This window comes from Butyrivibrio proteoclasticus (assembly GCF_900115735.1).
GTDB classification, from domain to species: domain Bacteria; phylum Bacillota; class Clostridia; order Lachnospirales; family Lachnospiraceae; genus Butyrivibrio; species Butyrivibrio proteoclasticus_B.
Genome location: NZ_FOXO01000004.1, coordinates 1 through 57671 on the forward strand (window position 1 = coordinate 1; position 57671 = coordinate 57671).

Genomic DNA, 57671 nt, shown 5'->3' on the forward strand with positions numbered 1-57671 from the left:
AATCTGATCTTTAATACAGATACTCATTTGTCACTCCATTCCTCAAGGTTTACCCTGATGCGGTTAAGATACTCTTCAAACTGAAGAATCTCTTTATCCGTAAAATCACGATAATAAATATTCCCCATCTCATTGGATACGGAGTCATAAGCTTCTTTAAGTTCTTTGGCTTTATCTGTGAGGAACAGAAGAGTTTTTCTCTTATCAGCTTCATCAGTTTTGCGGCTTATCAGTCCGTTTTTTTCCATCCGCTCAAGCATGGTCGTAAGTGAAGTAATTGCAAGTCCGCTTTTCTCGGAAATAATTTTAATAGGAACACCATCTTCCTGCCATAAGACATAAAGAATCCTTCCCTGAGCTCCGTTAAATGCATCAATGTTTTTTTCTGCCAGTATCCTTTCAAATATACGATCACCCAGCTGTTTTATTTTTGTAACAAGAAATCCACCATTTGTCTTCATAATTAAATACTCCTATATCGTAGTTTTATACTACCATATAGGAGTATTTTTGTCAAGCACACATATCATAACCTGATAATATAATTCATCAAGCTCCGGATGATTCTCATGAATCCAGTTCATGATCACAACTCTGTAGTCTCCCCTGAGATTAAGATTCTCAAGCCACACAAGATTGCATCTGTCCTTAGCCCTGTCAATAATAGCTTCAACATCTGTAATCCCGGGGAAGATTGGCGAAATAAAGCAAGTAGTCTTTATTCCTGCTTCATAAAGCTGCTTCATTGTATCCAGTCTCTTTTCTATGGTTGCACCACGATCCATCTCTTTTCTAAATTCCTCATCGACTGCCCGAGGGTCTCTTTAGAAGGATGGCATGAACGTCAGGGCAGCGGAGGCGTTGCTGATACGCTGCTCGACGGATCACTTCAAACGGTTATTATCTGTCAAAGCGATATTCAACCCCCGTTATATCGGAGAGAAGCGGTATGATTTCAGCATGCGGATCAGTTGGATCATATCCGGCTTCGAGTTCAAAAGGCATGGCATATGCAAGAGCTGACCATCCCCAGAAAGGATTCAGCCCCTGCCCTACACCGGTTTCGGCATTATAATACTCTCGGGTGGCGTCTTCCGACAAAACCATTTCAAAACTCTTTCCGGCAAGTTCCGCTGCTTCTTCCTGATACCCGTATCTTACCAGCGCATGCATGACTGAGTAATTAACCGGGATCCAACAAGCTCCCATCCAGGTGCATTCAACCCCGCGGCGCTGTTGATAGTATCCTTTTTCATTTTTTGCCCAGGATGCAAGGGGGTATTCCAACCAGAACTCCTCAGGATTTAAAAGATGCTCTTTGATCATGCGGTCTGCCTGCTTTTGGGTCGCAACACCTGCCCATAGAGCCATAAAAGATGAAGCTGACTTGTAACGTACAAGCTCACCCGTCCTTTCATTGCGGTCATAATAGAAGCCGTCTTTTTCGTCCCACATAATATCGTTGATTCTTCCGCGCATGGCAGCAGCCTTCTCTTTCCACTGAGAAGCATCTTCCTCCAGCCCCAGTCCCTCCGCAATGACAGACATTGCATCAAACTCGCGGACCAGATAGCTGTTCAGGTCAACCCCCTCGATCGTCATGCTGTAAATATGTCCTGCCCTAAGATCCTGATTGTCCATCCCGGAATGATCAGCACTGTCCCACACACTTAGTCCATTTTTGTCAAAATCGCAGAACCAGCACCAGTAATCCAGATATTTTATCAGCCTTTGATAATAACGGTCCTTCAGCCATTCAAAACGGCCAAACTGACGAGAACCTAAGACGGCGATTTGAGCAAGAAAATGTTTGAAATGCTGCCTCATTCGCTGTTCCATCATCGTGCGTGCGACAAAACCACATTCGAGCTGCCGGTCCAGGAATGCCTCAAAATTCGTACGGCAGTAACGGGCAATACCAAAATGTGAAAGATACAGATTTTCATAATAAAGATCCCAGTCATAGAACTCGCCGTAGCTATATCCTGTCAAGAGGTCCTGAATCCCTGCAATAGCGGAATGAGAATTGTCGGATCGACTGATGCCGCGTGTCCTGATATCATGATTGACCTCCTCAAGACGACGGATCAGCCTCTTTTGTGTATTATCAGATAACGATTTGAAAAACATATAAAACCTCCGTTCCAAACAAGATTTACGATATTACATAAATCTATTTTATCGTATTTAATTTCATGTAGCCATTCATGTCTTCAAATCCAAGGGATCTGTATAATTCAACGGCCATATCGGAGCTCTCAAGATAGATCTTTTCAGCACCTTTCTCTGCCGCCCTCTCTATAAGATATCTGCATATCTCCTTTGCCAGTCCCTGCCTTCTGTACTTCTGCCTGACATATATATTCATAAGATAGGCACATTTGCCGCTGCGATTGTCCGGAGATGGCATCTCTCTATACAGGCAAACTCCGCCACATCCTGCCAGTTCTCCTGACACATATATTGCACAAGCCACATGACCGCCCTTTTTAAGCTCTTCCTGATAATATTCTTCATTTTCTTTTCTGATATCATTCCACTCAGCATCCGAGAGCTTTTCTTTTTCCTGAAAAAAGACATTTGACAAAACCTCCATTCTAAGTGAAAGCAAAAGTTCTATATCATCTGCCTTAAGCTCTTTTATCGCTATATTATTATCTATCACGCTGCCACCTTCCTTAAAACATTTGGAAGTGCCATTTTATCAACCTTACCGTTTGCATTAAGTGGAAGGCGCTTAAGCTCAACAAAATACTCCGGAATCATAAAATCTGTCAGATAATCCTTCATGTAATCTGTAATATCCGCAAGTTTGACGTTCTCTTTTTCCGGCACTACATAGGCAACCATGTAGGATAGATTATTGTCATCAACTTTTGGTGCAACATATGCCTGTTTGATAAGCTCTGACTTGGTAAGGATATTTTCAACTTCACTTACCTCAACTCTTTTTCCCTTAATCATTATCTGGGTATCTTTTCTGTGAAGAAAAGCAATGTTGCCATCTGGCAGATAGTAACCAAGATCACCGCTTTTATACATTCTTCCGTTTGCAGTATTTACAAATGCTTTATTCTCCTCAAAACGGTTTCCTATATACCCGTTAGAAACGCCGCCTCCGAAAATGCAGATTTCTCCGACTTCTCCATCTGGAAGTTCTTTTCCTTCCTCATCCATGACTTTGATTTCTGTTCCAAGCACAGACTTTCCGACAGGGAATGTGCCATCTTCAAGGACATTATCCTTGGTGCATCTGCAATAAGAAGCGCACACTGTGGTCTCGGAAGGACCATAGGTATTGTAAACTTCCACCTTTCCAAGAAGATTTGTAATATAGGAAGCTCTTATAACATCTCCTCCGCTTATGAGGAGTCTCAAACTCTTAGGTATTTCCGGAAGGTCATTGATTTCCTGTAAAAGATATGGAAAGCCGCTAAGCATAGTCACATTATTTCTTTTGATAAATCCGATAAGCTTCTTAACATCTGCTCTTTCTTCATCCGATGGAATAGCCAAGGCCGCTCCTGATAAAAGAGTTGTAAATACCTCTTCAACAAATATATCAAAAGAACAAACAGAATGCTGAAGCATTATATCGCCACAGGCTGGGTGAAACTCATTGCAAAATGCTCTCACATAATGACATACATTTGCATTCGTTACAGAAACACCCTTGGGCTTCCCTGTAGTTCCTGATGTATAAAGGATATAAGCCAAATCCTTTTCGTCATATTCAGCATCACCTACAGCTGTTTCCTCTATAGCTAATCCTTTGTCTACAATTATATTTGTTAACTTGGGAAATCTGTCTGCATACTCTCTGTTCGTGATAAGCACGCTCACCTCAGCCTCTTCCATCATGTATCTGATTCTTTCCTTTGGAAAAAATGGTTCAACAGGTATATATGCTGCTCCAGCCCTCAATGCTGCAAATATGGATGCTATCATTTCAACTGAATGGTTCATCATTATGCCTACTCTTTTGCATCCTTTGGGAAGTCTTGCAGCTATTGTATCTGCCAATAAAAGCAATTCCTTTCTACTAAGATTTCTTTCATTATCAAAAACTGCTAAAGCATCTTTATTCTCATTTACCTGTGTCATGAATTTTTCAATTATTGTACTCATCTATTAGTACCTCCTATATTTCACACATATCTCTTCGTTACAATGCATATGATATAGGAAATATACAAAGCCCCACAAGTACGCAGTTTTTTGAAACATAGTATCACCGATGCTACTTTTGTGTGACTATGCGGTGTATCTGGCACAATTTTTTGGTACAAGCGAGTCATATTTTAAATATTTGCTACTGCATTTATCTGTGCCACCAATATTGCCTTTACCCTATCATCTGTTATCCGCCTCAGTAAAATCTTCATTTCCATATCAAAAGCATCCTCTTCCTTCTCCTCAACCCCAAGCAGATAATTCGGTGTAAAAGAAAAAGACGTATAAACCATATGGTCTATACGCCCTAAGCCTTTATCTCTTCCTAATATGCCTGTACTTTTACTGAATTTTCAAATAGTCCTCATCCGTAACTGACTCGCACCACTCATTACTTGTGTCTTCTCCTTCTATCTCTAATACCGATAATATCTTTCTTTTTCTGAAATCATGCCAGTTTATCCAAAAGCTCATCTATATCACTGTTAATGCATACGCTCCTATTTTCTATCTCTCTGGGACAGTATGCCTCTTTGTAATTCAAGCATGCATATGTAGCTTTTTCATTTTCCATTGTCATTTGCCAGAATGGATACTTGATTATTACTGGTGTATTGCTGCCTACCCCAAGCTCCAGGAAAAGCACATGCAGGGTTTCATGTCTTCTAAGGAAATCAGAATAAGCCGCTGATGCTCTATGCCAGCCTTCATCTTCAAGGAATGTATCATCACTTCTAAGATTCATGGTAACATCACTACCATCAATCGGACACTTTGGAATCAAACTGCTGTCAATTTCCATTCTGACTCCACCACCAGATGGTATTGCAAAAATTCCATTCCCATCCTTAACAAATCCCTGAGATTCCATGGCATTCATCACCCAGTCTTCATTATTAAAGTTTTCCCTAATTGCAGGATTCAAACTTTGAAACAGACCATAATCTCCCTGAGTGTAAAATAATCTTTTCTTATCAAAGCCTGCTTTCTGAAAGCAATGATCCACGTTTGTTGTAATCACAAAGTAATCTTTATCCTTAACAAGGTTATAAAGTTTTGTATAAGTATCTTTAGGTGCATCAAGGTATCTGTTGATGTAGATATACCTTGACCAATATGCCCAGAACTCTTCCTTGGTTTTGTATGGGTAAAACCCGCCTGAATACATGTCCTGAAAACCATATTTTCCTTCAAAATCAGAAAACCACTTTTTAAACCGGTCTCCACTGTACGTAAACCCTGCGGAAGTAGAAAGTCCTGCCCCGGCTCCAATAACAATAGCATCAGCTGTCTTTATTTCTTCTTTTAATCTGTCAAGCTGCTCTGTATCATCATCTTTTCCAAGGGACATACCGCTGTTAAAGCTATGTATGGCACTTAAACCTTTTTTTATTGTTTCTTGATATCCATTTGGCTGAAACAATCTGATCTTAGCCGTTGTCATTATAAAACACTCCTTATAGCTTAACCATTTAACAGTTTTTCATATATTTCAAAATCAAGATTCTTAAATACATTGAAAACAATCTTCATCTCACTGCCTGTCTCATCAAGCCAGTTTTTAACTGTCTCTACAGCAATCTCAGCAGCTCTCTGATTAGGAAACATGAAAACACCGGTAGAAATGCAGCATAAAGCAATGCTCTTTACGCCATTTTCTTCTGCTATATCAAGGCATGATTTATAGCAGGATGCCAATAGTTCCTCATGTTTTTTAGTCAGAGGTCCTTGAACTATAGGGCCCACGGTATGAATAACATAATCACAAGGTAAATTGTACGCCGGAGTAATCTTAGCCTGACCTGTTGGTTCAGGATGTCCCTGCTTTTCCATGATGCAGTTACATTTGTAGCGGAGGCCAAGTCCAGCTTTTGAATGAATAACGTTATCTGCGCAGGAATGTAAAATTCGGAAACAACCCAATAAGGCTTCATTGGCCGGATTAACAATGGCTGACACCTTTAATGTAGTCATATCTCCTTGCCATAGGTATAGTCTGTTATTACCTGCTGTTGGCTGTAAATCTTCAATGTCCGTAATTCCAATTCTTCTGTTTTCTTCGGTCAAATACTCATCCTGGATTTTAAGGAACTCATCACTAAGTTCCTTCGGCATCCATATATTCATTATTCCTCGCAGCAAATCCTTTTGTCCTTGCTCGTCAGCAGGTATGGGATAATTACTCAGTTGCGAAGGATCCTTTTGTAATTCTTTAATCAGCCATATTCTTTGTTCTGTATGGTTCATCTAGCGAAACTCCTTTCTCTGCCAGCGCTTTCTTAAGCACATTATAGTTATCTCTGTTGGGAATAAATTGTTCTCTCTCCCAAAGGCAATAAGTAGATGGTTTTATACCAATCATTCTCGCAAACTCAGCTCGTGAAACACTCATGCTGTTTCGTATATCTGACAATAATGCTCCATAACCTGGTTTGCAAAAGGCTTCATAATCATCCTCAAAAAGTTCAGGGCATTCATTCAGCTGAGCAAGTGTTATTCCCTTTTTAAGTGCTACTCTCTCAATTATTTTTACATACTTAAATTCAGGAACACAGATATTTCTTTCCCACTTTGATACAGCTTCCCCTGTACACCCAAGCAAGTCACCAAAATCGCATAATTTCATTCTATAAGCCATGCGAATGCTTTTTATTTTTCGCCCGCATTTTTTATCAAAGAAATCCTGATATACGCATTCATATCCTTCAGGATCCTCATTTAGCTTATCAAGATCAATTCCACATATTTCTGCCATACGTTTTAATGCATAATATGATGGTCTAGATGGGCATTTAAATTCGCATTCCCAGAATCCTTCTTCATTTTTGTCACAGCCTATCGCCCTGGCAAATTGCTCTCTCGTCATTCCATTGGATTTTCTGATTTTCTGAACCTTAATACCAAATCCGTGCTTAGTAAAAATGGAATATTCGTCTTGATAAATATCAGGATTATCAATAAGCTTTTCTATTTCAATTCCTACGTTCTTAGCAAGTTCCGTTAATCTTAAATAATTCTCAGGATTTGGATGATGTTCTTCTACTTCAGCTTCCCATACGGAAACTGTGCTCCTGTCAGCCCCAAGCATTTCAGCAAAATCATACTGAGAAACACCATATAAGTTCCTTATTGTTTTAATTCGTTTTCCATATCCGGGTTTACAAAACCTTGTATATTCATTTAGTAATACATCTGGGTCTATTCCAAGCGTTTTTCCAAAAGCAACTGCGTCCTTGTAATAAATCGGATTAAAACCTTTTTCAATATTCACAATTCCCCAGTTCGTAATACCCACTACTTTTCCTAGATCTTCCTGACTTATGCCTTGCTGCTCTCTATAGAACCGGAGAATATCCCCTGGTTCCGCTTCATCAGATGGCTTCGGTACAGGCATAGCAAGGTTTACGAGCACCTTGCCATTCTTTTGTTGTATGCCTGTGTGATTGAGGTAGGTGCCGCTTTATCTATGCATGTATGCATCGGTACAAAACAACCGAGCATCTGCGAATTAGCCGCATTAACAATAGCATCCTTTGAAAAAAGACTCTGAAGTAAATACCTCAGAGTCTCATCCTTAAGCTTCTTTTGCCAAAAGTTCCTGCATTCCGGATCTTAAATCATTAAGAGTGTATTTTTTCATCTCTGATTCCATTGCTTCCTGGATGTCTTTTAATTTATCGTCCAACAATGAATGGATATTTCTTCCAACTGGACACTCTGGATTTGGTGATTCATGAAATCTGAACAGATTCCCATCTTCCAAAGGCTCAATTGCCTGATACACATCATAAAAAGTTATATCTTTAAGATCTCTCGTAAGCTCTATTCCGCCCGTTCCTCTGATAACATTTATTAGTCCTGCATTCTTAAGTTGAGTAAGTATCTTTCTAATGATGACAGGATTGGTATTAATACTGGCTGCAAGAAAATCGCTCGTTACCTTGTGTTCGTCTTTAAACGTATCCACGCATGTAAAAATATGAAGTGCAACCGTAAATCTGCTTGATATCTGCATTTTTGTTCCTCCTGCCACTATTTTACTTCGAGGCAGTTGTAGTTGCAATGGTTACATTAAAACTTTCCGTTTTCATTAGCCCATGTAGACCTATCAGCTAATGTCTCCATTACATCCCAGTGCTCTGAGATAAATCCGTTCTCAACACGGAACAGATCATAGTAGGTTGTAGGTACACCGCCAAAGGTTCCTTCTGAGCAGGCAAGAGCATAATCTCCATCTGCAAGAACCATATGAGTCTTGTTATAAACCATTGAGATTCCCTGCTTAGCCATAGCTTCAAGTGCAGCTCCAAGACCTGAAAGACCATCTGATATTGCTGTGTTATGCTGAATGTACTTGTCTCCGTCATAATATGAAGTAAGCTTATCCGGATTCTCCCCGCGGAGTACATCGCCTACAAATCCGGCAACAACCTTACGTGTTTCTTCCTTGTCTACATCTTTCTTCTCAAGAGTTCCATCAATCTGAGTATGTCCTGAAGGATTAGGAGCTGCCTTGTCTGCCAGATTATCCCAGTGCTCTGCAATCTTACCGTCTTCATCGAATCTGAAAACATCGAATCCGACCTGCTCTCCTGCGCCTGCAAAATTATATACTGTCTGAAGGAAAACCTTATCTCCATCCTCAAATGCGCGAATGTTATTAACCGTTGTTTTTACAGGTGCCTGTGCAAGTCCTTCAACTGCTGCTACAAATGCATCTGCTCCTGTACCAAATGCCAGGTTATGCTGAATATAGCCAGGCGCCAAAAGTTCTTTTGCCTTTGCTGTATCTCCTGATACGAATGTTCCGATGAGAGCTAATGCTTTTTCCTTGTTTGTCATGATTATTTTCCTTTCCGGGCTCTGCCCTGCGAGGTTATTATCCTCGAATTTTAAAAAGTTCATTGTTGTAACCATAGCGGTTTCATCTGATGATGTTAATATAGCATCGTTTTGCTGTAATGCCAATGGTTACATCTAAATTTTTTCAAAAAAATTTCCAGGTGCAGTTAAACACCTGGATTTAAAGCAAAACAAAATAGTCGATTTATTATTCTGTTACGCAACATTTTCATTTTCATCATCAACGTCATCAGTGTTTTCTTTGTTGAATTCACCTGCTTCTAATTTCTTTTCATAACGCTTATAAATGATCCATGCAGCAAGTCCAAAGATAACCGGACCACTTAATGACCAGAAGGTAGTCTTCCAGTCACCTTCGATGGCTGGCTGAATAATAGCAAAAGCGTTTGCAAAGAACAATGTAAGTGTTACAACATAGCCCCAGATATTTGCAGACTTCTGAGTCTTGAATACTTCGAAGCTTCTGTCAATGTTCTTCATCTTCTTAAACTTAGGGAATGCGAATGAAATAAACATATATGGCACTGTCATACCAACATTTACCATTGCTGTTAAGATTACAAAGAACTGCTGCATTGTATCGCCACCAAATGAAACTAAAAGAATCATGATACAAACGATTGCACACTGGATCCACATAGCGTTCTTTGGCATACCGTCCTCTGCAATCTCACCCATTTTACCCGGCCAAAGCTCCTTGGGAGTTCCGTCGATAATCTGCTTAAGTGGCGAATAAACAAGTGCAAACATAGCACCCATAAGTGCAAGAAGCATAATAAGTGCGTATACTCTGGCAAATCCGTGAGCAAGAGCAGCCTGGGTAGCAACAGAAGCACCAAACACCTTGCCAAAAGCTGCTGCAAAGTTTGACATGATCACATATGAGACGTTTCCAAGTGTAATGCTATCTGTTCCAAGGATTTCGCTGTAGTTTGTAAATGAGCCTACAAGCAGGATAAGAATAGCATAACCAACTACGATTACCAAAGCTGCTGCCACAATTCCCTTAGGGAAGTTTTTCTTTGGATTCTCTGTCTTATCAACAAGTCCGCCAACTGCTTCGATTCCGCCGTAAGCGAAAAGTGCATATACAATAAATGATAAGATCATGATTGGGCTGCCCTGATAAGCTGCGTTAAGAGGAACCATTAAAGACTCTGTGCCTAAAAATGGCTGTTCAAGCTGACCATGGCGAGCAATGATCATAACTACTGAACCAACAACCACCATGATGTTGATCACAAGAACTGCTGTACCACCAATTGATGTTACCTTGCTAATCTTATCAATACCCTTTGAATCAAAGTATGTGATAAAGATAAAAAAGATGATTGCCATGACACCAAGAAGTCTTGAGCCGGAAAGGATTTTTGAACCAAAGAAAGACCAGCTTGATGTGCAATCCTCGCCAAAAATAAGATTTGATACAGGTACCCAGATACCTGATGAAACATTTACCATCCAAAGTACATATGATGTGTACCACATGAATGTACCGATGAATGCATACTTTGGACCTACTGACTTGCACATCCAGGAATACATACCACCTGTTTCGTCCTTAAATGCAGAGCCAAACTCTGCCACCATAAATGCAAATGGTATAAAAAATAAAATACCAGCAATAACAAACCATGGTATTGCTGCATATCCCATTAAGTAATAAGATCTCGGGATATTGTTGAAGCCATATACTGATGTAAAGATCATCAGTATGAGAGCCATGAGCCCTAATTTCTTTTCTTCTTTCATTACTACTTCCTTTAAAAATTTATTCTGTATTTAATTTATATAAACGCAACGTTCTCGATTATATCACGTTTTCTCATTTATCTCTATATCTAGGGCTCATTAATACAAAAATACAAAAAACGCATTTCTTATGAAAGAAGCATTCTGTCGTTGGTAAGTTTTTCTCCTGATTTGTCCTTAAAGAGCTGCAAAAGATCTTCAACAGTCGTTTTCGCCCTCTTATCCCCCTCAACATCATATATGATCTCGCCATCATTCATCATGATCGTACGATTGCCCAGATCAAGGGCGGACTGCATATTATGAGTGATCATAAGACAGGTTATATTGTTCTTTTCTATGACATCTTTAGTCAGAGCAAGAACTTTCTCCGCTGTTGCAGGGTCAAGAGCTGCCGTATGCTCATCCAGTAAAAGAAGCTTTGGAACATTGTAGGTAGCCATCAAAAGTGTAAGTGCCTGCCTCTGTCCGCCGGATAAAAGACCTACCGGATGCTTCATCCTGTCTTCCAGTCCCATGCCCAAAAGTGCTAGTCTTTCCCTGAATTCTTTTCTGTCTGCGCTTGTCATATGAGAAAACCAGCCTCTTTTCCCCGATGCCAGATAGAGATTGTCCTCTATGCTCATGGAAGGAGCTGACCCCTTCATTGGATCCTGAAAAAGTCTACCTATCACTGCCGCCCTTTTGTGTTCGGACATTCTGGTGATATCCACGCCATCAAGCATGATGCTTCCGCCATCTATTTCGAACACGCCGCTTATAGCGTTTAAAAGAGTTGATTTACCTGCGCCATTTGAACCGATAATGCTGATAAAATCTCCCTTTTTCACATCAAGATCAATATTGCCGAGGGCTTTTTTCTCGTTGACTGTGCCCTTTCCAAAGGTCTTGTTTACAGATTGAAGTTTAAGCATTGGCCCCTCCTTTCTTCCTCATCCTACCAAGGAAATAAGGTCCACTTATTGCCAGAATGACAATTACGGAAGAAACAAGTTTTAGCATAAAGGCTGGCATATTGAGCCTAAGCGCCATTGTATAGACGAGTCTGAAGAATATAGCCCCGATCACAGCTCCTATTACTCCATGACCTACTCCCTTATTTCTAAAAAAGAGCCTGCCAATAAGAAGGGATGCAAGAGCAATTGTCAGCATTCCGGTTCCTATGTCAATGTTGGCGGATTTGTTATATTGAGCCAAAAGACATCCTGAAAGAGCTGTTAAAGAGTTTGATAAACACAGCCCTGTAATAGTGATAGCAACAGTATTGATCGATGAAGATCTGACCATATCAGGATTATCTCCCGTTGCTCTTATGGCAAGTCCAAGCCTTGTCCTTAAGAATGCAACGATACAGATCATAACCAGCATAACTATAAGAGTTATCACTATAAGCTTAGAATAAGGATTCATAAAGCTGCCATCCATCAGGTCTGAAGCATATGAAAAAATGCTTCCTGAACTGTTAAGATTAAGCAGTGACGACTTTCCCATGACAGCTATATTAACAGAATACAAAGCTGTGTTGACAGTAATGCCCGCAAGAAGGCTGTCAACGCCCATTTTTGTCTGCAAAAGAGCTGTCACAAAGCCGGACAGCATACCTGACAGCATCGCTGCAGGAAGAGCAAGAAACGGATGTCCAGATAAAGTGATAACTGCTCCTACTGCAGCCCCCATAGTGAATGCACCATCTGTCGATAAATCACACACATTCAACATGGTATAACTCATATACAAAGCAAGTACTGTAAGAGAGCTGATAAGTCCCAGCTCTACAGCAGTTTGAATAAGGGATGTCATGTCTTTTAACCTCTGTAAAAATAATTATTCAAAACTCTCTGCGGTCTTGATAGTCTGGATTGATGAAGCATAGTCTCCAAAAGCTTTTTCTACGCTATCCATGCTCATGTCAAGAGCAAGCATCATATCTTCGTTGATCGTTACGATACCATTGTCAAAAGTCTTAACTGCAACGCTGCCAGGATCCTTTGCATTTAGTAGAATGTCAGCTGCCATATCAGCAGTCTCTTTTCCAAGGTCTGCATAGTTAACTCCAAATCCAAGAAATGCTCCGTTAAGTGCAAAAGAGTCAGCTCCGCAGTAGTGAGGAATACCTGCCTCTCGGAAGATCTCGTAAATTGAAAGCTCAGCTGTCATAATGGTATTGTCTGTTGGTGTAAAAATAGCTTCTACTCCGGCTGAAACAAGCGCATTAGCTGCAAGAGTAACCTCTTCAACATTGGTTCCTGTCTGCTCAACAACTTCTATATTGTGAGCCTCAAGAAATTCTTTGGCATCTTTGATAGCTGTTGTGGACGCATCCTGCCCGGCGTCATATAAAAGACCGACCTTTGAAATATCAGGGTCTGCTGCCAGGATCATATTCATGATTGCCTCTGTATTGAGCATATCTGATGTACCTGTGATATTGGCTCCGGGAGCATCAAGAGAATCCACAAGACCTGTAGAAATAGGATCCGATACTGCAGAAAATACAACAGGTGTATCCTGACCATCAGTTGCTCCCTGCATAGCCATTGCAACAGGTGTCGCTACACCTATCATTAAATCTACATTATCGGCCTGGAAATTAGCTACAATCTGATTAAGCACATTGGCATCAGCATTGCAGTTGTCATATTTTATATTAAATGTGACACCTTCCTTCTCTGCTATGACACTTAGCTCGCTCTGAATATTATCTACAATCTGATTAAGGGAAGCATCATCAACATAATTGCATATGCCAATCTTATACTCTTTAGTCCCTTCACTTGCCTGGTCATTACTTCCCGTGGTGCCAGCACCTGAAGATGCGCATCCTGCTGCTACAAGGCCGATACCTGCTGCCATTACTATTGACATTAGTTTCTTTGTGATCTGTGCTTTTTTCATATCTTTTCTCCTTTTGGTTTTGTGTTTCGGAGCAGATTTTTTATAAAGCAAAAAAATCTGCCCCTGCATTGTTAAAATGCCGGGACAGATAAAATAATCATCTGCGGTGCCACCCTGCTTGACGTCATAGACGCCCTCTTAACGCATACATACATATGCTGACCTTTTATAACGGGGAGTCCTGCCCCGTCGCCCATACTAAGGTACAACCCTTTCTGTTTGCCCTTGGAAGTCCATTCGCCGTTATGCTACATATCGCACTCTCACCATCTGCGACTAGCTGTGATGCTCACATATCGGTTACTTACTCTTCCTCAACGGTTTATTAAGTTAAAGTATAAAAGCATTAAATTTTTTTGTCAATAGATTTATCTATCTGTTCATTAGAGAGATCTGACTACAGATAATTACGGTTCAAATATATTTCCATGTAGTATATCCGCAAGCGCCACAAGCATACTCATAATCTGGCCAAAGAGTTCCAAAAATTTTCCCCGGTCTTGACTTACCGGTTGGCATCAAAATATCTTTTTTGCATTCCGGGCATTTCTCTCCATACATGTGCGAACCTCTTCCACCATTTACTGCTTCCATTTGATCATCTGTCAGTTCTATTTCATTTTCCCTGATAAATGCCATCCTTTCCTCATAGTTTTCGCATTTTTGAGCTTTTTCTATAAGCTCAGGGCTAAGTTCATCAAATTTCATGATTTAATCCTCCTTAAAATTTTTTATAATAATGCATTTTATCAATTGCATCTTTTCTCTCCCTATTAGCTACACTAGGTTGCTCCCTCTAAGGTCCCTCATGAAGTTTGTAGTCCACGTCTTCATTTATTATTTCAAGCATAATAGTCGCAAAACGCGGATCAAACTGGGTTCCTAAGCCTTTCTCAAACTCTCCTTTGACCACATTCTGAGGGATAATGCCTCTGTAGCTTCTGTTACTGGTCATTGCATCATAGGCATCGGCAACCGCTATGATCCTGGCTTCTTCCGGAATTTCATCGCCAGATAATCCGTCCGGATAGCCTTTTCCGTCGTAGCGCTCATGGTGCCACCTTGCTCCTATGGCGAGTTTTGGCATTTCTTCAATATTCTGAAGGATCCTTGCGCCCCTTTCGGGATGTGTCTTTATTTTTTCAAACTCCTCGTCTGTAAGCTTCCCCGGTTTATTGATCACCGCGTCAGGCACGCCGATCTTGCCTACATCGTGAAGAAGCCCCATCATGTATATTTCTTCCTGCCTGTCAAAAGAATAACCGGCTCTTTTTGCTATTTCTCTTGCATACTCGGCAACTCTTCCTGAATGGCCCTTTGTATAGGCATCCTTGGCATCGATCGCATCTGCAAGGGTATGTACCACATGGAGCGACAATCCCTCTATTTCTTTTGTCTTTCTCTCAATTTCTGCATGGAGATAATTCTGAAATCTGATAAGGTCAAGAAGGTGCCTTACACGAAGGGTTAAAACATCCGCAACAAAGGGCTTTCTTATAAAGTCCATAGCTCCCAATGAGAGTCCTGCTGTCTCCGATGCGCAATCATCATTTGCGGTAAAAAAGATAACAGGTATTTCTTTTGCCCCGCTTTCTCTTTCCCATTTTCTAAGAAGGCTCATGGTCTCAAAGCCGTCAAGCTCCGGCATCTTGATATCCAAAAGCAGCATATCTATCTCATTCTTTTTTACATAATCCAGCAAAAGCCGTCCGCTCTTTAGGCATGTGACCCTAAAGCCGGCATCTGAAAGGACTGTATTGGCATTTTTTAATATGATCACATCATCATCTACAACAACTACGTGTTCTTCCATTTGGTATCCTTTCCGCAGATGCTTACTCATCCCACAGGCTGCCATACCCGCTTACTGCCGCATCTATCGTCATCTCGCCATTTGCAACCTTGTATGCAGCTGCGAGAAATTCCTTATTTACAGCATCATTAAGTCCGGTCTCCTGGTAGCTAATGTATCTATCCTCCGGAAATTCCTCAAGAGATGAGTAAACTTCATCCAAAGAAAAATCATTTGTCGGAGTGATAAGTCTCTTGATTGCCGCCATATTACCGAGTTCTTTCTCTCTCATGATGAATCTGATAAATTCATTGGTCATATCCAGATTGAGGCTGTTTTTATTTACACTGAAGAACAGATTGACAGAATCAAGGAAATATCCGCCCTCATCTTCAATTGGTACCACATAGAATTTATATTTAAAGGGGTTTGCCACAAAAGCTTCAGACTTACTCTCTCTCTTTTGGGTTCCTGAAACCATGTCTCCGCTTCCTAGCATCATAGGGACATCTCCCTCAAAAAAGCGCATGATAACGGCATTGTAATCATCCTCTATCTCATTTGAACACCGCTCAGGATCCATATATCCCTTATCAACAAAAGTTTTAATTTTTTCAAGGGCCGGGCGCATCATCTCACCTGCTGACTTTTCCATAGAATTAAGTGGTTCTACAGATTCAGGTTTTTTGAGGACCCCATCACAAAAGAGCGGAAAAGCAAACGGATAGTACATTCCTGCAACTGTCAGACTATTTGCTCCCATGACAGGTGTTTCGTACCCTGCTGCCTTGAACTTATCGCATGCATCCACAAGTTCACTGTAATTATCAGGAACTTCAAGACCATTTTTTTCAAAAAGATCCATATTCACAAGCATTCCATAGGACCTGGTAAATATAGGAAGCATAACCACATCCCCATTTTCCAAAGTCCATCTTGCGCCTTTTCTAATGCATTCCAGATTGATATCAAGGGCAGGATCTGACAGAATCTCAGCATTTTCAAAGACCGGAGCCATTTTGGGATCATCAAGCATCCATGTAGTCGTAACATATATATCAGGAGCCTCATCGCTCATAAGTGCGCTAGTTATCGTGTTGCTATAGTCATCAAGATATACGTAATTGAGGCTGACATTTGGATAGTACTCATAAAAGCGTTCAAACTCGCTCTCAAGGGATTCGAAATTTGAATAGTTTCCTGCAACCTTGATCTGGCATGATGTTTCAGAAGACAAGGCAGGTTTAAACTCAGTGCTTTCTTCCGCTTTTTGTCCGCAGGCAGTAAAGCAAAACACCATTGCTACAGCCGATGTTAAGCCCAGCATCCTTTTTGCCATTCTCACTGTTTCCATCTTCATGCTGACTCCTTTCCGTATCCAAAAGAATTTCTCTTTTGCTTTAGCCTGATATGATTTTAGGTATCAGATCATAATCAAAATTGTCGACAGCCTTTTTTATGGTTTCAAATTTTGCAGATTCACTCTCCGGAAATCTGTACTTTTCAAGGGATTTCACAGTTTCTACCACACCGTCAAAATCAAAAGCTTCGCAAAGCTTTGAAATAGTTTCATAGGTCTTTTTTATATCCTGTTCTAAGATTAAAGGCTTGTCACTGCCCTCCACGCCCCCATCTATACTTCCAAGCATTTCCATCTCTGTAAGCAGATTACGATACATGATTAAAAGTTTTTCTATATCCGTTTCAAGAGTTTTGACATCTCCTTCTTCTCCGGCCTTTTCAAGACGTGCCGCAAAATCTCCAAGCTCCATCGCACCAATCACACGGGAGGTGCTCTTAAGCGCATGTATTTTTACAGTAGTATTCTTAATATCTTTTCCATTCCAGTATTTTTCTATCTCTTCTGCATTTTTTTGTCCGGAATCAAAATATGTCTTTAACGTATCCATGTAAGATTTCTGGCTTCCACAGTGAAGGATTCCTGCATTTACATCAATGGATCTGATCTTCCAAACAAAATCCGGGATAAAACAGTCTCCATCGCTGCTATCGTCAGATGCAGGAGCAATCTTCTCTTTTGGCAGATACTCAAAAAGCAACACCTCAAGCCTCTTCGGGTCAATTGGCTTCGTAATATAATCGTCAAAGCCTGCGTTTATGTACATTTCGCGCATACCCGAAATAGCATTGGCGGTAAGACATATGATCGGCGTCAGGGTATTAGGCGAATCCTGGATTCCTTTCATCTCCGTAATAGTCTCTATTCCATCCTTATCAGGCATCATATGATCAAGAAAAATAGCATCGTACTTATTTCGTTTATATAATGCTATTGCTTCATTTCCACTTGTTGCCGTATCTATCTGCATTTTAGTACGTTTTAGCAGATTCTTGAAAACTAAAAGATTGACCTCTGTGTCATCAACAACCAAAAGTCTGGCATCAGGTGCTGTAAAGCTTTCACGATATCTTTTCCTCTCAGAAACAGCACGTTTAAAGGTCTCCTCATAGTTGCCAATAGGACTCCAGTCCCTGACTCCCTGCACCAGTTCAAATGAGAAAGTTGACCCCTTGCCATATTGACTTTCAACCTCAATACTGCTTCCCATCATTCGCAGAAAGCTCTGGGCTATACTCATGCCAAGGCCGGTTCCTTCTATGTCTCTGTTCTTATTTTCATCGATACGCTCAAAGGCAACAAACAAGCGGTCCATATCTTTGGGGTTTATCCCGATTCCTGTGTCTTTTACACTTATTATGAGTTTTACAGAATCGGGGTTTTCTTCCATCTTCTCAAATCCCGCCTTAAAAGTGATTGAACCCTCTTTCGTGTATTTAACAGCGTTTGAAAGGATATTGGTGATGACCTGTTTAATTCGTATCTCATCTCCGTGCAATATAATCGGAATATCCCTGTCAACTTCAATGTCAAAAGAAAGGCCCTTATCCCGCGCTTTTCCCTGAACCATATTCACAAGGTCATTTAGCATTGAGACAAAGCTGTAATCAACATCGATGATATCCATTTTCCCTGCTTCTATCTTGGAAAGATCAAGGATATCATTGATAATGCCCATAAGTGTCTTTCCTGCTGTCCTTATACTTTCCGAATATGCCACGATTTCTTCCTCATGACTGTCTCTAAGAACCATTTCATTAAGTCCCAGAATCGCATTCATAGGTGTGCGGATATCATGAGACATAGTGGATAGGAAGTGCGTTTTTGCCTCATTTGCCAGATTAGCAGCCTCTGCAGCCTCCGCAAGCTTTTTGTTATAGAGCATCAGTATCAGGTAATTGAAGGCAAGGAGAGATAAAAGACCAAGCGTCACCATTCCCAGTAAAAGCCAGTCAACAACTGTATTTGCCGCCTTAAGTTCACCCGTTGGTATATAAGCCAAAAGAAACCATGTATTCATTGATTTCAAAGGAGTGTAGGATATTACACATTCTTCTCCTTTTGAGTTGTTCATTGTCATGGTTCCTGTCTCCGAAGTGACCTCATCTCGCATTTCGTTGTAATCTGCAATGTCTGCTTCGTTATAGGATTTATAATATTCAAAAAAGTTAGAATTTTTCAGCGATTTACCATGGACCAGATATTCTCCCTCCTTGTTAATGAGAGAAATCTCAACGTTTTCATACTCACCTTTAAGAAATACAAGCTTATCCTCAAGTATACTGACAGGCTCTACGCGCATAAGAATTGCCTCTGAAAGCTGCCCATCTGACTCATCCAGAACTTTTACGTAATTAAGAAATGCCATTGACTGCACTCCATTCTGGGGATTAGTATACGCTCTTGTTAAGTTGACCTTACCAACTTCTCTACTTATCTCATCAATGTTGTCAAAAATGTTAAGATAGCGGTATGAAACCGAATAATCATTTGCATCCTTTGAGCTCGCATTAGTAGATATCCCACTTTGAGAGGTCTTATCAAGAAATATAAGATGTCCATAAATACTCGAAGATATCTTTGCCTTTCTGATAAAAGAAATTGCTTCCTCACCGGTCATTGGCGATCCCGCCTCAGCGGATCGATTAATATAGTTCGCCCAAATATCGCAAAGATGCTGCTCGTCCTCCAGGTAATTCATAATGATCTGTTCCGCAGTGATCGTCATCTTCTCAAAATCCTCGACGACTCTCTCATTACTTTCCCTCATCTTAGTATTGGCATACTGAACTATGAAGAAAAGAATCAATACCATTATCAAAAGATCAACAATAATGATCAGCATTCTCTTCACGCCACTACCTCCACAAAAGCCACGGTCTCACTTATCCTCACTTAATTTAACCGATAATCACTTATATTTTATTATACCAAACAAACGGTTTATGGTCTATTCTCGTATCATCATTGCGATTCTTACACCAATCGAGTAGGCTGACTCCTACTCGATTTCGCACACGAACATTCCGCACTTAGTGCTCCATGTTCTTACGACCGGCAAATGAATTTGTATGCAAGCATCCATTCGCTTGCCGGTCTTGTGCATCAAAAACTCCCCTCAAGGGCGGAGACCGTCTGTAAGAGGAGCTTGTTATTGCTTGCATTGTTTATAAGGTAATGATTCTGCCAAAATCGAGTCCGGTTGTGTCTTCTGATGCAATTACGAGGGAACCGGAGCCTTGTTTGTCTCGGATGAAGGATATGGCTTTTTCCTTTTCGGAGGGGGTGAGGCCTTTGAAGGGCTCGTCCATTACGAGGACATCGCTTGGAATGCAGCAGGCTCTTGCTATGCAGACCAAGCGTCTTTCTGCGCTTGAAAGATTCTTGACGGGAATATCTACTTTATCCTCTGGAAGGAGTTTTAGGAGTTCTTCCCTTACTGTCTGCTTAAATACTTTTTTGCTTACCATGGCACAGTTTGTAACTGCTGAAAAGCCCTCGCAAAGCCTGTCTTCTTGAAAGACTACACCTGCGTTTATGTAAGGATATTTATAATCCCCAAGAAGTCCTACTTTGCCGGAATCCGGCTTTTCAAGTCCTAAGACAAGTCGAAGCAGTGTGGTCTTACCAGCGCCATGTCCACCGGTTATAATGTAGCTGTGCTCATCCTCTATATTCAGATTAAATCCATCAAGGACTTTCTTCTCGCCATAGGCTTTTGATACATCTTTTACCTCAATTATCATTTGCTCTTCCTCCTGAAAAGATTGAAAAACTCAGGAATATAGATGTATCTGATTACCCTGTCCCCAGGCATTCTGTACACTTTGGCCATTTCCAAAAGCTGCTTAAATCTGCTGTCCATAAATTTCTCCCCTGTTCATTGTAGTAGGTAGATGATAATAATCATTATTATTGTTAAACATATAAATAATACCATCCTTAGGCCCATATTAGAAACTCATTTATGTATATCCTTATGTATATGCATAAGTGATTGGCTCCCAATCAATTTCCAATTTCTTAAGCTTATACAAACAGAAAGTCGTCAGCGCTTAGCACCAACGACTTTCTGTTTAATCATTTAACTATACAAATTTTTTTATTTGGACTTCACAATTGGTTCGATCTGGGAAACAAGGTTATCGATGTGCTCGAATACGCTGCTCTTTGTTGTTCCAAGCTGATTGACTCTTTCAAGCTGGTTTACGAGAGCATCGTACTTTCTGTTGATATCATCGATATTAGATCCAATGAGGTGAAGCTCATCTGCAGCTACATCAGTAGTATCTGCGATTTCCTGCTGTACAGCATTGGCTCCGTCTGTGCTTTCGATGATCTCATCGAAAGTCTCCTTTGTTTCTTCTACACCCTGAAGTGACTTATCCATTGCTGCAATGGAATTTTCCATAAGAACAGATAATTTCTCACTCTCAGTATTTGCATTGTCAATAGAAGCATTTACCTGATCGATCATTACCTTGATCTCATCTGCAAGCTCTCTTACTTCTGTAGCAACTACAGCAAATCCTTTTCCTGCAGCACCTGCTCTTGCAGCCTCAATTGAAGCATTCAGGGCAAGAAGATTTGTCTGGGATGCAATGCTGATGATCTTTTTCATGTAATCAGAGATCTGATTAACTGATTCCTTGAAGTTTTCAAAGCCCTGAGCCATCTCATCAAAGCTTGCTCTTACTTCATTTGAATTGTCCTTAAGCTCTCCAACCTTATCCTGTGCGTTCTGAACACTGTTTAAGATGTTCTGCTTAACATCTTCAAACTTAGAAGCGCTCTGATTAACCTCAGCAAACTTCTCGTTGAAGTTCTCCATCCTGTCTCTTAATTTGGTGTTGCTGTCAATTACATCATCAACAGCCTCGCCCATGTCATGAATCTCAGTAAGAGAATTCACTTCATTCTGAACAAGATCTTTTTGGAAGCCTTTAATGGAATTTGCGATGTAGATCAAAGAATCCATCTTTTCTTCCAATGCTTTTTTCTCTTCAGCATTTTTATTTACATTCTCGGTTACTGTCTCATTTTTCTTTTTACCAAACATTTCAAACATATTTATCTCCCTTATTCGAATACCACACATGTCATGGTCTGATTAACAAACTGCGTGTTATAATGTTCGCCAAATCCTACAAGTCCACATGAGGTTCCAAGGGTTCCTATCTTGTTAAGGTATGTAGAAAGGCCTCCTCTCTCCTCAAATACAAGATATCTGAATATACAGTTTACTGAAAAGATTGCTGATACATGATTGAAATCATTCTTGATCTTATTTATGGTTGCCTGAGCAACTTCAGAAGGATCACGCATCTCAAGAATTGTGAGGATATCCGAGTCGTTGATCTGTCTGTACAGAATAAGACCATTTCCTGATACGTCCTTTAATGAAACGATACAAACGTCATCACCGACCATTTTTCCGAATGGATTTTTAAAGGTCTGGTTGACTACATCGTTTTCACGAGCTCCTGTAAGCTCTATATATACCTGTTTTGCAGGGCGTCCGTTTAACTCTCCAAGATAATATTTGCTCTTATCTGTTTTTGAAGCAATAAGCTGAGTATTATCTCTTGGAGCATAAATATTCTCCTTGTATGTTTTTACCTTACCGCCATTATTCTTAATTACTGCATAAGCCATGCCATCTTCATAGATAACACCATTGACTGATACCTTTCCGGCATCTCCTGTAGCTCCCATAATCTGGAGGTTATACTTTGTTACAAGAGCTGAAAGAGTCGTAAGAACTGCAGCATCATTGGCAGCACAGAAATCGATGATTGCTGTGTTGTCTTTTCCGGGTCTTACCGATTCAACATCCTCGGTAATTCTCTTGATATACCTTGCAGGCGCCTTAGAAACATTTTCAAGAGCACCTGTACAGACTGTAACTCCATCTGTAAAGGCTGTGATCGAAACGCCATTTTCCACAACAGTTGTATCATATCCCATGGCAATACAGCCAATGCTTGGCACCCCCGGATAAAGTTTCTCAAGTGTCTCAACATTTGCTTCAAACTTATCAGCATTACTCATCATGATAATAAGCTTAGGCGAAACAAGCCCATGTACCGCTTCTGATACGCTACCTTGAGCGTTTTTTCCATAAAAGGTCTTCATAGAACATCTCCTTTGAAAGTATTTAAAAGGCATCATAAATATTGTACCATCAATATGAAAAAAAACGTTCACTTGAATACTGTATTTCGATTAAAATTATATTAAAATTTAATAAACCCCCTATGTTTCCATAGGGGGTCATATCATATTCTCATGGCAACTTCATAAGCTCTCCAAATTACGCTTCGAAGATTACCTATCTGTTTACAGTCACCAATAAAATCAATATTGCTGGTCCTATCGCTATCCTTTATTAGTGGATTAGGAATATAACCTGCAGAGCTGATAACACTATCACACTCTATTTCAAATTCTTTACCTTCTTTGTTCTTTACAAGGATATTGCCATCCCTGACTTCTTTAAGGGAAGTTTCAAGATAAACCGGAACCTTGTGAAGAGCAAACCATTCTCTAAGGTATGAGCTATTTGCAAGACACACTCCGGGCTGTGAAATAAGATCGTCCTTCATTTCAACAATCACAACATTCTTGCCTTGAAGTGCAAGTTCGTAAGCGATCTCACATCCTGTAAGTCCTCCGCCTATTACAGCAACCTTCTTGCCAACTTCTGTACCTGTCAGGAACTCACAAGCTTCGATCATCTTTTCATGCCCCGGTACGCTCCTGAGTACCCTGGCCTTAGAGCCTGTTGCAATCAGGATATCACTTTTACCAAACTGTTTAAGATCAGTTATTTCTTCATTCAAATGAACTTCTATTCCAAGCTCATCCATTTTTCGAAGATACCACGCCAAAAGATCTCTGAGCTTTCCCTTATAAGACTCGGCGCTTGCAGCAATAAATGTTCCGCCAAGCCTGTCCGTCTTTTCAAAAATAACAGGTTCATGGCCTCTGAGCTTAAGTACTCTTGCTGCTTCCATTCCTCCAATTCCGCCACCAATGATATAAACCTTTTTGGGGTGCCTGGTAGGCTTGATGTGATGCTTATCCTTCTGCATAGTCTCAGCATTTACAGCACATCGTGCAAGATGGAGTGAATCAGATAATTTTTGGTCGTTTGGAACGCCCTTATAGTGACACATGTTAAAACAGCCATTGTGGCAAAGGATACATGGCCTTATATCCTCTTCTTTTCCTGCCATAAGTTTGGTAACCCACTCAGGATCAGCAAGAAATGGCCTTGCAAAACCGGCTCCATCAAGCTTTCCTTCACTTATTGAATCTGCAGCAACTCTTGGATCAAGTCTTCCGGCACAGACAACAGGGATATCCACATACTTTTTAAGATTCTCTACATCCTCTAAGTTACAGTTTTCAGGCATATATATTGGGGGATGAGCCCAGTACCAGGCATCATAAGTACCATTGTCACAGTTTAGCATATCATAGCCGGCATCCTGAAGATACTTTGCAGCTCTTTTAGACTCTTCAAAATCTCTTCCTGCTTCTACATAGTCTTCACCTGGAAGTGCGCCTTCTCTAAAGCCTTTTGTCTTGGAGACAACACTGTAACGCAGAGAAACCGGGAAGTCTTTTCCACAAGTTTTCTTTATTTCTTTTACGATATCCACAGCAAACCTGTATCTGTTCTCAAAACTTCCACCATATTCATCTGTTCTTTTGTTCACGTAAGGCAAAGTAAACTGATCAAGAAGGTAACCTTCATGAACAGCATGTACTTCCACGCCGTCGACTCCGGCTTCTTTTAAAAGAAGCGCAGTCTTACCAAAAGCTGTGACATACTCTCTAATCTCTTCTACTGTAAGAGCCCTTGAAGGCAACTTATCAGACCATCTGTTAGGTGAAGCACTTGCAGAGGCTGTTATCTTATCAAGGTCCATAAAGGGCTTTGACAAAACTCTGAGAGCCTTATTATTGTACAAGGTCTCCATCATGGTACTTACGGTAAAAGACCTGCCAAAGCCGGCAGTAAGCTGGACAAAAAGCTTGGCGCCTGTCTCATGAAGCTTTGGCATCCATTCTTTTAGTTCCTGATACATTTTTTTATTGCTGTAAAGCCACTGACCAAACATTGGATTGTAAATTGGCTGACATCCGGGAAGAACAAGTCCCGCATTGTTTTTAGCCACTTCCAGTATAAAGTCAGCTCCAGCCGAGTCGAAATGGTTTTTTTCCATCCATCCAAATAAATCAGTTCCACCCATGGAAGTTAGAACGATTCGGTTTTTTATCTCCACATTTCCAATCTTCCATTTTGTAAATAGTGGTTCTAATCTCTTATCCATAGCCTGTAAATCTCCCAAAGTCAATTTATTTAAAGAAGCACTTATTTACTGTAGCTCCAAAATCTTTTTCCTTGTAATTCCAAACTGCATGGCCTATCTCATACTTCTCAAAAACACTGTGGATGTCAGCAAACCATCTCTTTGCAGACTCCACATCAGCAAGCTCAATTACGCCATACTCACCACAGTAGAGACATACGTCCTCAGCCTTTGCCTTCTCAACAGCAGGAACAAAGATTCTCTCAAAATATGATGGTCCGATTTCAGTGATTTCACCTCTGTTGATCGCATCTGCAAGGTCAGGTGAAAGTTCTTTTGACTTCTCCCTGTAGTCCTCAAGAGAGCCCGGGTACTCAACGACAAAGTCCTTAGGCATATTCTCTACCCAGTAAGCTCTCTGATGAGTAAAAATAAATGGCTCGTAGCAGTGGAAATTGTAAACAATCCTGTCGTCAATCGGCTTATCAAGGAGAGGCACGCTTGTTACGTTGTTGTAACATACACCTCCGACAATGATATAAGCATCCTTTGTATTTTTTCTGATTGTGAGAGCAGCCTGTTTTGCTATCTCATTCCATTCCTTTACAACCTTAGGTGATACGATCTCGTTAAGAAGCTCTAAAGCCATCATATCAGCATCTTTGGCAAATCTCTTTGAGATTGTGTCCCATGTATTGTAAAAACGCTTCTGAAGCTTCTCATCATAGAAGAAAGCTTCCTTGCTCTCTCCCTTATCAAGTGGATCAAAAGAATATCCATATGCCTTGTGAAGGTCAAGAACCATGTTAAGTCCGGCGCGTCTGCACCATTCAACACAATTCTCAAGATACTCGTAACCGCTCTCGATGGGCTCCCCTTGCTCATCTTCGATTACTACATAATCTACAGGAACACGGACATGGTCAAAACCTGCCTCCTTGATCCTTACGATATCCTTTTCTGTAATAAAGCTGTCAAAATGCTCTTTTGTGTCTTCATCAAACTGTGACAGCCAGCCACCAAGATTGGCGCCAAACATAAATCCGTCAAACCTCTTCATACACTACCTCCATCTATTTATTTAAGTATTTTAAAGCTTCAGCTCTTCCAAGCTGATATACTCTTTCCAGCTCTTTTTCGTCAGTCTCAACAGGACTGATATTAAGTGGTGCAAGCGGTCTTATAACCTCTATCTCACCCTTTTCTTCTTTTTCTCTCACATACTTTTTCTGCTCGTTGTACATGAGATATCTCTCTTCCATTGCCTTTATCATGTTGGGATACTTTCTGAGCATCCATCTTACAAGCAGCATGTACTTTTGCTTGCCCTTGACGTAATTTTTGGGCTGAGTCTCAATAACTAAAATTTTATCATATCCAAGACTCTCAATAAACTTAAGCGGAATTGAATCTGATATTCCGCCATCGAGGTAAACTCCTCCATCTATCTCAACCGGCCTTGAAACAAGCGGCATTGATGCAGAGGCCTGAATCCATATGATATCTTCTTTCCCACCAGTCTTGCAATTGTGGTAAACAGGCTTTCCTGTATTTATGTCAGTCGCAACGCAGTAAAACTCCATCGGATTTTTACTAAAAGTCTCAATGTCCCATTTATCGAGTTTATAGGGAAGTTCATCGTAACAAAATGGTACATTGTAGATATCACCTGTTGTTAAAAGAGATCTTATGCTGTGATACCTTTTGTCTTTACAGTACTTTTTGTTGTACCTTAAAGCTCTTCCTATCTGCCTCGATTTGATATTGCATCCAAACGTCGCGCCGGCGGACACTCCTACTGCCCCGTCAAAAGAAATACCATTCTCCATAAGGACATCCAAAACTCCGCAGGTAAACATCCCGCGCATAGCGCCGCCTTCCATAACCAGTGCTGTCTTCATATGATTCTCCAAAGTCTCTTACCCAAATAAGAGCCGTCCCACTAAAGGACAGCTCTTTTAGCTTTCTAAACTATTTTATCACACTTCTATGAATATTTTGCGATAAATTCGTCCATAGTAAGGGCTTTGTCAAAATAGTACCCTTGAAGATAATCGCACCCGATATCGGCCATCATTTTAGCCATTTCCTCATTTTCTATTCCCTCCGCAGTAATGGAGAAACCAAGATTTTTGAAGGTGGAGACCATATTGGGAAGCATCTCATCCGGGCACTTTACATATTCCCACACAAGACTCATATCTATTTTTACATTGATAAAAGGGCATCTCCTGAGCCTGGCAAGATTAGAATAGCCACTTCCATAATCATCAAGGACAAAATAGAATCCGCTTTCCTGTATAGACTTTATCTGCTTTAGCAGAAGACTATCATCTATCATGGATTCTTCCGTCACCTCTAAATGTAAGTATGCCGGATTTATTCCTCTCCTGGATATTATCGATGTCAGTCTCTGATTAAGATCCTGCCTCATAAACTGAATAGGTGAAAGATTAACATTTATCCAGTTAAGCCCCAGCTTTTCAAGGTCATTCTCAGCAATAAACTTACATACCCTGTCAAGAACCTGTTCTCCAAGCTGGTTTATGCTGCCATTTCTTTCTGCTATTGGAATAAAAAGCCCAGGCGGAATAAGCTTGCCTTCACTATCCCTGATCCTTGCAAGTGCTTCTGCCCCAACTATCTTATGGGTCTTGGCTTCTACTATGGGCTGAAGAAATGCCTCAACAAGATCGTTATCAATTGCTACTTCAAGATTTCTTTTTACTACTGTTCCCTTTTCAGTGTCGCGGATTTCTTTTTCACCTAGAGTAACAAAAGACTCACTTCCTGCCCTTGAAAGCTGTGAAAGACTCTCAGTAAGGGCATTAAATACAACATCCGCAGACTGCGCCTTATTTCCGGGATTTATATATACCATACTCACATCGAGATACAGCTCTGCATTATCAGAGATCCATGGGGAATCAAATCTCTCTTCAATGATATGTCTGATTTTTTCACTCTCAAGTTCTAATTCCTCACCTGCAATAAGAGCAAATCGTCCGCTGCTGAAATAAAACACCATGACCTTAGGAAAGGTTTCTTTAAGATAGTTCCCAATCATGTCGACACCTACATCCATCTGCCTTGCGCCATATATATCTCTTATGTCCCTATAGTTATGGATGACAAGTGACAGTACCCTGTAAAGTCTTTTTCCGTTTACCTCTTCAATATAATCTCTAAGAGCCCTTGAGTTAAATACTTTTGAACGTCTCTCCAGGTAAAGATCAGGATTCTCAAACGAAAGATACAGAACAGTAACTGCTAAAACGCAGAAAGTATTCATCATAAGTATCTGCGGGAGGAACAGTCTGAATAAAGTGCCAATAAAAAGAATTGCATTGCACCACAATAGACTTACCTTTTCTCTTTTTTGAATCTTATTTTTGTTGATTATGGTAATAAGGACAGAAAGTAATATATACATCCAAAATTCAAGATAAAGGACCTTGTAATATGGCCCAGAATGATAACCGTCATCGCCAATCCAAAAGATATATCGGGTCCATGGACTTGTAATGGCAAGTAACATGCAGAGCTGAAGAGGGATTCGCTTAAGGAAGCCGAAAGCGCCTGTATAATACTCTTCTACTTTTATAGCTGACAAGGTAAACAAAAAGAACACGTAGCCTCTAAGATAGAACATGCAAAAGAATAACGCATTAGAAATAGCAACGATTTCCTTTGAGTAGTCCATGTAATACATATCTACCCATGAGGAAATAAGATTAAGAACAATTGTACTCACTTCCACGAGAAGAAGCATGAAAAAAGTATGATTCATTCTGTTGGGAACTCGTGGGAGCAAGAAAAAATACCCAACAAAAAGACTCAAAAGCAATAAACTTGGAATTGCATAGCTCAAATCGTACATAAGAACTCTCCCTAAGAGTTATACAATAACGTAATCGTTATTAAGTATATTTATTCATACAATCATGATACACCTCTTTTCATTCCAATACTATTAAAAAAATCCTAACTTCTCGAAAAACTCCTTTTTTAGTCTCTCAAAAAGTCAGGATTTATATATTACTTAAAATATGTTACCAGCCCATATACTATCAAGAATGCTATGATCACAGGAAGAACATACTTAAAATACCAGCTTATCTTTCTGCTTATCTTAAGTCCTTGGCCACAGTTGACCTCATTAAGATAGTTATCAAATCCCCAGCCATATTTAGTCGTACAGAAAATACAGCATATCAGTGCTCCGATTGGAAGCATAAGATTACTCAGTATAAAATCCTCAAGATCCATCACTGTATTTCCTGCCTTAAGAGGCTGAAAATCACTAAGAATATTAAAGCCAAGGGCACATGGCACAGAACCTACTGTAATTATGGTCCCTGCAATAAATGCAGCTTTTTTTCTGGTTGTATTATGTATATCTATAAAAAAGCTGACATCATTTTCAAATACACCTATCATAGTAGAAAGCGCTGCAAAATACATAAATAGGAAGAACAGACTCCCCCATAGTCTTCCGGCTGGAAGTGAGATAAATACATTGGGCAGTGTAAGAAAAATAAGACTTGGTCCACTGTTTGGTGCAACACCATAGGCAAAACATGCAGGAATAGTAATGAGCCCTGCCACTACCGCAACAAAGGTATCAAGACCTGCTACAAGAATGGCTTCACCAGCAAGGCTCCTGTCCTTTTCGATATAGCTTCCAAAAATCTCCATGCTGCCTATTCCAAGACTGAGAGTAAAAAAGCTCTGGTTAAGCGCAGCATACAAAACCTTTCCTATTCCAACTGCCTTTACATTTGCAACGTTAGGCTTTAAGTAAAAAACTATGCCTTCTTTTGCAGATGGTAGTATCAGAGAATTGATTCCAAGAACAATCATAATGCATATAAGAGCTATCATCATAAACTTGGTGATCTTCTCAACACCATTTTGAAGTCCTACTGAGCAAATAACAATCGTGATCACCATAGTAATGACCATGTACAGTATCATAATATACGGACTATCCATCATGTTCTTGTATATATTTTGTACCTCATCAGGATCAGCCTTATCAAAAGTTCCTGTCACCATAAGCACAAAATATCTGAGCATCCACCCCGAAACCACTGAATAGAACATAAGCAGAATGTAATTACCAGCCATAGCCATATATCCGACTAAATGCCATTTGCTACCCTCTTTTTCAAGCATCTTATAGGCTGGCATGATACTTCTTCTCGTAGCTCTGCCCATTGAATACTCCATAGTCATGATCGGCACTCCAAGGATCAGTAAAAACAGTACATAGAATAAAACAAAAATCCCACCGCCATTTTCACCAACCATATAAGGAAATCTCCAGACATTCCCAATACCTATAGCACATCCGGCTGATAGCAAAATAAATCCAAGTCTGCTTCCTAAACTTTCACGTTCTTTCATCGCTTTAAACCCCTAAATTATTTTTTACACAGACTTTTATCATATCATATAATGCATCATAATACCAGCTACTATAGTGTTTCCAAATATACCTGTCTAAAATAGATTCTGATTGCTCATATATCAATCAATATACTAATATTCCATTCTTGATCACATGCTTAAGTCCGAAATTTTTGTCAAGAATAAGCATATCTGCCTGCTTGCCTTCTGAAATGCTTCCAAGTCTGTCCGATACTCCAAGGACTTTGGCAGGGTTAAATGTGGCAGAGCCGATTGCTGTTCCAAGAGGAATGTTCATTTTGGTGTGACAGTTTATCATGCAGTCAAAAAGATTTGTTGCAGAACCTGCAATAGTGTCTGTTCCTTTAAGGGTGCACAGGCTCCCCTTTTTCTCAACATCAAGTCCCCCAAGAGTATAGATACCATCTTCAAGGCCTGTTGCTCTCATGCTGTCGCTAATGAGCACCATTTTGTCAGCACCTATTTCATCAAAGGCAATTCTCACTGCTGCAGGAGCAATGTGAATCCCGTCACAGATGATCTCACTTGTGACCTTCTTGCTGTCAAAGGCAGCGCCAACAACTCCGGGAGCTCTGTGTGTAAGTCCCGTCATGGCATTATATAGATGCACAATATGGCTTGCTCCGTGCTCTATGGCATTCATAGCAGTCTCATAATCTGAATTAGTGTGGGCTAGTGATACTATAACCTTGTCCTTGACTGACTCTATATATTCCGCATAATTAGGAGATTCTTCCGGTGCAAGTCCTATGATCTTAACAAGACCATCACCTGCTTCTATGAAGCGCTCTGCCATAGCCGCATCGGCTTTCTTTATAAATTTCTCATTCTGAGCACCTTTTTTAACCGGACTGATAAATGGTCCCTCCATATTAAAGCCAAGAAGCTCAGCGTAGCGACCATGGTCTTTGCCAACACCATCCCTGAACTCTTTACCGGTTTTTATATCATCTATAAGTTCTTCCTCAGGAAGTGTCATCATGGCAGGGCAAATGGAAGTAATGCCGTTTTTCAGCTCATACTCAGCAATTTTCTTAAAGCCTTCTATAGTGCCATCGCATACATCCTCGCCCACAGCGCCGTGAAAATGGAGATCAATAAGCCCCGGGATAACAAAGCAGTCAGAAGCATCTAAGACCTCTTCATTACTGGTAGTATCCCCCGCTGCTATTTTACTGATCTTCCCATCACTTACAAACACATTACAATCTTCAAATTCACTGTTATCTCTAAAAACATATCCATTAGTAATGACCATGACATTCTCCTCCATCACAGACATTGCACAAGTATCATTACCCATCACTTAATATCATCAACAAGTCTGTGCTTTCCACCTATTGATTCATAAACAAAAATCTCACAGTTCTTTGGGCGAGGTCTCCAGATATAACCTCTTTTAACATCCTGCAGGTATCCTCTTAAAACTCTGATGATTCCGCCGTGACAAACCACAAGAACATTATCGTAATCCATTTTTTCAAGTTCAGACAAAAACGAGCTTGTACGTTTGATCATTTCAGGAATTGTCTCTACTCCCGGAGGTGCAGGGAAAATTTCAGGTATCCCCCAATAGCCTGTCATTGGAAGTCCAACCTTGCCATATACTACACCTTCATATCTTCCAAAACTTGCCTCTAATATTCTCTTATCCTTTATGATCTGATCTTCTGAAACATTTCCTACAATTGAAGCAGTCTCAACTGCTCTGATAAGAGGACTGCTGTAAACAGCATCAAACTTTATATCCTTAACCTTTTCTCTGGTAGCTCTTGCCTGTTCTTTTCCTTTTTCATTGAGCGGAATATCAAGTCTGCCCTGCATTCTGCTCTCTGCATTGTAATCGGTCTGACCATGCCTTGTTACATATATTTTCATAAATACTCTTCTTATCTCCTTGCTTTCTTGCTGTAATCCGGCCTTGCGTTCCTAAGTTCGTCATACAAAACCTTATAATTCTCATATCTAACTTTAGATATCATGCCTTCTTCCAGGGCTTTTTTTACGCCACAGTCGGGCTCTGCAATATGAGAACAGCCTCCAAATCTACACAAAGGCTCATACTCCTCAAACTCTGGATAGTACTCCATAAGATTTTCCTTGGTCACATCGCGAAGCTCCAGGGATGTAAAACCAGGAGTATCAATGACAAATGTATCAAATCCTTCGTCGCCAGATAATTCTTTTACGTAAAAGAGCTCTGAATGTCTGGTAGTATTCTTGCCTCTTTCAATCTTTCTGCTGAGCTCTCCTATCTGCATATCAGCATCAGGAACCAGCTTATTCAAAAGAGATGACTTTCCAACACCGCTTGGCCCTGCCAAAGTAGTAGTCTTCCCCTTTAAAAGAGCCTTTAGTTCATCTAACCCTTTTTCTTCTTTTACGCTTATGAAAAGGACCTTATATCCACATTTTTCATAGGCTTTTATAAGTTCTTCCTGTTCCTCTTTAGTAGCTATATCCTGCTTGTTAAAGCATATGATAACAGGAAGATTCTGCCCCCTCATCATGATAAGGAAACGATCCAAAAGATTAAAGCTTGGATTAGGCTTAACTATAGCAAACAAAATAACCGCCTGATCCACATTGGCAACAGGCGGTCTAAGTAGCTGATTCTTTCTTGGAAGAATTTCGGTTATATTGCCTAACCTCTTTTCCTCATCAATGATGTCGATATTGACATCATCACCAACAAGGGGTTTTATATTGTCTTTGCGAAAGATGCCTTTTGCCTTACACTCATAGATTTTCTCATCACTGGTTTCTATGTAGTAAAAGCCGGCTATCCCCTTTAGTATCTTTCCACGCATCTAATGATCAACTCTCCTGGGTGAATGTAACAGCTCTTGTAACTGTATATTCTACACTTTCTCCGCCGGTAGTCTCACCAGTCTCAGCATTGGTAGTAGTCGGAGTCGTTGCAGTATAAACAAAAGTAATAGTTCCGGTAGGTGATGTGATACCCTTATAAGTTCCCTGAACCGGGAAATCTGATGTTGTTGTGCTAAGAAGTGTTGTTCCATCAGATGTTACAAGCGTAACCTTGACCGGGATACCATAGGTGTAATTCTCACCCTCAGTTGGCGCTGAAATATCAGCGTTATAACTGTATGTAACACTTGCAGGTCCTATGGAAAGCTCCATATTGATAATTGTTCCTGCAGAAACAGAAGTGCCAAAAGCTATGCTCTGAGCACAGATAAGACCTGTAAGATTTGAATCTTCATTGTTGGTTTCTACAATTGTGCCTTCCTGAAGGCCTGCCTCAACAAGAGTAATAACAGCCTCTTCAGAAGTCATTCCAATAATGTTGGGAACAGTAACCTGTCCGTCTGATTTTGCAACAGAAACTTCAGTTGTTGCACTTGCACTTGTGCTGTAGTTGGCTCCATTACTAACAGTGACTGTTACTTTGGAACCTGATTTTGCATATTCTCCTGCTGCCGGACTTGTAGATACTACAGTATCCTTGGCAGCTGTATTGGCTGTATCCTCAGCCTTTTCTACGTTAAAGCCCTTCTCATCAAGAATTGACTTAGCCTCAGCGTAAGTTCTTCCGTTAACGTCAGGTATCTGAATACCCTCAGCTGTTTCTGAAGAAGATGCCTCAACAGATGCAACACTCGATGCCTCAGTAGAGCTCTCGCTTGCACTTTCAGAACCGAAAACTCCTATGCTTCTTCCTACAAGCACTATTACTATAAATCCAATCAGAATAGCTGAAATAATAGCCATGACAACTGTCATCTTCTCTATTCGGCTACTATCCTGACCTCCGCCACTTGATGATGAACGTTTTCTTCTCTCTTCATAGTAATAGTCATCTTCAAAGTCATCATAATCTCTACGGGAATTCTTTTTATCCCTGCCATAGTCATCATAATCCTTGTTGTCATGCTCTCTTACAACATCGCGATTAAGACGCATCTGCTCGGTATCAGATAATCTGTCCTCACCCTTAACTGCCTTACTTTCTTCTGCTGTAGCAACCCTTGTTGCTCCCTCCTCATCGGGATCAACAAGAGACACGAAATCCTTGTCCGGAGTAATAAGGGACTTTTTAAGGTCAGTAATAAGCTCTGCTGCGCTCTGATATCTTCTGTCAGGGCTCTTCTGGCAACACTTAAGTACGATTTTCTCTACACTGATAGGTATATCATCATTATAATCAGCAGGGCTTGGAAGTTCCTCCTGAATATGCTTGATTGCTATGGCTACCGTAGTGTCTCCATTAAACGGAACCCTTCCTGTGAGCATTTCAAAAAGTGTAATACCAAGTGAATAGATATCACTCTTGGCATCGCTATATCCTCCTCTTGCCTGCTCAGGCGATGTATAATGCACAGATCCCATAACGTTGGAAGTGATAGTATTGCTTGTTGCAGCCTTGGCAATACCAAAATCCGTAACCTTAACCTTACCATCCTTGGAGATCATAATATTCTGAGGTTTGATGTCCCTGTGAATAATATTATTATTATGTGCTGCCTCAAGTCCCATGGCCACCTGAATAGCTATGCTGACTGCTTCCTTAACGGAAAGGCGTGCCTTTTTCTCGATATATTTTTTCAGAGTAATTCCATCAACCAGTTCCATGACAATGTAGTTGATGCCATCCTCATCTCCAACATCATATACATTAACGATATTTGGATGCATAAGTCCGGCTGTAGACTGCGCTTCTACACGGAACTTGGATACAAAGTTCTCATTCTCAGAAAATTCTTGTTTGAGAATCTTAACTGCAACCAAACGATTCAATTTATGATCTTTTGCTTTATATACATCGGACATTCCGCCGGTACCTATTTTTTCAAGTACCTCATATCGGTCGCCGATAATCATTCCAATTTTAATCATTAAGTCCTCCGTCGCGTGTCAGTTCTTCAGCAAAGGGTTCAATCAGGATAACGGCTATATTATCCTTACCTCCATTGTTATTAGCTGCCACAACAAGTTTCTGGGCCTTCTCTATAATATCTCTCTGACCACTTACTATCATTCGTATTTCTTCATCTTCAAGCATATTCGTAAGTCCATCAGAGCACATGAGCACAATATCACCACGATTTAATTCAACGTTAAAAAAGTCGATGTCTACCGTTTCAGTGGCACCGATTGCCCTGGTTATTATATTTTTATCAAGATGGGTTCTGGCTGTTTCTCTGTCAATGCCTCCCATCCTGACCATCTCCTCAACGAGTGAATGGTCTCTTGTAATCTGGGTAATTTTGTCATTGATGACGTAGAGCCTTGAATCTCCAACATTCGCTACCTGAAGATATCTGCCAAGGACGGTACACGCCACAACTGTTGTACCCATACCAAATAAACTGGGATTTTCTGCTGCCTTTTCCCTCAATTTGTGATTAGCCGTCTTGATAGCATTTTCAAGTATCTTAACAGGGCTCTGTTCAAAAGACTTTTCTATCTCTTCAACCATCGTGTCTACTGTAAACCTTGATGCGTAATCGCCGGCGTTATGACCGCCCATACCATCAGCAACAATAAACACGTTAGAAAGATTTCCTATTTTCCTGTCGGAAGAAAATACATAATCCTGATTAAGTTTTCGCTTCTTTCCAATATCCGTAACGGAAAAAGTTTTTAGCAAATCCTGCCTCCCAAGCAATTCTTTTTTCATCAAACAAAATAAGCAGGTACTTAATTTGTCTCCTCCAAATGGCGCCTACGAAGTTGTCCACAGGCTCCATTAATATCCCTGCCCATTTCTCTTCTAATAGTAACATTTATTCGGCTTTTTTCAAGTTTATTTTTAAAAGCAAGCGCTCCTGTCCTGTCTGTAGGCTGATAACTTCTCTCCTTTATAGGATTTACGGGAATAAGATTGACCACGCAATTAAACCCTGATAGAAGTTCTGATAGTTCTTTTGCATCTGCATCAGTATCATTAACACCACTTACCAGTGAATACTCAAAGGTAAGCTGTCTTCCCGTCTTTTCAAAGTAAGTCCTGCAGGCAGAAAGAACTTCATCCAGACTATATTTATTGGCAATAGGCATCAGCTCTTTTCTCTTGTCGTTGTTGGATGCATGAAGAGAAAGGGCCAGATTTATGGACAGATTCTTATCCGCAAGCTTAAGGATGTTTGGCACGATTCCGCAGGTGGAAACCGTAAGATTTCTCTGGCCAAGGTTAAGTCCGTCTTCATTAGTCAAAAGATCTATGAACCTTAAGAGATTGTCATAGTTATCCAAAGGTTCGCCACTTCCCATAACAACCACGCGGGAAATCTTCTGACCTGTATATCTTGAGATTGAATAGATCTGATCCAGCATCTCTGAGGGTAAAAGATTCCTCACAACGCCATCAAGTGTTGATGCGCAGAACCTGCAGCCCATCCTGCAGCCTACCTGAGATGAGATACATACGCTTACGCCAAACTTATACTTCATGTATACGCTCTCAATGATGTTTCCATCAGAGAGCCCGAACAAAAACTTCTTGGTCTCATCAACTTTGGACTCGAGGACTTCCACAACCTTAAGGGAAGTGTACTCAAAGTTTTCAAGGCATTTTTCTTTCAGGGACTTTGAGATATTGGACATATCATCATAGCCGGCAGCATGCTTTTTATGCATCCAGTCATAGAGCTGCCCTGCCCTGAACTTAGGCTCTCCCATTTCCTTTACGCATTCTGTCAGTTCAGAAAGCGTAAGGGACTTGATATCTGTTTTTCCATTTGGTGCTTTTATTAAATCTTTACTCACTATACTTACCTTATTTCTTCAATCACTTTTCCTTCGAAGTCTTGCAATAAAGAATCCGTCAGTGCCATACTCTCCGGGGAGCAGCTGAATATATCCTTTTTTAGCGGACTTCATGATATCTGAGTCTTTATCAGACTTAAAGATATCTGAAACAGCTCCTGAGATATCCACCATCTCAAAAGGAAATTCGCGGCAGATCTTTTCAACAACCTTCTGATTTTCATCCTTGTTGACAGTACAGGTTGAATAGATCATAGTACCGCCCTTTTTCACATAATCCCAGGATGCCTTTACGATTTCCCACTGCAAAGCTTCTATTTCGCTCATAGCCTTCTGAGAAATATTAAGCTTTATATCGCTTTTTCTTCCGATAATTCCAAGTCCTGAACATGGAACATCCAAATATAAAACATCTGCCATATCACCAAGGTTTCCATCATGGATCCTGGCATCTGAAACCTTTACTTCGATATTATCAAGGCCAAGTCTCTCGGCATTTTCAAGTATCAGCTCACACTTTCTGTCTGATATATCTCTTGAAAGAACACGGCCACTTTTCCCCACTTTTTCTGCAGCGTGGGTGGTTTTTCCACCGGGAGCTGCACATACATCCACTACAGTCTGGCCTTCAGTTACTCCTGCAATCTCAGCCACCAGCATTGAGCTCACATCCTGTACGGCAAATCTGCCCTCATCAAAGCCCGGTAAAAACTTGATGTTATCAGTTTTTTCAAGCTCTATTGCGTAAGAAAGGAGATTGTTTTCCTTAACCAGTGCACCCGTCTTTTTGATTTCTTCTACCAGTTCATCTTTAATCTTCTTTTGAGACTCTGCATCTTTTGCCTCATACATGTTAACCCTAAGAACTGTTGGTCTTGTCTCTAAGAAAAACTGAAGTATTTTTTCAGTCTTTTCAAACCCGTAGTCCTGCACCCACATTCTGCAGAGCCATTGTGGCATTGAATAAAATACTGACAGATATTCTATGCTCTGAGAGTCGTTCTTATCAGGGTATTTTATGTTTTCTTTGTTCCTTGCTATGCTTCTTAATACGCCGTTAACAAAGCCCTTTAATCCATCAAACTTATGCTTGGAAGCAAGCTTTACAGCCTCGTTGCAGGCAGCGCTGTCAGGAACCTGGTCCATAAACATTATCTGATAGGTTCCCATCCTTATGATATTTCTGATGAGTGGTTGCATCTTTACAGCTTTTGTCTTTGAAAACTGATCAATAATATAATCAATCTGTATCTGTCTCTCAAGGCAACCGTCCACAACTCTTTTGATAAAGGCTTTATCCCTTGTCTCCAGGTAGTCGTACTTTTCCAGCGCATCCTTTAAAAGGGATGGCTTTTTCTTGCCATCCCTGTCATATTCCATTAGTATACTTAAAGCTATTTCTCTGATATTGCTCATAACCTCTCCCTAAACGGGAACTCCCCTCATTTGATCGATAAAGACCTGATTCCGTCCAAACGCATCAGTCTCTTCTTCTGTTGTTCAGCATTACAAGTCTTAAAAGCTGAACAACTGCTGCAGCCGCACTTGCCACATATGTCATAGCTGCTGCAGATAACACTTTTCTCGAATCCGAAACTTCCTCATGACCAAGGATTCCATACTCTTCAAGCATAACAAGAGCTCTGTGAGATGCATCGAATTCAACAGGAAGTGTTACAACCTGGAAAAGAACAGCCAATGAAAATACCCAGATTCCTATTGTAATAAGCGGTGAAATACTAAGGAACATTCCCAAAATAATAAGTGGAACTCCTGCTTTAGAACCGATATTAGCGGCAGGAACAAGGGCTGACCTTATCTGGAGCGGAAGATATCCATTCTGATGCTGCATAACATGACCACATTCATGAGCAGCAACCCCAATAGCTGCTACTGAATTGGACCCATATGTTGCATCTGACAAATTTACGACCCTTGTCCTTGGATCATAGTGATCCGTGAGATCTCCTGGAACATGCTGAACAGTCACGTCACTAACACCATTTCGTCTTAGTATCTCCATTGCAACCTGCGCACCTGTCATTCCGCTCATACTACGGACTCTGTTGTATTTTCTATAAACCGAATTAACTCTATAGCTGGCAACCATGCAAAGAATAGCCATGATAATGACTAATATGTACATTGGGTCCATTCCATATCCGTAACCGTAACCATATCCGTAATACATTCAAATCGCCTCTTTTCTATGAATACACTAATTTTACCACATATAATGCTATCAGCCTAATTTTGTGCCTTCTTCAAGCTTATATCCAAGAAGAAAATCCTTTACAAGCATACGCTTTTTCCCTTCAAGCTGAAGTTCTTCAACTTTCAGATAATCAAGGCCTGTCTTAACAGCAAAGCTGTCCTTATAAACTGCCGCAACTTCACCTGGCGCTGCATCAGCTACATGCTCACCATAGAGTTCTTTTACAACTTCTGCCTTCCAGATCTTAAGCATCTTGCCATTAAGAGAAGTGAAGGCTGAAGGCCATGGATTAAGGCCTCGAACAAGGTTTCGAATTGCCTCCGCCTCTTTATTAAAATCAATCCTTCCCATGTCCTTTGAAAGCTTGCCGCATTTTGTAGCCTTTGCTTCGTCCTGTGGAACAGGAGTAAGTTCTCCTCTTTCAATCATCGGAAGTGCATCTACTATGAGCTCTCCTCCAAGAACTGAAAGCTTGTCAAAAAGGCCACCACCCGTCTCATCACGGTCGATTGTTATCTCTCTCTGGATCAAAATATCACCTGTGTCCATACCCGCAGCCATCTGCATGATAGTCACGCCTGTTTTTTCTTCACCATCAAGGATTGCCTGCTGAATTGGTGCTGCTCCTCTGTACTTTGGTAAAAGAGATGCATGGATATTTACACATCCAAATTTAGGAATATCCAGGATCTCCTGTGAAAGGATCTGACCAAAGGCTGCAACTACGTAAATATCTGCCTCATATTTTTTCAACTCCGCAACATTCTCAGGAAGCTTTATTCTTACCGGCTGAAATACGGGAATATTGTGTTCAAGAGCACATGCCTTGACGTCAGATACCTGAAGTTCTCCGCTTCTACCCTTTGGTTTATCAGGCTGTGTAACAACTAAAGTCACTTCGTGCCCTGCCTCGATTATTTTTTCAAGCGCCGTCCTTGCAAAGTCCGGAGTACCCATAAATATTATCTTCATATCAAATCTCCTGTTAAAAGCAAATAGTTTTAAGATCATTTGCAAAATGCCATTTATAGCATAAAAAAACCTAAAACGGTAAATAATAGTTTACCATTTCAGGCTTCTTTTGTACATCGACAATGTACTTAAGCAAATCACTCTGCAGTGATATCTGCGCCAAAGTATTTATTAGAGATCTCAGCAAGTTTTCCCTCAGCGCGAAGGTCTGCAATTGCCTGATTGATAGCTTCTCTGAGAGAATCATTATCACTTCCCTTTGCAAGAGGAACTGCATACTTTGTAACTTCAGGATCAACTGCTGCAACCTTAAGCTCTGTAGTTCCTGTTGTGTTGAAGTAGTCCTGAGCTGAAGTGTTGGCATTTATAGTAGCATCAACTGTACCATTAAGTACAAGAGTCATTGTCTCGCCTAAGGTATCAACATTTGATACTGCTGCCCCATACTCGATTCCCATAGCCTCGTAGGTTGAACCTGCAGAATTAGCTGTTGTATGTCCCTTAAGATCATCAAAAGATGCGATATCCGTGTTTGAAGCAAGGGTAACAACTACTGCGTGGTCATAAGCATAGGCTTCAGTAAAATCAAAGGTCTCAGAACGCTCATCAGTAACATCAACACCGTTAGCCATCATATCAAATGTTCCAGTTGAAACACCTGTAAGGCCTCCGTCGAAAGCCACTTCCTTAAACTCAGGTGTAACACCGAGCTTCTCAGCGATAGCTGCTGCCACTTCTACATCAAAGCCAACGAGCTCGTCTGTATCAGGGTCATGGTATGTAAATGGCGCCCACACACCTTCAGTAGCAATTGTGATCTTGCCGGCTTCTTTGATACGAGCCAGGTGGTCATCACTTTTTTTAGCGCCGCATCCGGCCAAAAGAGATGTTGCAAGAATTGTTGTCAGTGCCAGTGATAGAATCCTTTTCATAAATATCCTCCTTTGTAAGTACAAACAATGTATATAAAAACCTACCTAAAACTATCACAGCAGGTAATCATATTTCTTATAGATTAGTGCTCAGTTAGTCTTAAAAATTCTCTTGTTCTTACTTCTTTTGGATTGTCAAAAAAGTCTGCTGAGCTGCCCTCTTCAACCACATTTCCATCTGCCATGAATACCACATGGGATGATACTTCTTTTGCAAAGCCCATCTCATGCGTAACAACTATCATAGTCATGCCCTCATCTGCAAGTTCTCTCATAACCTCAAGAACTTCTGATGTAAGCTGTGGATCAAGAGCTGATGTAGGCTCATCGAAATAAATAATGCTTGGGTCAGTGGCAAGTGCCCTTGCTATTGCAACTCTCTGCTGCTGCCCGCCTGAAAGCTGACTGGGATAATAATCAGTATAGCCGTCCATTCCGACCTTTTTTAATACTTCAAGTGCCTTCTCGTCAGCCTCATTTTTAGGAATCTTTCTCGCAGATGTAAGGCCCAAAGTCACATTTTCCAATACGTTCTTATTGGCAAAAAGATTGTAGCCCTGAAAAACAAATCCCGTCTTTTTCCTGATGGCAGCTATATCACTTTTGGAAATCCCGGAAAGATCATAGTCTTCCCCATCAAAAGAAAGCTTTCCTCCGTCAGGCTTTTCAAGGAAATTTATGCAGCGAAGAAGTGTCGTCTTACCCGAGCCCGATGGTCCCAGTATTGAAACCACATCGCCTCTATTTACTTTTAAATCTATGCCTTTCAAAACCTCAGTTTTGGCAAAAGACTTTTTTAGATTTTTTACCTCTAGTAATGCCATACTTATTTGCGAACTCCGTAATTTCCAAGTCTTCTCTCACCTTTTTTCTGAACAAAGGTAAGAACTGTACAAAAGAGCAGATATATAGCTGCAACTTCTATGTACAAAGGAAAATAATTGTAGGACTGTCCTGCAATCTGCTTGGTCCTTGTAAACATCTCGACCACAGTTATGCTTGATGCCAGTGATGTATCTTTTACCATGCTGATAAGCGCATTGAAAAGAGATGGAAAAGCTGTTCTGAAGGCCTGCGGCAATATGATGTGCCACATGATCTGCATATAGCTCATTCCAACGCAGTAACCTGCCTCAAGCTGTCCGGCGGGAACTGCCTCCATGGCTGCTCTCATAGTCTCAGCACTGTAAGCACCTTCACATATCGAAAAAACAATGACCGCTACCAAAAAAGGATTGGCATTTATACCAAATAGTGGAAGTCCGTAAAATGCCACCATAAGCTGTACCAAAAGCGGTGTTCCTCTGATGATCCAGATATAAAATCTGCAGATCTGTCTCACTACCGGAACCCCTGCATATTGAACCATTGCCACAAATACAGCAATGACAGTTGAAAGCACGAAAGCTATTAGTGCAAGAGGTACCGAAACCTTAAGTCCATATACTAATATCTTGGGAAAAGAGCTGATCAAAAGCTCCAATGTCTGCGCATTAAACATGTATTATTATTCTTCGTCCTCTGACTCCTGCTCCTGCATGAGTTCCTCGTTGTCTACAAGTTCACCCTCAACCTTCTCCACATACATGTGTCCGTCAAGGTGATCGAGCTCATGGCAGATAGCTCTTGCAAGGAGTTCCTCTCCTTCAATAACAAATTCTTTCATATCAAGGTCAAATGCTTTTGCCTTAACATAGTTAGGTCTTGTAACAACGCCGGACTTACCAGGAATAGAAAGACATCCTTCATATCCTGTCTGTTCGCCTGAAGTCTCAAGGATCTCGGGATTAATCATAACTATAGGATCATCAGCTTCAGGTGAAACATCAATAACTACTATTCTCTTTAAAATTCCAACCTGAGGTGCTGCAAGGCCAACTCCGTTTGCATCATACATAGTCTCAAGCATATCCTCTACAAGCTCTCTGATCCTTGGTGTTACTTCCTTAACTTCTTTGCAGCGACGCTCAAGTACTTCATCGCCATATTCTCTAATAGTTCTAAGTGCCATTTTGGCCTCCTTTATTTATTGTTCAAAAAACATTAGATTTTATACAATTCATTATATGATATCAATTTAAGCAGAAATGTCAATATCTCATCAGAATCCATTGACAGGATCAAAATCAAACTGGGTAGTGATATTCTTTAGATATCCCCTGTCTTCAAGCATTCTTATATATTTTTCGACCATATCTTTTAATTTCACAAGTATGTCCATATCATCTGCCTTAACATATATTGCCATTCGATATATGTCGTTTATCTTTCCTATGGCTGCTGAAGCAGGGCCTATATAGACAACATTCGGGATCTTTTTTTGTTCCATTACTGCCCTCAGCTTCGTGGCAAAGGCAATCCCTTCTGCCTCATTTTTACACTGGATCTGAACAGACATCATATGTGAAACCGGCGGGTACCTTAGAAGATCTCTATAAGCAATTTCTTCCTCGTAAAAGCCCTTGTAATCCTGATCTGCTGCCGCAAGAATGCTGTAGTGATCAGGCTGATAGCTCTGGATCACCACGTTTCCTCTTTTCTCTCCTCTTCCGGCTCTTCCCGCAGCCTGGGTAAGCAACTGGAAGGTTCTCTCACTTGCCCTGTAGTCGCTGGCATAAAGTGACATATCCGCCGCAAGGATTCCCACCAGGGTAACGTCAGGGAAATCATGGCCCTTTACTATCATCTGAGTTCCTACAAGTACATTGGCTTCCTTGTTGGCAAAAGCTCCAAGTATCTTTTCATAGCTTCCCTTTGTCCTCGTGGTATCAGCATCCATCCTAAGGACCTTAACATCCGGAAAATATTTTTTTACCTCATCTTCAATCTGCTGCGTTCCTGCTCTGAAAGACGAGACGTATTTTGAGCCGCATTCAGGGCATATCTTGGGTCGTGCCTTCTCATATCCGCAGTAGTGGCATACAAGTCTTCCACCCCGATGCTCCGACAAAGAAACATCGCAGTGCGGGCATTTAAATACATGGCCGCAGCCCCTGCAGGAGATAAAGCCTGCAAGTCCCCTTCTGTTGATAAAGAGCATTACCTGCTCATCTTTCTGGAATCTGTCCTCCATAAGTTCAAAGAGCCTTCTGGAAAAAATGGACCGATTTCCGGCCCGAAGCTCTTCCCTTAAATCCGCGATTTCAACAGTGGGAAGTGTTCCACCTGTAAGTCTCTTATTAAGCTCAAAGAGCTTTATCTGCCCGGTCTTTGCCTTGTAATAGGCCTCAAGTGAAGGCGTAGCTGAGCCAAGCACAACTGCCGCCCCGTCAGGAAGAAGGTGTGACAGTTCTATTGCCACTTCCCTTGCGTGGTATTTAGGCATAGTCTCGCTCTTATAGGTGGCTTCATGCTCCTCATCAATTATAATAATCCCGGTGTTTGGAAATGGTGTGAAAAGAGCTGACCTCGGGCCGATAATAATATCAATATCCCCATTCCTGGCTCTCTCCATCTGATCAAACTTCTCTCCGGGAGAAAGAGTCGAATTCATTACTGATACTCTGTCACCAAAATGCCTGTAAAAACGCATCAGAGTCTGATAAGTAAGGGCAATTTCAGGAATCAGAACAATCGCCTGCTTTCCTCTTTTTATCACATCATCAATAAGAGCAATGTACACCTCTGTCTTACCACTTCCTGTTATTCCGTGGATAAGATAAGTATCTCTTTTGCCCTCGTCATAATCTTTTTTGACAGTATCTACGATATGCTGCTGTTCATCACTTAAAGTCTTTTTGCCATATCTTGCGCCATCGGCAGCTATGGGCTTTCTGTAATATTCTTCACTTTCTATGGCAATGATTCCTTTGTCACTAAGGGCCTTTATGGCCTGTGAAGACACGTTTAGCTTACCTGTGATAAATTCATAGGGAATCCTGTCATCGGGATTATCTATAAGTTCCTTTAAAAGACGCTCTCTTGCCTTTTGCTTTTTCCTTACGCACTCATAGTAAAGGTCTCTTGCCTCCCTCTCCGGAAGTCTTAAAGAAATAAATTTGTGTATCTGCCTTGCCTGCTTTTTAGAAGCAGGAAGCACGGTCTTAAGTGCAGCTATCATGGTAGAGCCGTACTGTCTTTTCATCCAGGCTGCAAGCCTTATTGAAATATCCTCTGCGGAAATAAGACCTTTTTCCACATCGATTATCTCTTTTATCTTATCAGGGTCCCAATTAGGTTCCTCTGTAAGTTCAACAATGTACCCGGTTCGTACATTATCTCCCCTTCCAAAGGGTACCTTTACAGGCATGCCAATATCGCATACCTCAATGAGTCTGTCCGGAATTCGATACTGAAACGTCCTGTCTACTTTTTCATGTGAAATATCTATAATAATGTTAGCGTACATAAATCTAACCTTTATTTCTCCTCTAATCCAACTTACAAATAATATTTTATCATAAGGTAAAAGCACACATGACAATCATTAATTAAAAAATGTGCATCCGCCTTTGCTAAAACCAGATACACATTTTTAAGCTATTTTATAAGCTTCTCATTACTTACGCTCTTCGAGGATTTCCTGAATAAGTTCACGTTCATCCATGTGGTATTTCACACCTTTAATCTCCTGATAGTCCTCATGTCCCTTACCTGCAAGAACTATGATATCGCCCTGCTCGCCGTGATCAATGGCATAAGCAATAGCCTCTTTTCTATCAGTAATCTTGATGTATTTACCATCTGTCTTTTTCATACCTGTCTCAATATCATTCATGATATCTTCAGGCTCTTCAAATCTTGGGTTATCTGATGTAATGATGGTGAAGTCTGCATATTTGCCGCTAACTTCGCCCATCTCAAATCTGCGAAGCTTACTTCTGTTTCCACCGCATCCAAAGAGGCAGATAAGTCTGTTTGGATGATAATCTCTGAGTGTAGTAAGAAGACTCTTAAGCGCCATAGCATTGTGGGCATAGTCGATCATAAGTGTAAAGTCATCTGAAACCTTTACCATCTCGATTCTTCCCTTTACCTTGGCTCCCTTAAGGGCTGGAGCAATCTCAGCTTCACTGCATCCAAAGTGTCTCGCAACTGCAATAGCACAAAGAGCATTTAAAACGCTGAACTTGCCTGGAGTCTCAACTTCAGCATGAACTTTTATAAGTCCGTCTGTATCAAAGAACACACCGAGCTGACCTGGTTTATGGATGTAAGCAAGATTTATAGCTCTTATATCATTACCCTCACCAAATCCGTAGGTTTCAACTTCACAGGTGTGGCCTTCTAAGATGTCGTCTGTGTGAATATCATCACCATTGCATATACCAACCTTGCACTGTTTAAACAAAAGACCTTTGCAGTGCATATAATCGTCAAAATCCTTGTGCTCATTAGGTCCGATGTGATCCGGCTCAATGTTTGTAAAGATGCCGATATCAAATGTGAAGCCCTGAGTTCTGTGAAGCATAAGTCCCTGTGAAGATACCTCCATAACTACGCTGTCACAGCCTGCTTCTACCATTCTATGCATATACTCCTGAAGATTGTAGGACTCAGGTGTTGTATTCTCTGCATGAATATGCTCATCACCGATGATAACCTCAATTGTTCCAATAAGACCAACCTTGTGTCCGGCATTCTCAAGCATGTTTCTGATAAGATATGTGGTTGTAGTCTTACCCTTTGTTCCTGTGATGCCGATTGTCTTAAGTTTTCTTGCAGGATGGTCAAAATATGCAGCTGAAATAAATGCCATTGCATATCTTGTGTCCTCAACTCTGACAACTGCTATTTCTGAATTTTCAGGAAGTCCAACATCCTGACTTACAACGATAGCTGCTGCCCTTTTTTCTGCTGCTTCTTTTGCACAGGAATGTCCGTCAAAATTTGCTCCCTTGATGCAGATGAAAAGAGATCCTTCTGAAATTTTACGGTTATCGTTTACAACATCCCTTATCTCTATTGAATCAGCACTGATTTCTTCAAAAGAGTTTCCTTTTGTGATTTTGTATTCGAGATTTTCCAGTAATTTACTAAGCTTCATGTAAGCCCTCCCATTTTTTATTTTTTCGTCACATTTTATTCACAATTCAGGAGTAATATATATTTAAAGATATGAGCTAAGGCTCACTATCTCCCCCTCATAAGAAACCGCAGACACACGCTTCGCGTGTGTTTTTGTGGTTAATGGGGGATTTTTTTGTATCATGTGAAATCGCTCATAACTATCTGAACTGATTCTCTCCCCTGATAGCTGTTAATATCCGGATAATATGCAATACTCACCTTCATGTTGTAAGCTCTTCCATCATAAAGATCATCTACAGCACTCTGTCCGTATCTGTCCCTTAGGAATTCATGCCACTTATCCATATCACCAAAATACATCATATCAAAATAATTATTAGAATCATCAGATACTCTGTATTTTCCACAATTCTTGTTTTTACCAAGGATTCTTCCTGATAAAAGCTTTACATCCTTTTGTGCGAACATCGGCTTAATATTGCCTGCTCCAAAAGGTTCCAACTTATTAAATTCCTTTACAAGACTCATGCTCGCATATTTTAGAGGCATTACCATATCAAGATGGACTATTCTCTCATAATCGTTGTCTGTAAGCTCACACTCATTATTGAGTCTTGAGCGAAGAGCCTCGATATTCTCTTCAGGAAGTGAAAGTCCTGCAGCCATCTTATGTCCGCCAAACTTCGTAAACAGCTCTTTACATGCTGAAAGATGCTGGAACATATCATAGCTCTCAATAGACCTTCCGGAACCCTTAGCGCCTCCGTCAGCTGCCTTTGTAAGAACGATTGTAGGCCTGTAATATTTTTCTTTTATCTTTCCTGCTATTATACCGGCGATAGATTCATGAACATATGGAAGGTACAACACAATGACCTTAGGAAGTTCACCTGTTTTAGCCTCTTTATCCACAATTTCTATAGCTGCATCCACGCCCTCTTTGGTCATATCTTTCCTGCTGTCATTAAGACTCTTTAAATCTCCGGCGATTGTAGCAGCCTCAGCTTCATCTTCAGCAAAAAACAGTGATAGTGCTCTTGTGGCAAGGTCAAGCCTTCCGGTGGCATTAAGACAGGGACCTATAATGAAACCATAATGATATCCTGTCATAGCACTGGCGTCGATGCTATTTACATCAATAAGAGCTTTAAGTCCCTTATTTTCAGTAAATCTGATGCGTTTTAAAGACTCTTTTACGATTATCCTGTTCTCATCCTTAAGTTCCATGACATCGCACACCGTTGCGATACCTGCAAAGATGATCTTTTCAGTAAAAAACCTTCCAATCAGTTCATTAAACTCTGCGTCTTCTGTCTCTGAAGCCTTGATCTGCGCCATAACCTGCAGGAACTTATAAGCAACAACTGCTCCGCAGATTTCTTTAAAAGTATACTCGCCCTCAGCTCTCTTTGGATCAATAACAGCATCGGCAGGCGGTAATATTTCTTTTTTCTCAGAAGTCTCTATGTCAGAAGAATCCGCACAGGCTTCATCACCCTTAGCCACTTCAAAGGGAACTTCGTGGTGATCTGTAACAACTACAGTCATGCCCTTTTCTTTTGCATGCTTTATCTGCTCAAAAGCTGCAATTCCATTGTCACAGGTAATGATAGTATCAATTCCGTCTTCAATAGCAGCATCAACAAGTTTGATGCTAAGACCATAACCATCCTTGATCCTGTCAGGAAGAACACAGTCCACATCTCCTCCAAAGAGCCTTAGTCCATCCACAAGTATGTATGAAGAACATATACCATCTACGTCATAGTCACCTATAACACGGATTTTTACTCCATCAGCTATTTTGGAGAGCATCACCCTGGCGCCTTTCTCCATGTCTGCCATTTTAAAGGGATCATGAAGCATTGAAACGCTACCGTTTAAATACTCATCAACCTTTTCCAAAGTACAATCTTCTTTTTCCGTCTCTCTGGAATTTATAAGTCTATTAGCAATAAGCCTTGCAGTAATATTAGAAATGCCATACTTAGCAGCAATTCCATCAAAATCCGCCTTCTTATTTGCTATCATCCATTTTGCCATATCTATCCTCTTTGTTACATAATAATAAATGCGCACCACCTTGTATTTTATGCGGCGCGCTTTGTATATCTTACCATATTTTAAAAAGAGAAGTGTTTTTTTACCATATTCAAACCTTTTTTCTTCCGGATTCGATGAGTTCCTTTTCAAAGGCCTCAGGATTTTTCAGATAGTAATCCTGGTGATACTCTTCTGCTTCATAGAAGTTTTTATAAGGCAACAGTTCAACAAATGTTTCCTTGCCTGAATCTGCTGCTATTTTATCAAGTTTAGATTGGGCAAGAGCCTTTTCCTCTTCATCGCCATAGAAGATTGCCAGAGTATAAGAAAATCCCTTGTCGATAAACTGTCCCTCAGCATCAAATGGATCTACATTTGCAAAATAAATATCCAGTAACTTATCATATGATACCTTCTCAGGATCATATACAAGCTTTATGGTCTCACGATGGCCAGTTTCCTGATGTTTAACCTGTTCGTAGGTTGGATTCTCCTCATCTCCGCCTGCGTAACCGCAAATAACCTTATCAACGCCGTACATCTTATAAATAGGTGTCACACACCAAAAACATCCCCCTGCAAAATATGCCTCTTTCATAATCTGAAATCCTTTCTAGCTCAATTAGAATGTCGCTTGCGACACTCTCGCGCCAAGCGCGAATATTTTAGCATTCATTTTCCTATTACATAAAAAAATCGGAGATATGGATAAACCATATCTCCAACATCTTATACTATGAAAATTACTTTGCAAACAATGTTTTGAACTTTGTCTTAAGATCATACCACATTGGTGATGCAATAAAGATTGATGAATATGTACCACAAACAACACCAACCATAAGTGGAAGTGCAAATGCCTTAATGTCTGCTACGCCAAATACATAAAGGGCAGCTACAGTGAAGAATGTTGTTGCTGAAGTAAAGATACTTCTTGTAACTGTCTGAGCTACACTGCCATTAACAAGCTCTGCTTCTTCTTTTCTGTTTGTTGCATTGTGAAGGTTCTCACGGATACGATCGAATGTAACGATTGTATCGTTGATTGAGTAACCTACAATTGTAAGTATAACAGCGATGAATGTGCTACCTACTGAAAGTCTTGTAAGGGCATATGCTGTAACAACTACTAAAGCATCATGTGCAAGAGCTATAATTGCTGCTGCACCAAACTTGATATCCTTAAATCTGATCCATATATATATAAGCATAAGGACAAGGGCAACAAGAAGCGCCTTAACAGCACTGGATCTCATCTCTCCACTGATTGTTGAGCTGATTGTCTCAGCTGCAATATTATCAGCAGAAACTCCATAGTTGTTCTCAAGAACTTCCTCAACTGCTTCTCTCTGAGAAACATTAAGAGTTGATGTCTTAAAGATTACCTGATTTGTGCCAGATACTGTCTGGATCTGAATCTCATTGATTCCTGCAGCGCTCTTGATATCATTTGCTACTGTGCTCTCAAGCTCAGCAAGCTCATAAGATCTGTCAAAAGTAACTGTTGTTGATGTACCACCAACGAAGTCAAGGCTGTAGTTGAATGCACCCTTTCCTGCTGATGCGTTAACTGCCATTGTAATGATACCAACTACAAGTACTGCACATGAAACGAGATAGAATATTCTTCTCTTTCCAACGAAATCAAATTTCTTAACTGCCTTTGCCTTACCGTAGAGAACAGGATTCTCAAGTCCAAGGCCATAAAGTATTGAAGTAATAAGTCTTGTAACTACAAGAGCTGTGAACATTGAAAGGATGATACCAAGCATAAGAGTCTCAGCAAATCCTTTTATTGAACCGGTTCCACCAATTCTAAGAACGATAGCTACGATAAGAGTTGTGATGTTACCGTCAAGGATTGATGAAAGAGCCTTGTTGTAACCGTTCTTTCTAGCTTCATCAACTATCTTACCGGCAGCGAGCTCTTCTTTGATTCTGGAGAAAACAAGTACGTTAGCATCAACCGCCATACCGATTGAAAGAATAATACCTGCAATACCAGGAAGAGTAAGTGTCATATCAAATGCGGAAAGAAGGAATACCATAAGTCCGCAATAGAATGCAAGTGCAAGTGTAGCTGAAAAACCAAGGAGTCTGAAGATCACAATCATCAGCACTGCAATAAGCGCAAAACCAACTGCCGCTGCAATAAGTGATGTTCTGATGGCATTTGAACCAAGCTGAGCACCTACAACGTTTGATCTAAGTTCGTTAAGCTGAAGCTTAAGTCCACCGATTCTGATCATAGAAGCAAGGTTCTGAGCCTCTTCAAATGAACTCATTCCTGTGATAACAGCCTTACCATCAGTTATCTCTGCCTGAACCTTAGGAACAGAAATGAACTGGCCGTCATAGTAGATACCGATTGTCTCTCCAGCTGCATAGGCTTTCTTAGTAGCCTCAGCAAAAGCTGTCTTACCCTCTTCTGTGAACTCAAGAGAAACAACAGGCTCCTGTGAACCATATGAATCCTGCTGAGCTGCAGCCTGAGCAACTGATACCTGGTCTCCTGAAAGAACTATAGAACCATCTGCCTGAAGCTCTTCAAGTGTCTTGTTCAGAACGTAACCAAAAAGAATGTTACCTTCTTCATCAGTCTCAAGGCCGCCTTCTGCAGTAACTCCTGAGTGATATGTGTAGTTCTCATTACCTTCTGCATCAGTCTGAGCAATAAAGTAAAGATTACCTGGCTGTCCGAGATCCTCCAAGATTGCATTGGCATCTGAAACACCAGGAATCTCTATATTGATTCTGTTAGAACCTTCCTGATAAACAAGTGCCTCTGTGCTGTACTGATCTACACGCTGCTGAAGCTTGTAGATTGTATCAGACATATCCTCCTTATCAGGATTCTCATCTCCAACAACTTCATAAGTGATGCTGACACCACCTGCAAGATCAAGTCCTAAATTAATACTGGATAAAGAACCTGACTTGTCTTCACCGAGTCCATACACTGCTGAATATCCAACTCCCCCCAGCAGTAACAGAACGATGATAAGCGCTAAAACTGACTTTAAGCGTTTCATTGTAATACATCCTCCCATATAGCTTATTCGGCCATAGCCGCCTTTATCATAATCGCACACTCGATACGCTTTCTCTGAAGCTCACAACCGTGCTTATATGTCGTATTGATATTGCCATTGAAATTATAGGCGTTTGCAGCACATCCACCGCTGCAATAATATCTGGCAAAACATTTTTCACATTCAGGTCTTGAATAAACATTGCTCTTTTTGAATGTCTCCTGAATGTCAGGTCTTGTAATACCTTCAAATACGTTACCCATAATGAAATCTTCATTACCAACGAACTGATGACAAGGATAAAGGTCTCCCCATGGTGTAACTCCCAAATACTCACATCCTGAACCACATCCTGAAAGTCTCTTAGCTACGCAAGGGCCACCCTCAAGATCGATGTTGAAGTGGAAGAAATTAAAGCCTCTTCCCTCTTTCTGTCTCTCGAGATAGAACTTCGCAAGCTTGTCATACTCTTCGCAAAGCTTTGGAATATCCTCATCCTTTAATGAGTACCAATCCTCAGGCTTGGCAACTACAGGCTCAACTGAAATCTGTTTAAACCCAAGATCTGCAAGATGCTTAACATCCTCTGAAAAATCAAGATTATTGTGAGTAAATGTACCTCTTACAAAGTATCTGAGCTGATGACGGCTCTCTGCAACTTTCTGGAACTTAGGAACTATCTCATCATAGCTTCCCTGTCCGCCGCGCTTAGGACGCATTGCATCGTGAACTTCCTTACGTCCGTCAATAGAAAGGACAATATTGCCCATTTCCTTATTTACATACTCAAGAATCTCATCGTTTAAAAGAGTTCCGTTTGTTGTTATCGTGAAACGGAAATTCTTATTGTGTTCTTTTTCAATCTGGCGGCCGTACTCAACGATCTTTTTAACGACCTCCCAGTTCATAAGTGGCTCACCGCCAAAGAAATCTACTTCAAGATTTCTGCGATTTCCTGAATTCTTAACAAGGAAATCAAGTGCTGCCTTACCGACTTCTTCTGTCATGAGAGCTCTTCTTCCGTGATACTCTCCCTCATCGGCAAAACAATATTTACATCTGAGATTACAGTCATGTGCTATGTTAAGGCAAAGAGCCTTGATAACTGTCTCTCTGTTCTGGAATTCATCTACATAGTTCTCATATACATCATCAGTATAAAGAACCTGTGCCGCTCTGAGCTCTAAAAGTTCCTCAACTGCCTCTTTGATATCTTCTACAGAGTACTTATCTGTTATCTCTGAAAGCTTTTTAACTTCATCAAACAGCCATCCAAAATCCTCTTTTGAAGCTTCTTCCTGTCCGTCTGAAACTGCCGCTGTACCGTACTTGGCAGCAAGTTTCTCCTCTACAATATTAACTAAATCAAAAACAACATCATCAACAACGTGTACTGAACCGCTGTTAACATCCAGAACAATGTTATAACCGTTGTTCTTATAAGCGTGAATCATAAAATCTCCTAAAACTAAACTCTGCGAGTTGTGCAAAAACTAGGCAGCGGCCTCGGCCGCTGCCCGATAACTTAATCCTACAAAACCAATATTCTTCCAGTTAGATTACTTGCTGAGCTGCTCGCAACTCTGGTTTCCTACTGTGCATGATGTCTTGCATGCTGACTGGCATGATGTCTGGCACTCGCCACATCCGCCCTTTTTCATTGACTCTTTAAGATTTCTTGTTACTAATGACTTTACGTGCTTCATAAATTGCCTCCTACTTGAAATGTGAACTGTTCCACTTTCGAGTTTTTACATCGACCTAGTATACCATATATTGGTAAATTATTAAAGTGTTTCTTTTGCATCCTCTTTTGTGACATTATTAGCAGTTAACAGAACTTTGGTAATTCTGTTTCGCTTTATTCCACGGGCAGTTAGCGTAATACCATTATCTAATGTAACGGTCTCACCATATCCCGGCAGTCTGTCAAGCTTTTCGATCATAAGTCCGCCTATGGAATCATAATCTTCAGAATCAAGTTCTGTCCCAAGAGCATCATTTATATCATCAAGCTTCACGTTTCCTTCGACAAGATACTTATTGCCGCCTACATGTCTTATGAGTTCATCCTCATCAGAATCATACTCATCTCTGATCTCGCCTACGATTTCTTCAAGAAGGTCCTCCAAAGTGATCATTCCGACTGTAGTTCCGTACTCCGAAAGGACAAAAGCAACGTTCTGGCTTCTTTCTCTCATTTCCATGAGAAGATCGGCAGTCTTTTTATACTCATATGTATAATAAGCTTTTCTGAGGCAGTCCTTTATCTTAAAATTATCCTTATCCTGAATAAGGACCAGATCTTTCACATTTATCAGACCAATAATATTGTCCTGATCTCCGCCTTCATAAACAGGAATTCTGGTGTACATATCCTCGCGAAAGACTTTCATAACCTCACTGTAATCAGCATCTGAGCTGACACAGCACATATCAATTCTCGGAATCATGATATCTTTTGCATGAGCATCACTAAAATCAAATACGTTGTAAATGATTTCTTTTTCTCCGCTCTCAATCACACCATCCTCATGACTGACATCCACATAAGTCTTAAGTTCTGTTTCAGTCATGGTCTGCTTGTTTTTAATATCAATCCTGAACAACTTCAAAATCAGGGTAGCAACACCATTTATGATAAAGCTGAAAGGATGAATTATGGCCATGATAAATAAAATAACATTCACATACCACAGTGACATTTTCTCCGCATAGGCAGTTGCTACCGTTTTAGGAATAATCTCTCCAAAAATCAGTACGATCAAAGTCAATACTCCGGTACCAATGCCAATCGCAAAACTGCCAAACACATCCGTAACATAAACTGTCATCAAAGCAGATGCACTAAGATTGACAATATTGTTGCCAATCAGAATCGCAGACAATATTTTTTGAGTGTCTTCGCAAATTGAAAGAACTCTTTTTGCCCGCTTGTTCCCTTCATCAGAAAGGGATTTCATTTTCACCTTGTTAACAGTCATAAAAGCTGTTTCAGCAGATGAAAAAAACGCAGATAACAAAACAAGTACAATTAATACTGCGAGCTGTATCGCGTGTGTATCCAAAACTTCCTCCTATCAATCCAAATGAAATACCGGATGAAGATCGATAGCTACCGGGCTGTTGTCCGGATTGGTTTCCATAATATCAGCCATAAAATCCCACCATTTGCGATTAATAGCTGTATCAGCGCCTTTAGCCCAAAGCTCTTCATCCTCTATTTCAATATAGCCATAGAGAATATCTGTCTCTTCATCAAGGAATATGCTGTAGTTGCGTCCACCATGCTCATGAATCATTTCCTGCATTTCAGGCCACAACTCATTGTGTCTCTTCTCGTATTCCTTTTCCATCCCCTTGTAAAGCTTCATTTTAAAACCTTTTCTGATCATACCTTCTTACTCCCCTTATATTTTATTCATACAGCCAATGGCCGTTTTTGGCAAAAGACATATTAATTAAGCGGATTGAGATAGAATTCCTTCACATCCTCATATCCCTGCTCCAAAAGCTGCTGTTTCTGGAACTTCTTGTTCTTATTCATACGAACAACCAGTACCTGATTGCCTTCAAGTCGCTCTTTCTGAGCCTCCGAAATAATCTCGGAAAGTCTCTCTCCTTTGATTCCCTTTTCAATAAGGAATGCCTGTTTTTTGCTCTCTCCCGGAATCTTAAAACCTTCATCCATCATGATCATGATGATTCGCTCAAAACCAATTGAAAAGCCACATGCAGGAGTATCCTGACCGAGGAACTTTCCAACCATCTTGTCATAACGTCCGCCGCCACCGCAGCTTCCGCCGTACTGAGGCATTGATACTTCGAAAATAGTACCTGTATAATATGACATTCCTCTTACAAGTGTAGGATCAAATACCATTTCAAACTGAGCTGTCTTGGTCGCATCAACACTTGTGATGATCTCTTCAAGGCTCTCTCTTACCTCTGTGTCAAGGAAGTCACCAAGTTTTTCAGCAATTATCTTAAGACCAGAAATGTCTGTTTTGCCCTCAACGCTTCTGAACAGATCAAGGTATTTGTCAATTGCTGCTCTTTCAAAGCCTTCTTTTTCAAGCTCTTCAGAGACACCATCGATACCGATTTTATCCATCTTATCAAGAGTTATAAATACGTCATCATAGCTTTCCTCAGGAAATCCACTATATGCTGCCATAGCCTTTAAAATACGGCGCTCATTTATTCTTATCTTAAAATCCTTAAATCCAAGTCTTCCAAGAGTTGTAGTGGTAGCAAGGATAAGCTCTATCTCTGCAAGGTTGGTAGCCTCACCAAGAATATCAATATCACACTGCATAAACTGACGATATCTACCTTTCTGAGGTCTGTCAGCTCTCCATACATTGCCCATCTGAAGTGCTTTAAATGGAGAAGGAAGCTCGCTTGCATGATTTGCATAAAAACGAACAAGAGGAACTGTAAGGTCATATCTAAGACCGGAATCTGTTAGATCATTCTCCTCTTTAGCAGTCGCTAAATTAAGCTTTTCTCCTCTTTTCATAACTTTGAAAATAAGCTTTTCGTTTTCTCCACCCTGCTTACTGTTAAGATTTGCAAGTGATTCAACACAAGGTGTCTCTATAGAAGTAAAACCAAATTCTGCATAAGTCTTTTTTATAACTCCAATGCAGTAATCTCTAAGCTGCATTTCTGAAGGCAGAATATCCTTCATGCCGGTAACCGGTTTCTTAATAAGTGCCATAAATAACCATCCTTAATCCTTGAAATAATAATAAACACGAAATATTTTACACTTACCACATTTTCTTTGCAATGGCTTTAAGAATTGTGCTCTTTTATAAACTGTATAAAGCTTTCTCTGGGCATTGGCCTTGCATAAAAGAACCCCTGAACATGATCACAGCCAAGCCTGATTATCTGCTTAGCCTGCTCTGCAGTTTCAACGCCTTCAGCCACAATTTCTTTTCCCAAAGACTTAATGATCTTTATCATGTTTAACATGACCATATATGATGTCTCTGAATCAAGTGCTGATTGAACAATACTCTTATCAAGTTTAAAAAGCTTTAGTGGAAGCAAGGCCATTCTTGAAAGATTGGAATATCCGGTTCCAAAATCATCCATGGAAAAAGTAATCCCGGCCTTAAGAAGTTTGCCAAGATTCATATCCATAACATCGGTGATATCTTTTTCCCAGGTCTCAG

General features: G+C 40.5%; 51 protein-coding genes and 1 pseudogene (1 of these 52 running past the window's edge). All 52 read right to left on the reverse strand.

Annotated elements, in window-relative coordinates; genetic code table 11:
* Positions 1-23: 23 nt before the first annotated feature.
* Positions 24-461: a radical SAM mobile pair system MarR family transcriptional regulator gene (locus tag BM146_RS03475; RefSeq protein WP_013282512.1), complete on the reverse strand. Its 438-nt coding sequence runs from the start codon at positions 459-461 to the stop codon at positions 24-26.
* A 30-nt stretch (positions 462-491) separates the two neighbouring features.
* Positions 492-800, reverse strand: a pseudogene (locus tag BM146_RS03480) (radical SAM protein); the annotation flags it as partial.
* A 100-nt stretch (positions 801-900) separates the two neighbouring features.
* Positions 901-2130 (reverse strand): MGH1-like glycoside hydrolase domain-containing protein, encoded by a 1230-nt coding sequence (locus tag BM146_RS03485; RefSeq protein WP_074884410.1) that lies wholly within the window; start codon positions 2128-2130, stop codon positions 901-903.
* Positions 2131-2173: 43 nt separating this feature from the next.
* The gene (locus BM146_RS03490; RefSeq protein WP_242949330.1) at positions 2174-2665 is read right to left on the reverse strand and encodes a GNAT family N-acetyltransferase; all 492 of its coding nucleotides are present in this window, start codon (positions 2663-2665) and stop codon (positions 2174-2176) included.
* On the reverse strand, positions 2662-4128 hold the full coding sequence (locus BM146_RS03495; protein WP_027207572.1) for an amino acid adenylation domain-containing protein: 1467 nt from the start codon (positions 4126-4128) through the stop codon (positions 2662-2664). The genes BM146_RS03490 and BM146_RS03495 overlap by 4 nt, the downstream gene beginning before the upstream one ends.
* Positions 4129-4301: 173 nt before the next feature.
* A complete protein-coding gene (locus BM146_RS19325; protein WP_177201577.1) occupies positions 4302-4466 on the reverse strand; it encodes a hypothetical protein in 165 nt (54 codons plus the stop codon).
* Positions 4467-4621: 155 nt separating this feature from the next.
* Positions 4622-5617, reverse strand: coding sequence for an SIR2 family NAD-dependent protein deacylase (locus BM146_RS03500; RefSeq protein ID WP_074884413.1), 996 nt, complete (start codon positions 5615-5617; stop codon positions 4622-4624).
* Between the two features lie 20 nt (positions 5618-5637).
* Positions 5638-6420, reverse strand: coding sequence for a protein-ADP-ribose hydrolase (locus tag BM146_RS03505; protein ID WP_074884416.1), 783 nt, complete (start codon positions 6418-6420; stop codon positions 5638-5640).
* Positions 6386-7567: a helix-turn-helix domain-containing protein gene (locus BM146_RS03510; RefSeq protein ID WP_074884420.1), complete on the reverse strand. Its 1182-nt coding sequence runs from the start codon at positions 7565-7567 to the stop codon at positions 6386-6388. The genes BM146_RS03505 and BM146_RS03510 overlap by 35 nt, the downstream gene beginning before the upstream one ends.
* 180 nt (positions 7568-7747) lie before the next feature.
* A complete protein-coding gene (locus BM146_RS03515; protein ID WP_074884423.1) occupies positions 7748-8188 on the reverse strand; it encodes an Rrf2 family transcriptional regulator in 441 nt (146 codons plus the stop codon).
* Positions 8189-8244: 56 nt separating this feature from the next.
* The gene (locus BM146_RS03520; RefSeq protein WP_242949331.1) at positions 8245-9141 is read right to left on the reverse strand and encodes a nuclear transport factor 2 family protein; all 897 of its coding nucleotides are present in this window, start codon (positions 9139-9141) and stop codon (positions 8245-8247) included.
* 90 nt (positions 9142-9231) lie between these two features.
* Positions 9232-10788 carry a glutamate/gamma-aminobutyrate family transporter YjeM gene (yjeM, locus tag BM146_RS03525; RefSeq protein WP_074884426.1) on the reverse strand — a complete coding sequence of 519 codons (1557 nt, stop codon included), beginning with the start codon at positions 10786-10788 and terminating at the stop codon, positions 9232-9234.
* A gap of 128 nt (positions 10789-10916) precedes the next feature.
* A complete protein-coding gene (locus BM146_RS03530) occupies positions 10917-11702 on the reverse strand; it encodes an ABC transporter ATP-binding protein (protein ID WP_074884431.1) in 786 nt (261 codons plus the stop codon).
* Positions 11695-12588, reverse strand: a complete 894-nt coding sequence (locus BM146_RS03535) for an ABC transporter permease (RefSeq protein WP_074884433.1) — start codon at positions 12586-12588, stop codon at positions 11695-11697. Before BM146_RS03535 ends, BM146_RS03530 begins: the two co-directional genes overlap by 8 nt.
* A gap of 24 nt (positions 12589-12612) precedes the next feature.
* On the reverse strand, positions 12613-13683 hold the full coding sequence (locus BM146_RS03540) for an ABC transporter substrate-binding protein (protein WP_242949332.1): 1071 nt from the start codon (positions 13681-13683) through the stop codon (positions 12613-12615).
* Positions 13684-14097: 414 nt separating this feature from the next.
* Complete coding sequence (locus BM146_RS03545) at positions 14098-14391, reverse strand: hypothetical protein (RefSeq protein ID WP_074884436.1); 294 nt, start codon at positions 14389-14391, stop codon at positions 14098-14100.
* An 88-nt stretch (positions 14392-14479) separates the two neighbouring features.
* Entirely contained in the window at positions 14480-15496 is a 1017-nt protein-coding gene (locus BM146_RS03550) for an HD-GYP domain-containing protein (RefSeq protein ID WP_074884439.1), read from the reverse strand.
* 22 nt (positions 15497-15518) lie between these two features.
* Positions 15519-16835 carry an ABC transporter substrate-binding protein gene (locus BM146_RS03555; protein ID WP_074884441.1) on the reverse strand — a complete coding sequence of 439 codons (1317 nt, stop codon included), beginning with the start codon at positions 16833-16835 and terminating at the stop codon, positions 15519-15521.
* A 40-nt stretch (positions 16836-16875) separates the two neighbouring features.
* Positions 16876-19680: an ATP-binding protein gene (locus BM146_RS03560; RefSeq protein WP_242949334.1), complete on the reverse strand. Its 2805-nt coding sequence runs from the start codon at positions 19678-19680 to the stop codon at positions 16876-16878.
* A gap of 322 nt (positions 19681-20002) precedes the next feature.
* A complete protein-coding gene (locus BM146_RS03565; RefSeq protein ID WP_074884448.1) occupies positions 20003-20581 on the reverse strand; it encodes an ABC transporter ATP-binding protein in 579 nt (192 codons plus the stop codon).
* Positions 20578-20700, reverse strand: coding sequence for a hypothetical protein (locus tag BM146_RS20145; protein WP_022776056.1), 123 nt, complete (start codon positions 20698-20700; stop codon positions 20578-20580). The genes BM146_RS03565 and BM146_RS20145 overlap by 4 nt, the downstream gene beginning before the upstream one ends.
* 237 nt (positions 20701-20937) lie before the next feature.
* Positions 20938-21903 (reverse strand): methyl-accepting chemotaxis protein, encoded by a 966-nt coding sequence (locus BM146_RS03570; protein ID WP_177201578.1) that lies wholly within the window; start codon positions 21901-21903, stop codon positions 20938-20940.
* 11 nt (positions 21904-21914) lie between these two features.
* Positions 21915-22970, reverse strand: coding sequence for an FIST signal transduction protein (locus tag BM146_RS03575; RefSeq protein WP_074884453.1), 1056 nt, complete (start codon positions 22968-22970; stop codon positions 21915-21917).
* Between the two features lie 143 nt (positions 22971-23113).
* Positions 23114-25177: an FAD-dependent oxidoreductase gene (locus BM146_RS03580; RefSeq protein WP_074884456.1), complete on the reverse strand. Its 2064-nt coding sequence runs from the start codon at positions 25175-25177 to the stop codon at positions 23114-23116.
* 25 nt (positions 25178-25202) lie between these two features.
* On the reverse strand, positions 25203-26216 hold the full coding sequence (locus tag BM146_RS03585; RefSeq protein ID WP_074884461.1) for a glycoside hydrolase family 5 protein: 1014 nt from the start codon (positions 26214-26216) through the stop codon (positions 25203-25205).
* A gap of 13 nt (positions 26217-26229) precedes the next feature.
* Positions 26230-27057, reverse strand: coding sequence for a patatin-like phospholipase family protein (locus BM146_RS03590; protein WP_074884463.1), 828 nt, complete (start codon positions 27055-27057; stop codon positions 26230-26232).
* An 86-nt stretch (positions 27058-27143) separates the two neighbouring features.
* On the reverse strand, positions 27144-28910 hold the full coding sequence (locus BM146_RS03595) for an EAL domain-containing protein (protein ID WP_207649891.1): 1767 nt from the start codon (positions 28908-28910) through the stop codon (positions 27144-27146).
* Positions 28911-29194: 284 nt separating this feature from the next.
* Positions 29195-30565 carry a sodium-dependent transporter gene (locus BM146_RS03600; protein WP_074884469.1) on the reverse strand — a complete coding sequence of 457 codons (1371 nt, stop codon included), beginning with the start codon at positions 30563-30565 and terminating at the stop codon, positions 29195-29197.
* A 127-nt stretch (positions 30566-30692) separates the two neighbouring features.
* A complete protein-coding gene (gene nagA, locus BM146_RS03605; protein ID WP_330391720.1) occupies positions 30693-31892 on the reverse strand; it encodes an N-acetylglucosamine-6-phosphate deacetylase in 1200 nt (399 codons plus the stop codon).
* Positions 31892-32467: a histidine phosphatase family protein gene (locus tag BM146_RS03610; protein WP_074884473.1), complete on the reverse strand. Its 576-nt coding sequence runs from the start codon at positions 32465-32467 to the stop codon at positions 31892-31894. Before BM146_RS03610 ends, nagA begins: the two co-directional genes overlap by 1 nt.
* A gap of 11 nt (positions 32468-32478) precedes the next feature.
* Positions 32479-33399, reverse strand: a complete 921-nt coding sequence (gene rsgA / locus BM146_RS03615) for a ribosome small subunit-dependent GTPase A (protein ID WP_074884475.1) — start codon at positions 33397-33399, stop codon at positions 32479-32481.
* Between the two features lie 7 nt (positions 33400-33406).
* Positions 33407-35449, reverse strand: coding sequence for a Stk1 family PASTA domain-containing Ser/Thr kinase (gene pknB / locus BM146_RS03620; RefSeq protein WP_074884481.1), 2043 nt, complete (start codon positions 35447-35449; stop codon positions 33407-33409).
* On the reverse strand, positions 35442-36203 hold the full coding sequence (locus BM146_RS03625; protein ID WP_022776141.1) for a Stp1/IreP family PP2C-type Ser/Thr phosphatase: 762 nt from the start codon (positions 36201-36203) through the stop codon (positions 35442-35444). The genes pknB and BM146_RS03625 overlap by 8 nt, the downstream gene beginning before the upstream one ends.
* A 50-nt stretch (positions 36204-36253) precedes the next feature.
* Positions 36254-37321 (reverse strand): dual-specificity RNA methyltransferase RlmN, encoded by a 1068-nt coding sequence (rlmN, locus tag BM146_RS03630; RefSeq protein WP_242949333.1) that lies wholly within the window; start codon positions 37319-37321, stop codon positions 36254-36256.
* A gap of 18 nt (positions 37322-37339) precedes the next feature.
* Positions 37340-38737: a 16S rRNA (cytosine(967)-C(5))-methyltransferase RsmB gene (gene rsmB, locus BM146_RS03635; RefSeq protein ID WP_074884488.1), complete on the reverse strand. Its 1398-nt coding sequence runs from the start codon at positions 38735-38737 to the stop codon at positions 37340-37342.
* A 64-nt stretch (positions 38738-38801) separates the two neighbouring features.
* Positions 38802-39512 carry a zinc metallopeptidase gene (locus tag BM146_RS03640; RefSeq protein ID WP_074884489.1) on the reverse strand — a complete coding sequence of 237 codons (711 nt, stop codon included), beginning with the start codon at positions 39510-39512 and terminating at the stop codon, positions 38802-38804.
* Between the two features lie 51 nt (positions 39513-39563).
* Positions 39564-40508 carry a methionyl-tRNA formyltransferase gene (fmt, locus tag BM146_RS03645; RefSeq protein ID WP_074884491.1) on the reverse strand — a complete coding sequence of 315 codons (945 nt, stop codon included), beginning with the start codon at positions 40506-40508 and terminating at the stop codon, positions 39564-39566.
* A gap of 137 nt (positions 40509-40645) precedes the next feature.
* Positions 40646-41440, reverse strand: a complete 795-nt coding sequence (locus BM146_RS03650; RefSeq protein WP_074884493.1) for a transporter substrate-binding domain-containing protein — start codon at positions 41438-41440, stop codon at positions 40646-40648.
* An 83-nt stretch (positions 41441-41523) separates the two neighbouring features.
* A complete protein-coding gene (locus tag BM146_RS03655) occupies positions 41524-42264 on the reverse strand; it encodes an amino acid ABC transporter ATP-binding protein (RefSeq protein WP_074884497.1) in 741 nt (246 codons plus the stop codon).
* Between the two features lie 2 nt (positions 42265-42266).
* Positions 42267-42941 carry an amino acid ABC transporter permease gene (locus BM146_RS03660; protein ID WP_022776153.1) on the reverse strand — a complete coding sequence of 225 codons (675 nt, stop codon included), beginning with the start codon at positions 42939-42941 and terminating at the stop codon, positions 42267-42269.
* Positions 42942-42947: 6 nt separating this feature from the next.
* Positions 42948-43451: a peptide deformylase gene (gene def, locus BM146_RS03665; protein WP_074884501.1), complete on the reverse strand. Its 504-nt coding sequence runs from the start codon at positions 43449-43451 to the stop codon at positions 42948-42950.
* Between the two features lie 90 nt (positions 43452-43541).
* Complete coding sequence (priA, locus tag BM146_RS03670; protein WP_074884504.1) at positions 43542-45788, reverse strand: replication restart helicase PriA; 2247 nt, start codon at positions 45786-45788, stop codon at positions 43542-43544.
* 150 nt (positions 45789-45938) lie between these two features.
* A complete protein-coding gene (locus BM146_RS03675) occupies positions 45939-47426 on the reverse strand; it encodes a UDP-N-acetylmuramoyl-L-alanyl-D-glutamate--2,6-diaminopimelate ligase (protein ID WP_074884506.1) in 1488 nt (495 codons plus the stop codon).
* A gap of 161 nt (positions 47427-47587) precedes the next feature.
* Positions 47588-49453 (reverse strand): single-stranded-DNA-specific exonuclease RecJ, encoded by a 1866-nt coding sequence (locus BM146_RS03680; RefSeq protein WP_074884509.1) that lies wholly within the window; start codon positions 49451-49453, stop codon positions 47588-47590.
* A 109-nt stretch (positions 49454-49562) separates the two neighbouring features.
* Positions 49563-50051 carry a peptide-methionine (S)-S-oxide reductase MsrA gene (gene msrA / locus BM146_RS03685; RefSeq protein ID WP_074884513.1) on the reverse strand — a complete coding sequence of 163 codons (489 nt, stop codon included), beginning with the start codon at positions 50049-50051 and terminating at the stop codon, positions 49563-49565.
* Between the two features lie 145 nt (positions 50052-50196).
* Entirely contained in the window at positions 50197-52485 is a 2289-nt protein-coding gene (locus BM146_RS03690) for a protein translocase subunit SecDF (RefSeq protein ID WP_074884516.1), read from the reverse strand.
* A 23-nt stretch (positions 52486-52508) separates the two neighbouring features.
* On the reverse strand, positions 52509-53939 hold the full coding sequence (gene scfB, locus BM146_RS03695) for a thioether cross-link-forming SCIFF peptide maturase (protein ID WP_074884519.1): 1431 nt from the start codon (positions 53937-53939) through the stop codon (positions 52509-52511).
* A gap of 105 nt (positions 53940-54044) precedes the next feature.
* The gene (scfA, locus tag BM146_RS03700; RefSeq protein WP_013281386.1) at positions 54045-54191 is read right to left on the reverse strand and encodes a six-cysteine ranthipeptide SCIFF; all 147 of its coding nucleotides are present in this window, start codon (positions 54189-54191) and stop codon (positions 54045-54047) included.
* Positions 54192-54272: 81 nt separating this feature from the next.
* Positions 54273-55553: an HlyC/CorC family transporter gene (locus BM146_RS03705; RefSeq protein WP_074884522.1), complete on the reverse strand. Its 1281-nt coding sequence runs from the start codon at positions 55551-55553 to the stop codon at positions 54273-54275.
* 12 nt (positions 55554-55565) lie between these two features.
* Positions 55566-55880, reverse strand: a complete 315-nt coding sequence (gene rhaM, locus BM146_RS03710) for an L-rhamnose mutarotase (RefSeq protein ID WP_074884526.1) — start codon at positions 55878-55880, stop codon at positions 55566-55568.
* Positions 55881-55942: 62 nt separating this feature from the next.
* Complete coding sequence (hisS, locus tag BM146_RS03715; RefSeq protein ID WP_074884529.1) at positions 55943-57208, reverse strand: histidine--tRNA ligase; 1266 nt, start codon at positions 57206-57208, stop codon at positions 55943-55945.
* Between the two features lie 77 nt (positions 57209-57285).
* A protein-coding gene (locus BM146_RS03720; protein WP_074884532.1) for an EAL domain-containing protein crosses the window boundary here: on the reverse strand, positions 57286-57671 show its 3' portion. The gene runs 1573 nt beyond the window's last position; only the last 386 of its 1959 coding nucleotides appear in the window; its start codon lies beyond the right edge, outside the window — the gene reads right to left on this strand; it ends in the stop codon at positions 57286-57288.

Excerpts from the sequence above, each read along its gene's own strand:
- pknB (WP_074884481.1), bottom strand. The coding sequence starts at position 35,449 with ATGATTAAAATTGGAATGATTATCGGCGACCGATATGAGGTACTTGAA.
- BM146_RS03610 (WP_074884473.1), bottom strand. The coding sequence starts at position 32,467 with ATGAAAATATATGTAACAAGGCATGGTCAGACCGATTACAATGCAGAG.
- rhaM (WP_074884526.1), bottom strand. The coding sequence starts at position 55,880 with ATGATCAGAAAAGGTTTTAAAATGAAGCTTTACAAGGGGATGGAAAAG.
- BM146_RS03565 (WP_074884448.1), bottom strand. The coding sequence starts at position 20,581 with ATGATAATTGAGGTAAAAGATGTATCAAAAGCCTATGGCGAGAAGAAA.
- BM146_RS03535 (WP_074884433.1), bottom strand. The coding sequence starts at position 12,588 with ATGACATCCCTTATTCAAACTGCTGTAGAGCTGGGACTTATCAGCTCT.
- BM146_RS03530 (WP_074884431.1), bottom strand. The coding sequence starts at position 11,702 with ATGCTTAAACTTCAATCTGTAAACAAGACCTTTGGAAAGGGCACAGTC.
- BM146_RS03575 (WP_074884453.1), bottom strand. The coding sequence starts at position 22,970 with ATGAAGACCTTTTATGGAAAAAACGCTCAAGGTAGCGTATCAGAAGCG.
- BM146_RS03545 (WP_074884436.1), bottom strand. The coding sequence starts at position 14,391 with ATGAAATTTGATGAACTTAGCCCTGAGCTTATAGAAAAAGCTCAAAAA.
- BM146_RS03675 (WP_074884506.1), bottom strand. The coding sequence starts at position 47,426 with ATGAAGCTTAGTAAATTACTGGAAAATCTCGAATACAAAATCACAAAA.
- BM146_RS03600 (WP_074884469.1), bottom strand. The coding sequence starts at position 30,565 with ATGAAAGAACGTGAAAGTTTAGGAAGCAGACTTGGATTTATTTTGCTA.
- BM146_RS03540 (WP_242949332.1), bottom strand. The coding sequence starts at position 13,683 with ATGAAAAAAGCACAGATCACAAAGAAACTAATGTCAATAGTAATGGCA.
- BM146_RS03510 (WP_074884420.1), bottom strand. The coding sequence starts at position 7,567 with ATGCCTGTACCGAAGCCATCTGATGAAGCGGAACCAGGGGATATTCTC.
- BM146_RS03505 (WP_074884416.1), bottom strand. The coding sequence starts at position 6,420 with ATGAACCATACAGAACAAAGAATATGGCTGATTAAAGAATTACAAAAG.
- scfB (WP_074884519.1), bottom strand. The coding sequence starts at position 53,939 with ATGATTCACGCTTATAAGAACAACGGTTATAACATTGTTCTGGATGTT.
- BM146_RS03500 (WP_074884413.1), bottom strand. The coding sequence starts at position 5,617 with ATGACAACGGCTAAGATCAGATTGTTTCAGCCAAATGGATATCAAGAA.
- BM146_RS03555 (WP_074884441.1), bottom strand. The coding sequence starts at position 16,835 with ATGAAGATGGAAACAGTGAGAATGGCAAAAAGGATGCTGGGCTTAACA.
- BM146_RS19325 (WP_177201577.1), bottom strand. The coding sequence starts at position 4,466 with ATGGTTTATACGTCTTTTTCTTTTACACCGAATTATCTGCTTGGGGTT.
- BM146_RS03560 (WP_242949334.1), bottom strand. The coding sequence starts at position 19,680 with ATGCTGATCATTATTGTTGATCTTTTGATAATGGTATTGATTCTTTTC.
- BM146_RS20145 (WP_022776056.1), bottom strand. The coding sequence starts at position 20,700 with ATGGACAGCAGATTTAAGCAGCTTTTGGAAATGGCCAAAGTGTACAGA.
- msrA (WP_074884513.1), bottom strand. The coding sequence starts at position 50,051 with ATGAAAGAGGCATATTTTGCAGGGGGATGTTTTTGGTGTGTGACACCT.
- BM146_RS03640 (WP_074884489.1), bottom strand. The coding sequence starts at position 39,512 with ATGTATTACGGATATGGTTACGGTTACGGATATGGAATGGACCCAATG.
- BM146_RS03680 (WP_074884509.1), bottom strand. The coding sequence starts at position 49,453 with ATGGCAAAATGGATGATAGCAAATAAGAAGGCGGATTTTGATGGAATT.
- BM146_RS03585 (WP_074884461.1), bottom strand. The coding sequence starts at position 26,216 with ATGAAGAGGTTTGACGGATTTATGTTTGGCGCCAATCTTGGTGGCTGG.
- rsgA (WP_074884475.1), bottom strand. The coding sequence starts at position 33,399 with ATGCGTGGAAAGATACTAAAGGGGATAGCCGGCTTTTACTACATAGAA.
- yjeM (WP_074884426.1), bottom strand. The coding sequence starts at position 10,788 with ATGAAAGAAGAAAAGAAATTAGGGCTCATGGCTCTCATACTGATGATC.
- fmt (WP_074884491.1), bottom strand. The coding sequence starts at position 40,508 with ATGAAGATAATATTTATGGGTACTCCGGACTTTGCAAGGACGGCGCTT.
- BM146_RS03590 (WP_074884463.1), bottom strand. The coding sequence starts at position 27,057 with ATGAAGACAGCACTGGTTATGGAAGGCGGCGCTATGCGCGGGATGTTT.
- BM146_RS03475 (WP_013282512.1), bottom strand. The coding sequence starts at position 461 with ATGAAGACAAATGGTGGATTTCTTGTTACAAAAATAAAACAGCTGGGT.
- scfA (WP_013281386.1), bottom strand. The coding sequence starts at position 54,191 with ATGAAGCACGTAAAGTCATTAGTAACAAGAAATCTTAAAGAGTCAATG.
- BM146_RS03580 (WP_074884456.1), bottom strand. The coding sequence starts at position 25,177 with ATGGATAAGAGATTAGAACCACTATTTACAAAATGGAAGATTGGAAAT.
- BM146_RS03570 (WP_177201578.1), bottom strand. The coding sequence starts at position 21,903 with ATGTTTGAAATGTTTGGTAAAAAGAAAAATGAGACAGTAACCGAGAAT.
- BM146_RS03660 (WP_022776153.1), bottom strand. The coding sequence starts at position 42,941 with ATGTTTAATGCGCAGACATTGGAGCTTTTGATCAGCTCTTTTCCCAAG.
- BM146_RS03495 (WP_027207572.1), bottom strand. The coding sequence starts at position 4,128 with ATGAGTACAATAATTGAAAAATTCATGACACAGGTAAATGAGAATAAA.
- BM146_RS03515 (WP_074884423.1), bottom strand. The coding sequence starts at position 8,188 with ATGCAGATATCAAGCAGATTTACGGTTGCACTTCATATTTTTACATGC.
- BM146_RS03655 (WP_074884497.1), bottom strand. The coding sequence starts at position 42,264 with ATGGCATTACTAGAGGTAAAAAATCTAAAAAAGTCTTTTGCCAAAACT.
- BM146_RS03650 (WP_074884493.1), bottom strand. The coding sequence starts at position 41,440 with ATGAAAAGGATTCTATCACTGGCACTGACAACAATTCTTGCAACATCT.
- BM146_RS03690 (WP_074884516.1), bottom strand. The coding sequence starts at position 52,485 with ATGAAACGCTTAAAGTCAGTTTTAGCGCTTATCATCGTTCTGTTACTG.
- rsmB (WP_074884488.1), bottom strand. The coding sequence starts at position 38,737 with ATGAGCAATATCAGAGAAATAGCTTTAAGTATACTAATGGAATATGAC.
- hisS (WP_074884529.1), bottom strand. The coding sequence starts at position 57,208 with ATGGCACTTATTAAGAAACCGGTTACCGGCATGAAGGATATTCTGCCT.
- nagA (WP_330391720.1), bottom strand. The coding sequence starts at position 31,892 with ATGGGTAATGATACTTGTGCAATGTCTGTGATGGAGGAGAATGTCATG.
- BM146_RS03550 (WP_074884439.1), bottom strand. The coding sequence starts at position 15,496 with ATGGAAGAACACGTAGTTGTTGTAGATGATGATGTGATCATATTAAAA.
- def (WP_074884501.1), bottom strand. The coding sequence starts at position 43,451 with ATGGCACTTAGAACTATTAGAGAATATGGCGATGAAGTACTTGAGCGT.
- BM146_RS03485 (WP_074884410.1), bottom strand. The coding sequence starts at position 2,130 with ATGTTTTTCAAATCGTTATCTGATAATACACAAAAGAGGCTGATCCGT.
- priA (WP_074884504.1), bottom strand. The coding sequence starts at position 45,788 with ATGTACGCTAACATTATTATAGATATTTCACATGAAAAAGTAGACAGG.